Raw genomic sequence first — 57,671 nt, forward strand, 5'->3', positions numbered from 1 at the left:
CCCGAGGCGCCGATCTTCAGCGTTGCCGACTACGGGCTGGAGGCCGACCTGTTCGCCGCCGTGCCCGAGATGACCCAGGCGCTGTAAACAAACGCGCAGGCATCGACGATGCCATGGCCCCGCAGAGCCTGTGCCGGCGGGGCCGAGTGACAAAAAACCAAGGAGACATCCATGAAGCGCCGAATTCTTGCAATTGCCGTGGCAGCGGCTGCCGCCATGAGCAGCCTGGCCGCTCAGGCCCAGGCCGACTATCCCAACCAGGCCATCACCATCATCGTGCCCTATGCGCCTGGTGGAACAACGGACGTGGTGGGCCGGGCACTGGCCATGAGTCTGGGCAAGCAGCTCAAGCAGTCGGTGATCGTGGACAACAAGCCCGGTGCGGGCGGAACGCTGGGCGTGGTCGAGATGATGCGCACCAGGCCCGATGGCTACCGGCTCACTCTGGTGCCGGTCAGCGTGTTCCGCCAGCCCTATGTGCAAAAGACCCAGTACGACCCCATACGCGATCTGAGTTATATCGCTTCGTTCACAGCCTATGACTTCATCCTGGCCGTGCCTGCGGACTCGCCGTTCAAGACCGTGAAGGACGTGATCGATCACGCCAGGTCCGGCAAGGACGGCGTGGACTATGGCACCCCCGGCAAGTTCACGGGCAACCAGGTGGTCATGGCGCAACTGGGCAAGGCGGCAGGCGTGAGCTTTACCCATGTGCCCTACAAGGGCGACTCCGAGGCGACGACGGCCTTGCTGGGCGGCCATGTGAAGACCCTGGTGAGCACGAATGGCATTCTGAACTTCATGGAAACGGGCAAGGTGCGCGCCCTGGGCATTGCGGCCGATCAGCGCCCGCCGGCGTTTGCGAATGTGCCCACCTTCAAGGAGGCCGGCTACGATGTGGTCGTGCCCTCTCCGCTGGGCCTGGCAGGGCCCAAGGGCCTGCCCCAGGCCATCGTGCAAAAGCTCGATGCAGCGGTCAAGGCCGCGCTCGAGGACCCCGAGATGCAGCGCGTGATCAAGAACTACGGCATACGCACGGACTACCGTGACCACAAGGCCTATTCGGAGTTTGCAGTCAAGAACTTCGCGCAGGAAAAGGCCATCGTGCAGTCCCTGGGGCTGAATGACTGATTGAGCGACGCCGAGCCAGGCCTGGTTCGGCGCAGTCCCTGTTCCTTCTGGGCGCCCCTGTGCCACCGGAGGAGGGCAGCGGGTTTTTGAAGCCTTCTTTTGTTTGTCTTGCCATGAGCTTTTCCACGATCACCCCCGATACACCTTTCATCTCCATGAGCGCCCTGGTGCACGAGCATGCGCTGCAGCGGCCGGAGAATATCGCTCTCATCGACGAAGAGCAGACCTTGAGCTATGCGCAGCTGGACCGGCTCATGGACCGCGTGGCCGCGTCCCTGCAGCGTGACGGGCTGCAGCCGGGCCAGGCGATTGCCATCTGTGCCTTGAACTGCGTGCGCTATGCGGCGCTGTTTCTGGGAGCCTTGCGTGCGGGCGTGGTGGTTGCGCCGCTGGCGCCGTCTTCCACGGCCGAGAGCCTGGCTTCCATGCTGGGCGATGCCGACGCGAGCCATCTCTTCCTGGATCGTGCGGCGCAGGATCTGCGCCCCGCCGATGGCGGCCTCAAGTGCATTGCCCTGGACGATGCTGCTGGCGCCCAGTCCTTCGAGGACTGGCTTGCGCCCGAGGGTGCCAAACCCCAGCCTGTGGAAGTGCAGCCTGCGGCGCCTTTCAACATCATTTATTCCTCGGGCACCACGGGCACGCCCAAGGGCATCGTGCAGTCGCACGGCATGCGCTGGGCCCATGTGAACCGTGGCGGCATTCACGGCTACAGCCCCGAGGGCACAACCGTGCTCGCAACGCCGCTGTATTCCAACACCACCCTGGTGGTGTTCTTCCCCACGCTGGGCTTTGGCGGACGCGTGATTCTCATGAAGAAGTTCGATGCGGCCCGCTACCTGCAACTGGCGCAGCAGCACCGCGCCACCCACACCATGCTGGTGCCCGTGCAGTACCAGCGCATCATGGCGCTGGCCGAGTTCGGCGAGTACGACCTGTCGAGCTTCCAGGCCAAGTTCTGCACCAGTGCGCCGTTTCGCGCCGAGCTCAAGGCGGATGTGCTCGCGCGCTGGCCCGGCTCTCTCACCGAGTTCTATGGCATGACCGAAGGCGGCGGCACCTGCACCCTGGATGCCCGCGAGCATCCCGACAAGCTGCATACCGTGGGCAAGCCCGTGGAGGGCCACGATATGCGCCTGATCGACGAGGACGGGCGCGAGGTAGCGCCGGGCGAGGCCGGCGAGGTCGTGGGCCATTCGCCCAGCATGATGACGGGCTACCACAACCAGCCCGAGAAGACGCGCGAAGCCGAGTGGTTCGATGCCACGGGCAAGCGCTTCATCCGCACGGGCGATGTGGGACGGTTCGACGCCGACGGCTTTCTGACCCTGTTCGACCGGCGCAAGGACATGATCATCAGCGGCGGCTTCAACATCTACCCCAGCGACCTGGAGGCCCAGCTGCGTGCCCATCCGCAGGTGGAGGACGTGGCCGTGGTCGGCGTGCCCTCCGAACAATGGGGCGAGACGCCCGTGGCCTTTGTGGTGTCGCGCGCGCAGCAGGCTGGCCAGCCCGAGGAGATCATGGGCTGGTACAACCAGCGGGCCGGAAAGACCCAGCGTCTTGCGGATCTGCGCCTGGTGGACGAGCTGCCGCGCAGCGCCATCGGCAAGGTGCTCAAGCGCGAACTGCGCGAGCAATATGTGAAAAGCTGATCTTTTGGGGAGCCGACATGCAAGACCATAGCGCGACAAGCGAGGTGCGCCGTCAGGTGACGGATGAGGAATGGCAGACCCGTATCGAGCTGGCCGCAGCCTACAGGCTGGTGGCCCACTTCGGCTGGGACGACCTGATCTTCACCCATATCTCGGCACGCGTGCCGGGGCAGCAGGCGCAGTTTCTGATCAACCCCTACGGCATGCTGTTCGACGAGATCACGGCCTCGAACCTGGTCAAGGTCGACCATGAAGGCCGGCCGCTGATGGAGACCGAGTACGACGTCAACCCCGCAGGCTTTGTGATCCACAGCGCCATACACGAAGGCCGGCCCGAGGTGCAGTGCGTGCTGCACACGCATACGCCGCATGGCGTGGCCGTGTCCGCGCAGGAGCAGGGGCTGCTGCCGATCTCCCAGCAATCCATCTTTCCCCTGGCGCGCCTGGCCTATCACGGCTATGAGGGCGTGGCCCTGCGCGATGATGAAAAGCCGCGTCTGGTGGCCGACCTGGGCCAGAGCAACAGCCTGATTCTGCGCAACCATGGTCTGCTGACCTGCGGGCGCAGCGTGGCCGATGCCTTCCTGGCCATGTATACGCTGGAGCGTGCCTGCCAGATCCAGATCCTGGCCCAGTCCGGGGGGGGCGCGCTGACGCGCATCCCCGGCGAAATCCTCGCAAGCGCTGGCCAGCAGTCCCGTGAGGTGACCAAGGGCAAGGGCTCGGGTCTGGCCTGGCCAGGGCTGCTGCGCCGACTCGACAAGCTGGACCCCAGCTACAGAAACTGAAACCTCTCCCGGGACGCTGGACGCTTTTCCCTGCAGCTTTGCGGGCTGCGTGCTGCGCCCGGGGTCTTGGAGAAATGAATGGGAATTCTGGTCAACATCCACCCGAGCATGGGCGAGCCCATTGCTGCGGCCTTGCGCGCCCAGGCGCCCGAGGTCAAGGTCTGGACGCATCGCGAAGAGGCGCCTGCGGATGAGGTCGAGATCATGCTGGCCTGGAGCCTTAAGCCCGGCGTGCTCGAAGCCTTTCCCGGGCTCCAACTGCTGTGCGCTCCCAGCGCCGGTGTGGACAAGCTGCTGGCGGTGGATCTGCCAGCCGGCCTGCCGCTGGCGCGCACCGTGGACGGCCAGCAGCATGTGGAGATCGCCCAGTACGTGCTGGGCGTGACCCTGCGCCATACGCGTGAGCTGGCGCTGTTCGATGCCCAGCAGGCCCAGGGCCAGTGGCTGCGCCGTCCCGTGCGTCCGGCCGGGCAATGCCGGGTCGGCATTCTGGGCCTGGGCCAGGTCGGCGCACATGTGGCCAGCGTCATGCAGTCCATAGGCTATGAAGTCGCGGGCTGGAGCCGCAGTCCGCGGCAGCTCGCGGGCGTGGCCTGCTGCAGCGGCGAGCAGGGGCTGGCGCAGATGCTGGCGCGCACCGACATCCTGGTCTGCGCCCTGCCGCTCACGCCCCAGACCCATGGCCTGCTCGACCGCGAGCGTCTGGGCCTGCTCCCCCAGGGCGCCTATCTGATCAATGTGGGGCGCGGCGAACAGGTCGTGGAAGAGGATTTGCTGCAACTGCTGGACTCGGGCCATCTCGCAGGTGCGGCCCTCGACGTGCTGACCCAGGAGCCGCCTGCGCCCGAGCATGGCCTGTGGCGCCATGCCAAGGTCTTCGTGACGCCGCACATCGCGGCCCAGGCTTCGGCCCAGACCATTGCCAGTCAGTGTCTGGAGAATCTGGTGCGGCTGCGCGCGGGCCAGCCCCTGCTGAATCTGGTGGACCGTTCCAAGGGGTATTGAGCAGGCCTTGAGGGGCGTCAGGGGTTTCCCGTGAGTGTCGCGCGCAGGACTTTTGGGCCGGTGTTTGCTCTTAGCATGCAGCCATATTGTTTCTGCTGAGGCGATGACCATGCACTTTTTCTTGATTGCCAGGGCCGTGGGCCTGCTTGCAAGCGGCCTGGCCCTTTCCGTATCCGCCCAGGGCCTGGATGCCCAGGGCCTTGCGGCCCTGGATGCGGCCATACAGCCGCTGGCTTCGAAGATCGTCGAATGGCGGCGCGACATACACCAGCACCCCGAGCTGTCGGGCCAGGAAGAGCGCACGGCCAGGCTGGTGGCCGAGCATCTGCGCAGCCTGGGCATGGAGGTACAGACCGGCGTTGGTGGCACGGGCGTGGTCGGCCTGCTGCGCGGCGGTCAGCCGGGCAAGACCGTGGCCTTGCGTGCCGACATGGATGCACTGCCCGTGGAGGAAAAGACCGGCCTGCCCTTTGCCTCCAAGGTCAGGGCCGAATATCTGGGCAAGCAGGTTCCGGTCATGCATGCCTGCGGGCATGATGCCCATGTGGCCATGCTCATGGGCGCGGCCCAGGCTCTGGCCGGCATGCGCAAGAGCCTGCACGGCAATGTGAAGTTCATCTTCCAGCCGGCGGAGGAGGGCGCGCCCGTCGAGGCCGACGCCCAGGGCAATGTGCCCAGCTTCGGCGCCAAGGCCATGATCGAGGACGGAGCCCTCAAGGGCGTGGATGCGATCTACGGGCTGCACATCACGGCTTCGCTGCCCTCGGGGGCCCTGGGCTATCGCAGCGGTCCGCTGATGGCGGGATCGGACAGTTTTTCCATACAGATCGAAGGCCGGGGCGGCCATGGCTCGGCGCCATGGAACACGGTGGACCCCGTGGTTGCCGCCAGCCAGGTCGTGCTGGGCCTGCAAACCGTGGTCAGCCGCCAGCTCAACATCTCCCACGAGCCTGCGGTGCTCACCATAGGCTCGATACAGGGTGGCACGCGCTACAACATCATTTCGGACAACGTGGAGATGCTGGGCACCCTGCGTACCTTCGATGAAGACATGCGCGGGGATGCCCACAAGCGCATTGTCGCGACGGCCGAGCAGATCGCTGCCTCCAGCGGTGCCAAAGCCAAGGTGAAGTTCGGCCCCGTGGCCTATCCGGTCACGGTCAACCATGAGCAGCTGACTGCCGCCTCTTTGCCGGCCCTGCAGCTCGCGGCTCAGGGCAGGGCCTTTGTCATTCCCAAGGTCAGTGGCTCAGAGGACTTCTCGGAGTTCCAGAAAGAGGTTCCGGGCTTTTTCTACGTGCTTGGCGCGCCGCCCGAGGGCAAGAGCCATGTGGATGCTCCATCCAACCACTCGGCGCTTTTCGACATAGATGAAAAGCAGCTGCCCACAGGGGCCCGCTCCCTGGCAGCCCTGGCTGTGGACTTCTTGCAGCGCAACCGCTGAGCCAGGCTGCGTCCGCTCACGACACCAGGCCGCCATTGGCGACCGTGACGCGTACGGCCCGCAGATTGTCGGGCTGTACGTGGATCATGCCTTTGCCGGGCACGTCGATCTCCGCGATCATGAACAAGGTGATGGCCGTGATCGCAGGAATGGTCAGGATCAGCACATTGCTGCCGCGCCGGCCGCGGATGTTGAAGCCGATCAGAAAGTTCGAGCACACGGCAAACAGGATCAGAATCGCCCAGGCCGCATGCGGTATCTGGTGGCGCCAGCTGGACATGGTCTTTTGCTGGGCCGTATAGAGGTCGTTGACGGCATTCAGGGCCGTGGCGATCACGGGGTCGGGCCTGGCCTTGGCTATCTGGCTGATCAAATGCCACATGCGGGTCTGCATCTGTATGGACTCCATGCGCACCTTGAGGCGCTCCGGCTCGTCCATGGTCTCGAAGAACTGTATGCGCAGGCTCAGATAGTTCTGCAAAAGCCTGGCCGCCTGTTCCTGGTGGGCGGCATCGAGCAAGGTTGCGCGCTGGAAGGCATTGCCTATGGCAATGGCTTCGTTCTCCTCGGCAGCGGTGCGCGTGTTGTGCCCGCTGATCGCAAACGAAAGAATAAAGCCTACGAGCAGGCCGAACAGGGACAGCGTGGCCCCGAGCACGATCTTGAGCTCGTCGTCGGCAGCGGCTTCGTGCCTGTACCGCCTGCCCCAGGTGTACTTGCCGAGAAAGGCCGCCAGGCTCAGGCCTGTGAAGATGCAGGCCAGCAATATCCACGAGTTGTCGTCGATGGAGTCCAGGAGCGAATGCATAGGCTTGTCGATGAGAGGCTGAGGTGTGCGGCCGGATTCTAGGCTGCTGCACCCGATCCGCGCACGCCCGAGGACGGGATCTCCAGCCCCAGGATGTTGCAGACCACGGCTTCGCCGACCTTGATGCCGTCCACGCCGGCCGAGAGAATGCCGCCCGCATAGCTTGCGCCTTCGCCCGCAGGATAGAGGCCGAGCGTGTTCAGGCTCTGGAAGTCGGCGCCGCGGCCTATCTTCACCGGCGAGGAGGTGCGTGTTTCCACGCCCGTGAGCAAGGCGTCCGGCATGTCGTAGCCGCGAATCTTTCTGCCGAAGGCCGGCAAGGCCTCCTGCATGGCCTCGATGGCGTAGGCTGGCAGCAGCTGGCGCAGGTCGGTGAGCGTGATTCCGGGCTTGTACGAGGGCAGGACCTCGCCGAGCTCGGCCGAGGCCTTGCCGGCAAGAAAGTCACCCACGCGCTGGGCCGGGGCGTTGTAGTTGCCGCCGCCGAGCGCATAGGCGGCGCTTTCCAGCTGGCGCTGCAGCACGATGCCGGCCAGAGGATGGAGTTCGTTCTCTCCGAGCTTTTCCACGCCATGGGTGCGTCCTTCGAAGGCCCAGGCAAAGCTGGCCGCATCGCGCGGGTAGTCGGCCGGGTCGATGGCGCAGACCATGGCTGCATTGGCATTGCGCTCGGCACGCGAGTACTGGCTCATGCCGTTGGTGACCACGCGCTGGTGCTCGCTGGTGGCTGCGACCACGGTGCCGCCCGGGCACATGCAAAAGCTGTAGACGGGGCGGCCGTTTTGCGCATGGTGGACCAGCTTGTAGTCGGCTGCGCCCAGCAGGGGGTGGCCGGCATGCCGGCCCCAGCGCGCACGGTCGATCACGCTTTGCGGATGCTCGATGCGAAAGCCCACGGAAAAGGGCTTGGCCTCCATCTGCACGCCGCGCTCGTAGAGCATGGCAAAGCTGTCGCGCGCGCTGTGGCCCAGGGCCAGCACCGCGTGGCGTGTGGGCAGGGAGTAGGTGGTGCCGCTGTCCAGGTCCAGCACTTCGAGTCCTGTGAGCTGGCGCTGGCCATGGTGCTCTTGCAGCTGCAGGTCGCTCACGCGCTGGCCAAAGCGGACCTCACCGCCCAGGCGGATGATCTCCTCGCGCATGCCTTCGACCACCTTGACGAGCTTGAAGGTGCCGATATGGGGGTGGGCCGCATAGAGGACCTCCGGCGGCGCGCCATGGGCCACGAACTCCTGCATGAGCTTGCGCCCCAGGTGGCGCGGGTCCTTGATCTGGCTGTAGAGCTTGCCGTCGGAGAAGGTGCCGGCGCCACCTTCGCCGAACTGCACGTTGGACTCGGTCTGGAGCTCGCGCTTGCGCCACAGGCCCCAGGTGTGCTGGGTGCGCTCGCGCACTGCGCGGCCGCGCTCCAGAACAATCGGTTTGAAGCCCATTTGCGCAAGCACCAGGGCCGCAAAAATCCCGCAGGGCCCGAAGCCCACGACCACGGGACGCTGTTCGAGATCCGCAGGTGCCTGGCCCACGGGAATCCAGCGCATGTCGGGCGTGGGCTGGACATGGGGGTGCTGCTCGAAGCGCTGCAGCAGCCCGGCCTGCAATGCCTCGTCGGCGAGAACGATGTCCACGATGTAGACCGCCAGCAGCTCGGACTTGCGTGCATCGAAGCTGCGCTTGTGCACATGCAGGCTGGCAATGGCCGCAGGCTGGATGCCCAGCAGCGCTGCGGCCATCGCCGAGAGCTGCTCGCCGGGATGGTATTCGCTGTGATTTTCGGGATGGTATTGCAGGGCCGAGAGCGGCAGCTTGAGTTCAGAGATGCGAATCATGGCTTGTAGTGATCAAGCAAAAGAATGGGGCTGCGATGCTAGCGCAGGCAGGCGGCAGGGCAAGGGCTGTGATCCTAAGTCCGGGCTGCAGCCCAGGAAAAATGAAGGCAAATGCCACGGTTCGGATGAGGATGTCACATGTTCTTGCAATTGTCTTGGGTATGTACTGGATCAAGCCCGATGATGTGCGGTCCGCAGTCAAGCCCTTGACCCACAAGTCTCGGTGCCGGTTGCTGCTAGGGTTCGGTGTTTTGTGCAATTGCCTCCAACCAGTTTTCTCAAGGAAAGCCCCCATGGCATCTCCATTCTCCTGGCCACGTTGTTGGCTTGGCGCATCGCTGGCTGCGCCCTTGCTGCTCTCCTCTTGCGTGGTTGAAATCAGTTCGGACGACCGCGACGATGTGCAGGCCTGCGCCATCACCACCGATGACGGCAGCGTGGTCGTGGGCTCGGGCCTGCCCGGCGATCCGGCCGCGCCCGAGCCTTCCTCGGGCTACCGGGTCGGCAAGAAGGCCGTGCATGCGGCGAAGTACATGGTGGTCACGGCGAATCCGCTGGCGTCCAAGGCCGGCTGCGAGGTGCTCAAGTCGGGCGGCTCGGCCGTGGATGCGGCCGTGGCCGTGCAAATGGTGCTGGGCCTGGTCGAGCCCCAGTCCAGCGGCATAGGCGGCGGCGCCTTCATGCTGTACCGCGATGCCGCCAGCGGCAAGGTGCTGGCCTATGACGGGCGCGAGACCGCGCCGGCAGCGGCCACCGAGAACTATCTGCGCTATGTGGACGATGGCAGCAACCACAATCCGCCCCAGCCCTCGGCCCGGGCCAGCGGCCGCTCGATCGGCACGCCGGGCGTGCTGCGCATGCTGGAGATGGCGCACAAGGACTATGGCCGCACGCGCTGGGGCCAGCTGTTCCAGCCCGGCATCGATCTCGCGAGCCAGGGCTTTGTGGTCAGCGGCCGCATGGCAGCGGCGCTGGAAGGCGCCAAGGACGATTTGCGCCGCGATGCCGATGCGGTCCAGGTCTTCTTCAATCCCCAGGGCCAGCCCTGGCCCCTGGGCAGCCGTTTCGTGAACCAGTCCTATGCGGATACGCTGCGCAGCATTGCGAGCGGCGGCGCCGATGCCTTCTACCGCGGCGATCTGGCGCGCGCCATGGTGGACAAGATCGGCGTGAGCCAGAGCATGGCCGATGGCTCGGCGATCACGCCTGGCAAGACCACGGTGCAGGACCTGGCCAATTACCAGGCCAAGCGCAGAGAGGCGATCTGCACCAGCTATCGCGCGCGCTATGTGATCTGCTCCATGCCGCCGCCGTCCTCGGGCGGCATTGCCGTGTCCCAGGCCATGGGCATTCTGGAGAACTTCAATCTCGAGCCCTACCGGCCAACGGCCATCGATGGCGAGGGCGGCAAGCCCTCGGTCATGGGCGTGCACCTGGTCAGCGAGGCCTTGCGCCTGGCCTATGCAGACCGCGACAAATATGTGGCCGATACCGACTTCGTGCCTCTGCCCGGCGGCTCGCCCAGCCTGTTGCTGGACAAGAGCTATCTGCGCCAGCGCGCGGGACTGATCTCCTCGAGCCGCAGCATGGGCACGGCCCAGGCCGGCAGCTTCGGTCTGCCTGCGCTGGGCGTGGTGCCGGTGAAAGAGGCCGGCACCACGCACGTGAGCATTGTCGATGCCAAGGGCAATGCGCTGAGCATGACGACCACGGTGGAGTCCAGCATGGGCTCGTTCCATGTCACGCGCGGCTTTGTGCTCAACAACCAGCTCACGGACTTTTCGGCCGAGCCTCGCACGGCCGAAGGCCCGGTGGCCAACCGCCTGCAGCCGGGCAAGCGCCCGCGCAGCTCCATGGCGCCCACGCTGGTGTTCGACATGCAGGCCGATGGCAGCGCCGGCAGTTTCAAGATGGCCACGGGCTCGCCGGGCGGCGGCACCATCATCCAGTACGTGACCAAGACCCTGGTGGGCGCGCTGGACTGGGGGCTGGATGCGCAGCAGGCCACATCCCTCGTGGACTTTGGTGCGACCAACAGCCCGGTGACGAATGTGGGCGGCGAGCATCCGAACATCAACGCGACCGACAACGGCAGCCAGGATCCCCTGGTCAAGGGGCTGCGTGCCATGGGGCATGAGGTTTCGGTGAATGCCCAGTCCAGCGGCATCGGCACGATTCTGAACGTGCGGCGTAACAACCGTCAGCAGCTCGAAGGCGGGGCCGACCCGCGCCGCGAGGGCCTGGCGCTCGGGGACGCGGTGCGCTGACCGGCCGAGCCGCTCCCATGAAAAAAGCCGCAGGCATGGACCTGCGGCTTTTTCGTGCCTGGCAGCAACCGGGGCGGGGCGCTATCGGCTCTTGCGCTGGCTCCAGTAAGAGAACTCCTCTTCCTGAACCTCGTAGTCGAGCTCCTGCAGCCGGCTTTGCATGTGCTCCTGGGCATGGGCCACGCCCAGGTTGTAGATGCTGGGGCCGATTTCCTGCAGAAAGAATCCCAGCAGGGCGCCGGCCGTGACGTTGCCTATGGGCTCGTCCATGTTTTCGCGGAAGTAGCGTTCTATGGAGGCAATGGCCTGCTGGCGTGCGTCCTTGCTGAGTTCAATGCTCATGGTGCTGTGCTCCGCGCGGATCAGGCCGTGTCGGGCTCGGCAAGAAAGCCCCCGCTTTGGTGGGCCCACAGCTTGGCGTAGATCCCGCCCAGCTCCAGCAGTTGCTGGTGCGTGCCCTGTTCGACGATATGGCCCTGGTCCATGACGATGAGCCGGTCCATGGCCGCAATCGTCGAGAGGCGGTGGGCAATGGCGATCACGGTCTTGCCGTGCATGAGTCCGTCCAGGCTTTGCTGGATCGCGGCTTCGACCTCGCTGTCCAGCGCGCTCGTGGCTTCGTCCAGCAGCAGAATGGGCGCGTCCTTGAGCATGACCCGCGCAATCGCCACGCGCTGGCGCTGGCCGCCCGAGAGCTTGACGCCGCGCTCGCCCACCTGGGCGTCGTAGCCGCTGCGGCCCTTGAGGTCGGTCAGCGTGTCTATGAAGTCGGCGGCCTCGGCCTTTTCGGCGGCGGCGCGCATCTCCTCTTCGCTGGCGTCGGGCCGGCCGTAGAGGATGTTGTCGCGCATGGAGCGGTGCAACAGCGAGGTGTCCTGCGTGACCATGCCGATGGCGCTGCGCAGGCTGTCCTGGGTGACCTGGCTGATGTCCTGGCCGTCAATGGTGATGCGCCCGCCCTGGGGCTCGTGAAAGCGCAGCAGCAGGTTCACCAGCGTGGACTTGCCCGCGCCCGAGCGACCGATCAGGCCTATGCGCTCGCCGGGGTGGATCATGAGGTCGAGGTGGTCTATGACCTGCTTGCCGCCGTCCTTGTAGGCAAAGCTCAGGTTCTCGAAGGCAATGCCGCCCTGGGTCACCTGCAGGGGCTGGGCATCGGGGGCATCGACGATGGTGCGCGGCTTGGTCAGCGTGAGAATGCCGTCCTGGATGGTGCCCACGTTCTCGAACAGGCCCGTCATCTGCCACATCACCCAGTGGGAATAGCCCATGAGGCGCAGTGCCATGGCGATCACGGCCGCGACCACGCCGGCGCTGGCCTGGCCCGCCGTCCACAGATAGAGCGCCGTGCCCGTGGAGCCCAGCAGCAACAGGGTGATCATCAGGTGGTTGACGATCTCGAACTGGCTCACCAGGCGCATCTGCGCATAGCCCGTGACCTTGAAGGCGTCCATGGCATTGCGCGCGTATTCGGCCTCGCGCCGCGTATGGGCGAACAGCTTGACGGTGGCGATGTTGGTGTAGGCGTCGGTCACGCGGCCGGTCATCATGGAGCGCGCATCGGCCTGGCTCTTGCCGATTTTCCCCAGGCGTGGCACGAAGTAAAAGCAGGCCGCCACATAGGCGGCAAGCCACAGCGCGAACGGAATCATGAGCCGCCACTCAAAGCTGGCGGCCAGGATCAGGATGCCGATCATGTAGACGCTCACGCCCACCAGCACGTCCACCACCATGAACACCACTTCGCGCACCGACAGCGCGGTCTGCATGATCTTGGTGGTGATGCGGCCCGCGAACTCGTCGGCATAGAACGACATGCTCTGGCCCAGCATCAGCCGGTGGAACACCCAGCGCAGCCGCATGGGGAAGTTGATGGCCAGCACCTGGTGCATGACCGAGGTGTGAAACGCCAGCAGGGCGGCGCTGGACAGCAGCAAGGCCGCGATGCCGAGCACGGTCGGGCGCTGCTCGGCCCAGAAACTTGCGGGCGAGACGGCCGAGAGCCAGTCCACCACATGGCCCATGACGGCGAACAGCAGGGCCTCATACACGGCGAGCAGGGCCGAGGTGCAGGTCAGCAGCCCGATCCAGCCGCGCATGCCCTGGGTGCAGGCCCAGATGAAGGCAAAAAATCCCTTGGGCGGGACGGCTGGCTCGTGGCCGGGATAGGGGGGAACGCGTTTTTCAAAAAAGCTGAACAAGATGTTGTGTACTCCTGGTTACGCCAATGGTAGATGAGCCGGCCCCGGCCATTTCAGGGACCCGACATGACCCCCGTGGATTCGGGGGTTAGCGCCAGTGCAGCCAGTTTTCTGCCTCTGTTTCATTCATTGAAAAGATAGCTGGTAGCGCTTGATGGATATGGATTTCAGACATGAATATGCTTGAAATCAAGCCAGAGCAAGCGCTGGCAGCTATCAAGATCAATGGTCATGCCGGGGCATGAAAAAAGCCGCTGGGGCAGCGGCTTGGGTCATGGGTGCGAATGCCTGGGCTGGCATTCGTCTGCGCAGAGCAGATCAGGCCGTGGGCAGAAAGCCTTCGACCGACAGATAGCGCTCGCCGGTGTCGTAGTTGAAGCCCAGAACCCTGGCGCCTGCGGGCAGTTCGGGCAGCTTTTGCGCGATGGCGGCCAGGGTGGCGCCCGAGGAGATACCGACCAGCAGGCCTTCCTCGCGTGCCGCGCGGCGCGCGTATTCGCGTGCGGGCTCGGCCTCGACCTGGATCACGCCGTCGAGCAGGCTGGTGTCCAGATTCCTGGGAATAAAGCCCGCGCCAATGCCCTGGATCGGATGGGGCGAGGGCTGGCCGCCCGAGATCACCGGGGATTGTGTGGGCTCGACGGCAAACACCTTCAGATGCGGGAACTTGGCCTTGAGCACCTTGGCCACACCCGTGAGGTGGCCGCCCGTGCCCACGCCCGTGATCAGCGCGTCCAGCCCATCGGGGAAGTCGGCCAGGATTTCCTGGGCCGTGGTGCGCGCATGCACATCGATGTTGGCGGGGTTCTCGAACTGCTGGGGAATCCAGGCGCCGGGCGTCTGGGCTGCAAGCTCCTGGGCGCGGGCGATGGCACCCTTCATGCCCTTTTCCTTGGGCGTGAGATCGAAGCTGGCGCCATAGGCCAGCATCAGGCGGCGGCGCTCTATGCTCATGCTGTCGGGCATCACCAGGATCAGCTTGTAGCCCTTGACTGCAGCCACCAGGGCCAGGCCCACGCCGGTGTTGCCGCTGGTGGGCTCGATGATGGTGCCGCCGGGCTTGAGGGCGCCCGATTGCTCGGCATCCTCGACCATGGCCAGCGCAATGCGGTCCTTGATGGAGCCGCCGGGGTTGCCGCGCTCGGACTTGACCCAGACATTCGCACCCGCGCCGAACAGGCGGTTGATGCGTACATGGGGGGTGTTGCCAATCGTTTGCAGTATGTTGTCTGCTTTCATCGAGCCTCCGGAGAAATGGTTTGCTTGGGCGGTAGATGCGCTTGCGCGCTGCTGCACACATTGTGCATGCCCCCTGCTGCCTGCCTGGTTATATCGATATGGGCGCAAGAGTGGAAAGCGCAGCGATTCCGGGTCTTAGTGCGTGTTCACGATCTCCTCGCGGCGCGCCTGCGTAGAGAGATCGTGAACACGTTCTTACTCCATCTGCTCGACGCCCAGCGCCAGGGACAGCAGCCGCCGGTCCTGTCCGCCCGCGCAGGCCAGGCTCAGGCCCACGGGGGCCTGGCCGGCTTCATGGCAGGGCAGGGTGATGGCGCAGCCGTCCAGGAAGTTGATCAGCGTGGGGTTGCGCAAAATCAGTCCGTTGGCATCGAAGTAGGCCTCGTCGCTGTCGGTCAGGTCGGCGATCCTGGGCGCGATCACGGGCACGGTGGGCATGACCAGCGCATCGTGCGCGGCCAGTTGCTGCTCCACGCGCGCCACCCATTGCCGGCGCCTGGCCAGCAGGTCCACATAGTCGGCTGCGCTCATGGTCTTGCCGCGCAGAATGCGCTTGCCCACGCGTGGGTCGTACTCCTCCAGGCGCGTGGCCAGGTATTCGCGGTGCCAGGCCCAGGCCTCGGCCGCGGAGAAGCCGCCCTGGGCATTGATGGCGGCCAGCTCGTCAAAGGGCGCAACCACGGCTTCGGTGATGCGCGCGCCGGCCGCCGAGAGGCGCTTGAGCGCGCGCTCGTAGGCCGCGCCCACCTGGTCGTCCATGCGCTGCAGCACCAGATTCGTGGGCGCGAGCAGGCGCAGACCGGCCAGGGGCATGGCCTGCAAATCCTGTGCAGGCTCGCCCGAGAGCACGGCATCCAGCGTGGCGCAGCAGCGCACGCTGGCCGCCAGCGGGCCTATGGAGTCCAGGCTGGAGGACAAAGGCAGAACGCCTTGCATGGACACGCGCCGTGCCGTGGGCTTGAAGCCGGTGAGCCCGCACAGGGCCGAGGGAATGCGCACCGAGCCGCCGGTGTCCGAGCCGATGGCGGCCACAGCCATGCCATCGGTGACCGAAATCGCTGCGCCCGAGGAGGAGCCGCCAGGAATGCGTCCGCCGTCCACCTCGCGCTGCCAGGGGTTGCGCGGCGTGCCGTAGTGCGGATTGAGGCCCAGGCCCGAGTAGGCGAACTCGGTCATATTGGTGCTGCCCACGATGACGGCGCCGGCCTGGCGCAGGCGCTGCACCACCAGGGCCGACTCGGCCGCAGGCGGTGCATTGCGCAGCAGGGCCGAGCCGGCCAGCGTGGTGTGGCCAGCCACATCGAACAAGTCCTTGACCGAGATCGGCAGTCCCTCGAGCGCCGAGCGCGCCAGGCCGGCGGCGCGCAGCGCATCGCTGGCGCGGGCCTCGGCCATGGCCTGGGCGTGAAAAAGGCGCGTGAACGTGCGCGGCCCTTCGCCCTGGCCTGCGCGCTGCAAGGCCTGTTCGGTGAGCTGCTGCGAGCTGGTGGCGCCGCTGGCGAGCTGCTGCGAAACCTGGTCCAGGCGGGGAAGGGCGGGACGGCTCATGAGAACTCCTGTGAAAAAAGCGGGAGCCATGATCGTATCGCCCTGCGCGCGCCTAGGAGCCCGAGGCCAGGGACACGGCCGGTGCGCGCAATGGCGTCTTCCACAGCTCGGCCAGCAGCAGGCCGGCAATGGTCAGCACACCGCCCACGGCGTGGTAGGCGGCCAGGGGCTCGCTGAGGGCCACATAGGCAATCATGGCCGTGAAGATGGGCGTCAGGTTGAAGAACATGCTGGAGCGCCCCGGGCCGATGCGGGCCACGGACAGCATCCACAGCAGGGGCGCGGCGATGGAGGCCATGATGCCCGCAAAGCCCACCAGCGGCAGATTGGCCGCATTCAGCCCGATCTTGGGCGAGAGCAGGTACAGCGGCAGCTGGGCGGCCACGGCCACGAGGATTTGCAGATACAGCAGTTGCACCGTGGCCAGGCGCGGCATGGGCCAGCGCTTGAGCAGAATGTTGTAGATGGCATAGGACAGCATGGCGATGAACATCAGCACATCGCCGCCGTTGATGCCCTGGGTCAGCAGGCTGGCCGGATTGCCCGAGGACACCACCAGGGCCACGCCGAAAATCGCCAGCAGACAGCCCACCACCGCGCCCCAGCTCAGACGCTGGCCCAGCATGACGGTGGACAGGGCGAGCACCAGCATGGGCGTCAGCGAGCCGATCAGCCCCATGTGCGTGGCCGATGTCATATGGGCCGCGTAATAGGCCAGGCTTTGGTAGATCACCATGCCCAGCGTGCCCAGCACGATGAGTTTGGCCAGCATGGGCTTGATGTCGGCACGTTGGCGCCAGATGGATGGCAGCAGAAAAGGCGTGAACAGCACGGCCGCCACGACCCAGCGGAAAAAGCCGATCTCGGCCGCGCCTATGCTGTCGGCGGCCAGCTTGCTGACCACGGTGTTGACCGACCAGATCAGCACGGCGCAGAGCGGAAAAAGATAAGACCCCATGAAACAACTCCTGTAAGAACGTGTTCAAAGTCTCCTCGCGGCGCGCCAGTGTCTTTGCGGGATGGGATACAAGGCGCGATACCGCAGCAATAGCTGTGCTATTGCGAGGATTCGCAACACAGTAGACCGCCCGCAAAGCCACTGGCACTAAGGGTTGGAGCGAAATCGGGCGATTTCATCGCGCTGGCGCTTGCTTGCACACGAGTGCAAGCTGCGCCCCATCGACTCGAACTCATCCCGATTGCGCTCCAACGCGACTGCGTAGAGACCTTGCACACGTTCTAAGGCTGGCTATGATGGACTTGTCTTACTTGAAATTCATAGTTCGTTTCAGACAATCCGTAGCGCAAGTCGGACCTTTGTTGGGGAGGAGCCATCCATATGCCGCGTCGCAACCAGCTCATGCACATCCAGGATGTGGAGGATGTGCAGGGCGATTACTTCTTTCGCTATGACGAATTCGGCGCCCATACCGAAGCGCTGGCCCACAGCCACAGCTGGGGCCATCTGAACTACGCCCTGCATGGCAGCATGCGCATGGACACTGCGCAGCTGCGCTGGGTGTCGCCGCCGCAGTACGGCATCTGGATTCCGCCCGGCATGGTGCACAGCTGCTATGTGCGCCAGGCCGTGGTCTACCGCGCGGTCTATCTGACGCCGGCGCTGAGCCAGTCCATGCCCCAGCAGGCCTGCTCGCTGCGCATCAGCCCCATCGTCAAGGCCATCCTGGCCGACTTTGCCGAGCGCGATCTGCACATTCCCGACACCGAGGCCGACCTGCGCCTGGCACGCGTGCTGTATGACCAGTTGCAGGCCACGCCGGTGGAGCGCGGTTACCTGCCTGCAGCCCAGCACCCGGCCCTGGCCCAGGTGCTGGACGCCATGTATGCCGCGCCCGACGACCACCGCAGTCTGGCCGAGTGGGCGAGCAGCGTGCACATGACGGAGCGCACCCTGGCCCGCCACTGCCAGCGCGAGCTGGGCATGAGCCTGGGCGAATGGCGCCAGCGCATGCGCTATCTGCAGGCCATCGACGGCCTGCAGGCCGGGCACACGGTGCAGCAGATTGCGTTTGACCTGGGCTATGCCACGGCTTCGGCCTTTATTGCCATGTTCCAGCGCGAAGCCCAGATGCCTCCCGAACAATTTCGGCGCGAGTTCTGTGCAAGTGCTTTGTGAACACGACATAATGCGCGCCGTGAAGTTTGCTGGACCGCCGCTGGTGCAATCATGGAAACATGGCACTGGAGGAACGTCCGGACTGCACAGGGCGGCGTAGCAGCTAACGGCTGTCCACCGTGAGGTGAGGATCAGAGCAACAGAGACGAGTCCGAGCAGGTTTTGCCACCGGAGGTGTTCTGTGCGGCGCCAGCGAAAGCTGGCGGAAGGGCAGCGTAAGCTGTCCGAACCCGGCTTAGGCCGGGTCCGCACAGCCACCCCGAGCGGGCAAGCCCGCTCGGGGTGAAACGGGCAATCTCTACGCGCAGCAATACCAAGTAGGCACACGTTGACGGGGCCCCCGGAGTGTGCGGGTAGGTAGCATCGAGCCGTGGTGGCGACACCCGGCCCAGAGTAATGGCGGTCATGCCGCAGGCAACTGCGGTACACAGAATCCGGCTTATAGGCAGACTTCACACTTTGAATGCCACAAAAAACCGCGTTCCTCGTGATGGGGAGCGCGGTTTTTGTTTCCAGCACAGCGCCCAGGAGGGCGACGGACTTGCCAGGGCGTGGGAGAAAGTTGAAAAGAAATTTTCAACTTTCATAGCTGCCCGTGCGCATGCAGGCTTCAACTCCAAGCCCTTTTGTTCGAGAGGGATTGGAGTGCGGGCGATGGCTGCTATGCATTTTCAAGCACAGACTCGCGGCGTGCTTGAAAAGAATTTTGCAATCCGCGCTGCCGCCGACATGGCGGTGAACGGGCTCAGAACTGGTACTTGGCGCTCAGCAGCAGCCTGCGCGGCGTGCCGAAGTAGTTGGCGCCGTTGTTGGTGCCCAGGGTCTGGTAGTAGTGCTTGTCGAACAGATTGCTGATGTTGAGCTGCAGGTCCAGCTGCCGGCTCACGCGGTAGCCCACCACCAGGTCGGCCACGGCATAGGCGGACTGGCGCATGACATAGCCCTCGGCACGGGTGGTCGACTCCGAGGTGGTCCGGCTCTGGTAGCGCAGGCCACCGCCTACGCGCCAGGCATCCAGGTCTCCACCCAGGTGGTACATGGCCGACAGCTTGAGCTGGTGGCGCGGCGTATGGCTGGCATAGGGCGCGCCATGGTCGCCATCCGTGCTGTCGCCGGCGATCTTGGCCTGGGTATAGGTATAGCCCAGGCCGGCGTTCAGGCGCGGCAGGATCTCGCCGTTGATGTCCACATCCACGCCCCGGCTCTTGACCTTGCCCACGGAACGGTAGCAATTGGTCGCCACCGTGCACGACGCAATATCGGCAATCGCCTGAGGCAGGTTGTCCTGTGTGGTGTTGAAAACGGCCATGGCCAGGTTGACGCGCTCATGCAGATAGCTGCCCTTGAGGCCCAGCTCGAAGTTGCGGCCCTCCACCGGGGGCAGCATGCTGCCCGAGACATCCAGGTAGTCCTGCGGCCGGAAGATGCTGGTGTAGCTGGCATAGACCGAGTGGCTGTCGTTCAGGTCATAGGTCAGCGCCGCATAGGGCGTGACATGGGCGCTCTCCTTGAACGCGCGGTCCTTGCTCCAGCTGCCCTGGCGCTGGGCGTTGCTGAAGTCATACCAGTCCAGCCGGGCGCCGGCAATCAGGCTCAGGGGCGCGGCCAGCAGAAAGCGGCCGGTGGCGTAGGCCGAGGTCAGCGTGGTCTTTTGGCGGCGGGTCCACAGGTCTTCGGCCAGCAGGCTGGAGCGGTCCAGGGAATCGGGGTTCCAGGTCAGCGGGTCCACGCCCTCGGCGATCAGCCAGTCGCCATGGGGAGACAGGTAGCTATAGCCCAGGTCGTTCCAGCGTATGGTGCGGCGGCTGATGCCAAAGGCCAGATCATGCTCGCGCCCGAACAGGCGCACAGGGCCCTGGGCCGAGGCGTCGAGGCTGAGCTGTTTTTTGTCATAGTCATACGGGCCGCCTGCCACGTCGTAGAGCGTGCGGCCCTGGTGGTCGATGCCGCCGTAGACCAGGTAGGCGCCGTCCAGTGCCGACGTGGCCTGCAGGGCCCGCGCGGCCAGCCTGGCCTTCCAGCCGCTGTCGAAGCGGTGCTCCAGGTCGGCGAAGAGGCTGACTTCTTTTTTGTCCCACTTGCTCCACGAGGGCGAGAAGCGCTGCGATCGGGAGATGGGCAGGGGGGAGCCGTCGAAGGCCCTGGGCACGCCCATCCACTGAGAGCCGGGGTTGTCTTCGTTGACATAGGAGCCGCCCACGCTCAGCGTGGTGTCGCGGCCCAGGTCCAGCTCGGCAGTGCCGTAGAGCAGCTGGCGCTTGCTGCTGTAGCCGTCGGTGAAGTGGTCACGCGACTGCAGCGAGGCCACCACGCGCCCGCGTGCCGAGCCGTCTGCGTTGAGGGCGCCGCCCAGGTCGAGCTCGCCCACGGCCTGGTTCCAGCTGCCGCCGCGCAGGGTGAGGGAGCGCTGGGTTTCGCGCGGTGCCCGCTTGCGCACAAAGTTGATGGTGCCGGATGGGTCGCCCACGCCCGTCATCAACCCCGTGGGGCCGCGCACCACCTCCACGTGGTCGTACATGGCCATGGTGTCGTAGGTGGAGGTGTCGGCTTCATAGGAGATGGGCACGCCATCCTGCAAGAAGGAGCCGATGGCAAAGCCGCGCGCGTAATAGCTGGAGCGGTCGTCGCTGATGCGGTTGAGGGTGACGCCGGTGGTGCTGTTGGCCACGTCGTCTATGGACAGCATGCCCTGGTCGTCCATCTTCTGGCGCGTGACCACGGTGAGCGACTGGGGCGTTTCACGTATCGACAGCGGCAGCTTGGTGGAGGTGCTCATCAGCCCCGTGGTGTAGGAGCCCGAGCCTTCGGTGGTCGTGGTTTCACCCACGGCGGAGACCGTGACCTCAGGCAGGGCGCTGGTGCCGGCCGGCTTGTCGACCACCAGCGTGCTCTGGCTCACATGGCCTTCCAGCCCGCTGCCGCGCAGCAGCCGGTCCACGGCCACGGCTGTGGTGAAGCGGCCTTCCACGGCCGGTGCCCGGCGCTCCTGTACCAGCTCGGGGGCCACCAGCAGTTGCAGGCCGGCCTGGCGCGCCAGCTGGGTCAGCGCCTGTCCCAGGGGCTGGGCTGCAATGTGGAAATCGACAGCGGCGGCCATGTCCGTGGCGGCAGCGCTTTGTGCCAGCGCCGGCAAGGGTGCATGCCAGGCCAGCAGGGCCAGGGCGACGCTGCTTACGGCTGCGGCCATAGGGTGGCGTGCAGGCAGGCAGGGTTGGGGAAAGGGTGAAGACATGGAGACTCCTGTGCGGTGGCTTCGGCCTGGGCCGGGACAATCCCGGGTTGGCCGGGTTCTCATGTCTTTACGAACGAGTAGCGAAGTTCCCTCACGGTTTTGCCGCGTAATGTGCGAATCGGTGTGCGAATCGATGTGCCGATCCACTTTCGCGATCAACCGCGCCGGCGTATCACCAGCGTGTGCACTGCACCCTCTGGCTGCACGCGGACGGGCAGGGTGCGCGGCAGCAGCTGCAGCCAGCCAGGCACGGCCGCCGTGTGCACGCGGCCCAGCACGGGCAGGGCTGCGGCATCGGCCTCCACGCGCAGCGGGTGCGGGCTGTAGCGCGCAAGCCGTTCCACCACCTTGGCCAGCGGCGTGTTTTGAAAGTCCAGCCAGCCATCGCGCCAGGGCGCGACGGCGGTGATGGCCTGGGGCTGGGCGCTGTGCCCCGCAGGCAGGCGCAGCATCTGGCCGGGGGTGAGTTCTTGCGTGGCCCCGCTGCCGTCGCGTACGCGCACCCGGCCCGTATCCACGGCCACCAGCACGGCGTCCCCCTCCAGCGCCACCTCGAAGCGTGTGCCCAGCACGGTGACTTGCACATCGCCGGCCTCCACCGTGAAGGGGCGCCCGGTGTCGCGGGCGACCGCAAAGAATGCGCTGCCTGTCAGCAGCCGCACCTGGCGCCGGGCCGCGTAATAGGCCAGTTCGGCACGGCTGGATGCATCCAGGGTGAGGGTGCTGCCGTCGGGCAAGGGCTGGCGCAGCAACTGGCGCTTGGCGGTGGCCAGCTGCAGCTGGTACTGGGGCACCCATTGGCGCCAGCCCAGCCAGAGGGCCGAGCTGCCGACCCCCAGGCCCGCCAGTCCCAGCAGGCTGGACAGCGCACGCCGGCGGCCGGTGCGTGGTGCGGCGGTGTCCCCGCGCCAGCGGTGCAGCGCGGCTTCAATCTCGTCCATGGCACGCATGACCTCGCGTTCCACGGTCTTGACCGAGACCCCGTGGCGCGCTGCCAGCTCGGCGTGCGAGGCCCCGTCGATGCGGTCGGCCAGAAAAATGTCGCGGCAGCGCGTGGGCAACTGCTGCAGGGCGTGCTCGACTTCGGCCAGTGCCTGGCGGTAGCTGTGGGTGTCGGCCACATCCGGGCTGGCGGCCAAGGCGGGAGCATCTTCTTTGCCGCTGCTGTCAAAGCGCTGGGCCGTGCGCTGACCGCGCCGCAAATGGTCGATGGCGATGTGCTCCGCCACCGTATAGAGATAGGCGTGCGGCGCAATGTTCTGGGGGCTTGGTGTGCTGTGCTCGCCAGAGGGCGGTTCAGGGCGCCGGCCCTCGCTGCGTTGGCGCTCGGCCAGGCGGACCCAGGCGTCATGCACCAGGTCACGCGCAGACTGCGGCCCGGTGCGGCGCGCCACAAAGCGCACCAACTCATGGTAGCTGTCGTGGAAGGCGGTCAGCAGAGACGAAGAAGAAGCGGGCGAAGGCATGCGGACAGGGAGAGAACAGCACAGTCAACCTGCATTCTATGAAATGATTCTCATTTGTGTGTTTGCATTCCACATGCAAGCGCATTTCAAGGGCCGTTCTTCGCTGGCGGAATCCCCTCCGAATGGGGTGCCCCTACGGGGCTTGGTACTGTTCTTGCGCGTAAAACCGGCACAGCCCATACCAGGGACACCGCGCAAGGGCCGCCCCGCCGCGCTGGTGTCGTCCCCCTGGGGGGAAGGCGCCGCAGGCGACTCAGGGGGGTTAAAACCTCTCCCAGGGCATCATGTAGCGCCACTGACCTTCGGGCACCTTGGCCAGGGAGACGCGGCCAATGCGCAGACGCTTGAGGCTGAGCACGTCAAGGCCTACGGCTGCGCACATGGCCTCGATCTCCTCGGGCGCAATGCCTTTGAGCGCAAAGCGCAAATGGCTTTCGTTCTGCCAGCTGACCTTGCAGGGCGGCATGCGGCGGTTGCCTCTGATCGGCAGGCCGGACTGCAGCAGCTCCAGGCCATCGGCCTCGATTTTTCCCTTCACGCCGACGATGCACTCCTGCTCCAGCCATTGGCCTTCTTCGGCGAGCTTGCGCGCCACGCGCTTGTCCTGGGTGAAGACCACCAGACCACTGGCGGGCAGGGGAATCGGCAGAAAGGCCTGGAGATGGCGGAAGTGCTGTTCCAGCACCTTGATTGGAAAAGGCGTGTCCATCTGGGCCAGGGTCTCGGCCGTGAGCAGGTCCAGGGCGCTGGGCGGGGATTTGCGGCCGGGTTTCTCGTCGGGCCATTGGGTATGGCCTGCAGGCTTGTGCAGCAGCAGGGTCACGGGCGGCACGGCTTCGGGCTTGGCGCTTTGATCGAGGCTGATGGTCTGCCCGGGCTGTACCCTGGCCTCGGGCAGTTGCACGAGCTCACCGTCCACGCGTACGTGGCCGGCGACGATGAGCATCTCGGCTTCGCGGCGCGAGCACTGTTGTTGTTCGGCCAGCCGCTTGGCCAGGCGAACGCTGTCTTTGTCTTGCATGTGGCGAGCTTAATGCCAGCGCCATGCCCTTCATCGAAAAAAGGCTCAGCGCCCGGATCGGACGGCCTGTATGCGCTCCACATGGGCGAGCAGCGAGCGCTCGGCCAGTGGCCACAGCGCCCTGGGCGTATCGGCGTAGGCCAGGGCCACCCAGTCGTGGACGCTGCCGTCCGGCAATTGTTCCATGGCGGCCAGCACCCTGGCCTCGCGTGCGAGGCGATGGCCCTTGAGCTGGGCAATGGTCTGGCGCGCACAGCCCAGCACATGGCCGTGGGCCGGCAGGATGTGCTGTATGCCGTGCTGCTGACACAGGGCATCGAGCCGGTCCAGCGACTCCAGGTAGGCATGCATGTTCCCGTCGGGCGGGTTGATGATGGTGGTGCTGCCGTTGAGTATGTGGTCGCCGCTGAACAGCAGGCCGTCCTCCAGCAGCACGAAGCACACATGGTTGGCCGCATGGCCGGGCGTGAAGACCGCCTGCAGCGTATGTGTCACGATTTCGCCATCCAGCCCTTTGCCAGAGAGCGCTATGTGCTCCATATCTGATAGCGCCCTATCGGGCACGAAGTGGTCGCTGGGCCGTGCCGTGGGCGCCGAGGCCAGGCCGCGTATGAGTGGGCGTGGCCGGCCCGAGCTCTCCACCAGGGCCTGCAGCAGGGGCGCGCCGGGCGAGTGATCGGGGTGGGAGTGCGTGCACAGGATATGGCGTATGTCGCCGCCGGCCGCATCGAACAGGCGCTGGATGTGGGCCGCGTCGGCGGGGCCGGGGTCTATGGCCGCATAGCCGGTGTCTGCACCGCCGATCAGATAGCTGTTCGTGCCCGGGCCTGTCATCACGCCGCCATTCGGGGCTGTGAGCCGTGCAATGTTCCTGCGCAGCGGCACGGCCGTCTCGCTCTGCCAGTCCAGGTGGTGTTTTTGCTGGCCGTCGGGGCAGACCATTTCGAGCTCGCCATAGGGTGGCTCGTCCTCCATGTAGCGCGTATCGCTGCCCGCCAGCCAGCCCGAGCGCGGACAGCTGCGCCATAAGGGCTCCTCTGCGGGCAGGGCTGCGAAAAGCGCCTGTGTATCGGCGTAGCGGCTCAGCCTGTCCAGGGTGCGTATGGTGGGGAAGATGATGGGAAAGTCGCCTGCACGATGGCGCTCCAGTGCCTGCAGGGGGCGAACCCAGACCGGGGTGAACTGCTCGGTGCCGTCGGCCTCGGGCTCCTGGCCTTCGGGCATGCGGGCGATGAAGAACGGCACGTCGAAGCGGCGCGGCAGATCGCGGTCGGCCGTCCAGTGGGCCAGGTATCGGAGCTGATCCACAGCCAGCAGCCAGCCGCGCGCCTGGCATTGGGGAATGAGCGGCGCCTTGCGATCCAGGCCGGCCAGGGCCTGGGGCGTGACCTGGTGGCCGGCCGTGTCATAGGCCAGCAAAATGCCCAGCTCCTCGAAGGTCTCGCGCAGCCCGGCCAGGGCCTGGGTGATGCGCAGCGGCTCTTGCGTCGCGCGGACGCGCGCGCAGGCATGGGCCTGGGACTCGGCATCCTGCGCTTCTATGCCCCCTCCGGGAAACACATAGGCCGTGGGCGCAAAGCTGGCCTTGGGCGAGCGCTGGGTCATGAGGACCTCGAACCCCTGGCCGTCGGCGCAGTCGCGCACGAGCAGGACGGTGGCGGCCTTCAAGGGCTCTACGGGCTGGCGTTGGGGGTGCAGGAGCTGGCTGGGGCGATTCATGGATGGCCATTATGGGGACTAGACAGGCTGCTCCTGTTGCCAAAGAGACCTCGGCACGTCGAATCTGACCTCGGGAAAACACCGGGTGCCATCTTGCAGATCCGGTGGTTTTGATGGCTTTCTATGGCGATCAAGGCCTGGCTGGGCGACTGTTGGAAGTCAGGGCCCAGACTGGGCGGGCGCGATGCATGCACAATCAAGTCCCATAAGAGTGGACGGCCGGGACTGTGAGTCAGGCAGCGGGCTGGCGGTGGTGGACATGCCATGGATGCGGATTCCTCCAAAGGAAGAGCGCCCTGCCGGTATCTGTCATGGCCTTGGTGGCGGGTCTGGGACAGGACCCGGGCCTCCACTCGCATTCGAGGTTCGCATGACTGTTCGCAAGACCCCCGGTTCTTTTTCTCGCACCAAGGCTTTGGCCGGCAAGGCACGTGCTGCGGCCACCCAGGCCGTGGAGGCGGTGGATGCTGGCTTTCTCGAGTCCCTGATCGGCTACAGCCTGCGCCGTGCCTCGCTGGCCATGACGGGTGTATCCGCAGACCGCATGCAGGGCTTCGATCTCAAGATCGCCGAGTTCTCCCTGTTGTCGCTCGTGGGGCGCAATCCCGGTGTCACTTCACGCCAGCTGTGCGCGGCCCTGGACTTGCTGCCTCCGAACATGGTGGGCATGATCGACGCGCTTGTGGGGCGCGGCCTTCTGGAGCGCCGCCCCCATCCCAGCGACGGTCGGGCCATGGGGCTTTATCTCACAGCCCAGGCCGAGGGACTGGTGCACGAGGCCGAGCAGCAGATTCAGGCCAGTGAGAAAGCCGCTGTCCAGCACTGGAGCGCGGCCGAGCAAAAGCAGCTGCTGCAGCTTCTGCAAAAGCTTTATCGCTGACCTGGTGCTTGGCTTGCCGCGTCTGATGGGGCGATGTGCGGGGGATAATCGGAACATGCAAATCCGCTTTACCAAGATGCAGGGTGCGGGCAACGATTTCGTGGTGCTCGACGAGACGGCTGGCCGCCTGGGCTTGAGCGCGGCCCAGTACCGCTTTCTGGCGGACCGCCATTTCGGCGTGGGAGCCGACCAGATCCTCTCCGTCAGGCCTTCGCCGGGCCAGGGCATAGACTTTGAATATGTGATCCACAACGCCGACGGTGGCGAAGTGGAGCAGTGCGGCAACGGTGCGCGCTGCTTTGCGCGTTATGTGCATGACAAGGGGCTGACCGGCAAGAACGTGATCCGTGTGCAGACCCTGGGCGGGGTGATTGCGCCCGAGCTGCATGCGGATGGCCGCGTGACCGTGGACATGGGCCGGCCCGAGCTGCAGGCTGCCAAGGTGCCGTTCGATACCCGGGGCTTGCAGCCCGAGACTCAGGGATTTATGGAAAAATGGCCGCTAGTGCTTGATGAGATTGAGCAGGGTGCTATTGTTAATATAGCGGTCATCTCCATGGGCAATCCGCATGCCGTGCAGCTGGTGGACGATGTGCAGGCTGCCCCGGTGGAACGCTTGGGTGCAGTCATCGAGCGCCACCCGCGCTTTGCGCAGCGCGTCAACGCAGGCTTCATGCAAATCGTTGACAGGGCCCAGATCCGGCTGCGGGTGTATGAGCGCGGCGTGGGCGAGACCCTGGCCTGCGGTACGGGCGCATGTGCGGCCGTGGTCGCGGGCATAGGCTGGGGCTTGCTGGATACGCGCGTGGATGTGCATACCCCGGGAGGCCGGCTCACGATTGAATGGGGCGGGAGAGACCAGGATGCGGTGCGCATGACCGGCCCCGCAGAGTTTGTTTTTGAAGCACAGATCGAGGTTCCAGACGAGCTATGAATAACAACACCGATACCGCACTCACGGAAGAAACGATTGTCGAATATCTGCTGCTCCATCCGGAGTTCTTCGAGCACCATGCCGAGCTGCTGACGCGTGTGCAACTGGTCAGCAGCCATGGGCCGCGCGCCGTCAGCCTGCAGGAGCGCCAGGCCGAGATGCTGCGCGAAAAGATCAAGGGGCTGGAGCAGCGCATCATGGAGATGATGCGCTACAGCAGCGAGAACACCGGCATTGCCGACAGGCTTCATACCTGGAGCTGCTCTCTGGCCAGGGTGCAGGATTTGCGCGAGCTGCCCCATGCGCTTACGGCCAGCCTGCAGCACCAATTCGATGTGCCCCAGGTGGCTCTGCGCCTGTGGAATGTGGCGGGTTTTCATGACGGCAGCATCTACACCATGGGCGTGAGCGAGGATGCGAAATCCTTTGCGGCCTCGCTGACCATGCCGTTTTGCGGACCCAATATGGGCTTCGAGCCTGCGGGCTGGCTGCTCGATCCCGAGGCTGCCCAGTCCCTGGCCTTGCTGACCTTGCATGACGGCGACAGTGCCAATCCCGCGAATGCCTTTGGCATGCTGGTGCTGGGCTCTCATGATCCCGGCCGCTTTGATGCCGCCATGGGCACGGATTTTCTGGAACGCATCGCTTCGCTTGCGAGCGCTGCTTTGTCGCGCTTGCGTCTTGCACCTTTGACGCTGGCCAGAGCCTGAGGCTTTCAAAATGGATGGGGCGCGCGAAGAACAGGACGCTGCCAGGCCGCAACTGCCGCGCGTAGTTCACTCCTATCTTGAGCATGTGCGTGTGGAAAAGCGTCTGGCCCAGCGCACCTGCGAGCTGTATGCGCTGGATCTGACCAAGCTGTGCAGCTTTGCGGCTGCGGCCGGCCAGGAACTGCTGAGCCTGCAACCTGCCCACCTGCGCCGCTTCATTGCCCAGATGCACAGCCAGGGGCGCAGTCCGCGCGGAATTGCGCTCATCGTCTCGGGCTGGCGCAGCTTCTTCCGCTGGGCGGCCCAGCAGTCCTTGGTCGCCTTCAATCCTGTGGAGGGCGTGCGTGGACCCAAGGCTCCCAAGCCCCTGCCCAAGGCCCTGGGCGTGGATGATGCGGTGCAACTGGCAGACTTTGCCAACCCGGATGCTTCGCCCTGGATAGAGGCACGTGATGCGGCCATGACCGAGTTGCTCTACAGCTGTGGCCTGCGTGTGGGCGAGCTCGTGGGGCTGGATGTGCGGCCCGGCAAGGATTTCGAGCGCCTGCGCCGAGGATGGGTGGACATGGAAGCTGGCGATGCCCATGTGCTGGGCAAGGGCGGAAAACGTCGTCTCGTGCCTGTGGGGGCGGCAGCCATCGTGGCCTTGCAGCGCTGGCTGGCGCTGCGCGAGATCGGGCTGCCAGAGCCCACTCAGTGCATCGCACAGCAGGAGCCTGCGCTGTTCATCGGGCGGCGAGGTGAGCGCCTCACGGCGCAGTCGGTCTGGTCCCGGCTGCGCCAGAGAGCCCGCCAGGCCGGCCTTTCTGCAAATGTCCACCCTCATGTACTGCGCCATTCGTTTGCCAGCCATATGCTGCAGTCCAGCGGTGACCTGCGCGCCGTGCAGGAGCTGCTGGGCCACGCGAGCATTGCCACGACCCAGGTGTATACGCGTCTGGATTTTCAGCATCTGGCCCAGGTCTACGAGAGTGCTCATCCACGGGCGAAAAGAAAAGACGCCTCTTGAGCCGATGTGTCCCTGAGGATGCCCGGCTCTTGAATCATGGGAGAGAGCCCCCATCTAAGGTGACGCCTGCGTATTCGCCGTGTCGTGCAGCACCCCGTTGCTCGCGATCTCGCTACATTTTCTGGCCCATGGCAAGCCTCTTGTCCTGGTCATTGCCGTTCTCGGGCTGCCAGCCGGCCCTTTGTCCATAGGTTCATCATGTCTCTTATTCCTGTCAGCATACTCACGGGCTTTCTGGGCTCGGGTAAAACCACCTTGCTCAAGCGCGTGCTCAGCGAAGCCCATGGCCAGAAGATCGCCGTCATCGAAAACGAGTTCGGCGAAGAGAACATAGACACCGACATCCTCAAGACCGAGTCCAAGGAGCAGATCCTGCAGATGAGCAATGGCTGCATCTGCTGCACGATCCGCGAGGACTTGCGCGAGACCCTGCAACTGCTGGCTGCCAAGCGCCGCAAGGGACTGATCGAATTCGAGCGCGTGGTGATAGAGACCACGGGCCTGGCTGACCCCGGCCCCGTGGCCCAGACCTTCTTCATGGATGACGAGATCGCGGAAAGCTATCTCATCGACTCCATCATCACCCTGGTGGATGCCAAGCATGGCAACCAGCAGCTCGATGACCGCCAGGAGGCGCGCCGCCAGGTGGGCTTTGCCGACCAGATCTTCATGTCCAAGACCGATCTGGTCAGCGAAGAGGAAAAGAATGCGCTGATTCACCGCATCAAGCACATGAATCCGCGCGCTCCGATTCGGTCCGTGCACTTTGGTGATGTGCCTTTGAGCGAAGTGTTTGACCTGCGCGGCTTCAACCTCAATGCCAAGCTCGATATCGATCCCGACTTTCTCAAGGAGGACGAGCCGGACCACAGCCATTGCGATCATGAGCATGGCCATTGCGACCATGGGCACGATCACAAGCATGGGCATGACGAGCACTGCACCCATGATGACCATGAGCATGGCGAGCACTGCAAGCACCCGCATCACCACCACCATGACGATGATGTGAAGAGCTTCGTCTATCGTGCCGAGCGGGCTTTCGACCCCGCCAAGCTCGAGGATTTTCTGGGTGCAATCGTGAACATTTATGGCCCGCGCATGCTGCGCTATAAAGGCGTTTTGCACATGAAGGGCACGGAGCGCAAAGTCATTTTCCAGGGCGTGCACCAGCTCATGGGAAGCGATTTGGGGCCGCAGTGGGCCGAAGATGAAAAGCGCCAGAGCAAGATGGTGTTTATCGGCATAGATCTGCCCCGGGACATCCTGGAACAAGGCCTGGAGCAGTGCCTGGTCTGACAGGCGCGCTGCCCGTGGCTGGCAGCGGTGGCTGCGAGCCCTTGGCTTGTTCCAGATCACGAAAGTGCTACGGCCTGCTGAAGTCCGCAATGTATCTAAAGGTGTTTTGATGCCTTGGATTTCTTAGCCCGATCTACCAGGGCTGATGCCAAGATAAAAGGCGAATCTATGCCTGACGGCCTGGATCGCTAAGAGCGTGTTTACGATCTCCTCGGTGCCGCGCCTGCGTAGAGATCGTGAACACGCTCTAAGGGGATTGATGGCGTCTGATGGCTTGGTATTCAGTGCAGAGGGATTGCATATGTTTCAGGTGATGGTGAATTTGTCGTTGGATATCCGCAACGATTTGCCGGGTCTCCTGGTGCCTATATACAATCGCGCCCCTGAAGAGAGAACCCGCAAGGCTAGCCCACTGGGCTGATTCCCTGCCTGGGACCGGTGCTACTGTGAGGAGACAGGAAGTGAAAGCCGAATCCAGCAAGAAATCCATGCAGCCTACCAAGGCTGGGATTGCAGGCCGCGAGGCTGCGGCTCAGTCCCCCGGTGGGATGGGCAATGCCGTGGTGGCCGGCACTTGCGAAGCAACTTCTTCGATGCCCGGCGGCAGGCCCGCCATGGGCTCCCTGGACTCAGCCAGGAAAACGGCAGGCTCAGCACCTGCAGCGCCCGGGCGCCAAACAAGGCCTTCGGGCCAGGCGTCTCGATTGACAGTACCATCCATGGCCCCGACCGAAGCTGTCGGCGGGGGTCAAGTTAGCGAAATCAACACTATGCCTACCACTAAGCAAACGCCTTCGTCGGGTATGACGAAACAGGATCCCAAGCTGGCCAATGCCTGGAAGACCAAGTCGGCTGAGGAGTTGACGGATGCCGAAGTGCTGGCCATGTCCGAAGACGAGTACATGAACGACAAGCAGATGGCGTTCTTTCGTCTCAAGCTCGAGATCCTCAAGCGCGACATGCACATCAATGCCGGTGAGACTGCAGAGAATCTGCGTGAAGATACGGTCGTCGTGCCCGATCCCGCAGATCGCGCCACCATCGAGGAAGAGCATGCGCTGGAGCTGCGTACACGCGACCGTGAACGCAAGCTGCTCAAGAAGATAGAGCAGTCGATTACGCGTATAGATAGCGGCGACTACGGATACTGCGATGAGACCGGCGAGCCCATTGGTGTCGGTCGACTGCTGGCCCGGCCAACGGCGACGCTGTCCCTCGAGGCTCAACAGCGCCGCGAGCTCAAGCAGAAGATGTACGGCGACTGAGCGCGTGTTGAAGAAGTTGGCATAGTTACAAGGCTGGACTGACGGACGAAGCATGGCTAAAGAAGAGGACCGTAAAGCGGGAGGACTGTTATCCAAGGTGGTGAGCTTTGTGCGCCACCCCACGGTCAACTGGTCCGAGCTCGACGGCCTGGGCCAGGAGGAAGAAGGTCAGTACAGCAAGCAGGCGCTCAAGGAAATGATGGAGCGCAAGCGCCGCAACGACTTTGTGCGCAAGCGCGAGTTCGAGCAGTTGCGCCGGATCCGGCAGGCCCAGCAGCAGCAGGCTGCGGCAGGGCCTGCTTCCGGCTCGCAAAAGCCCTTGTCCCAGCAGATGATCAACAGCCTGTTGAGCACCTCTTCGGGCGAGCGCGCGGTCACGCTCAAGAAGATCGACGAGATCGAAGCGCAGATGTCGCAGCAATGGTGGCGCGGCAGACCCGCCGGGGAAGTGGTGACTGCGCCCATGAGCTTGCCTCAGGGGGGCAACCCCATGCCGGAATCCTTTCGTCAGCAAGAGGCGCCGCCTGTTCTCACCGAGGTGGTCCAGGCAGGCAAGGCCTTGCAGACCATGGCGCATGCAGGCGATGCCTCAGGCTTTGCGCCGACCCAGCCGTTTGTTCCATCAACTGCCTTTGCACCGACCCAGCAGCTTTTTGCTCCCACCCAGCCCATGGGGCTGGGGTCGAAAAAGCCGACTTCGCCTGCGCCTGCCCCGTTGCTGGAGAGTCTGGACTTCGGCCAGCCTTTGGCTGCGGCGTCGGCCGAAAGCGCCGAGTCAAGTCAGGCGCCGTTTGTGCATGATGCGGATCTTGAGGAGCCGGCCATCCTGTTTGCCAACGGCGATGTGGACAGCGTCGAACAGATTCTGTTGAAGCTGATTGCCGAGCGCGACATACCATCCCAACTGCCGATCTGGCTGGCCTTGCTGGATCTGTACCGGGCCGCTGATCGTCTGGAGGCTTTCGACAAGGCCGGTGTCGAGTTTGCGGCCCGCTTTGGTCGATCCGCGCCACAGTGGTTCGCCATGCCGCGCCTGGCCCCGGCTCCGGTTGCAAGGGCGGGCATTCCAAAGCAGATGCGCTGGAGTGCGCCCATCCAGATCACGGTCCAGACCGTGGTTGCGCTCTTGGCAGCGAAGAGCCGCATGCCCGGGCCATGGACTCTGAACTGGGAGCATGTGCAGCGCATAGACACTGCCGCAGTCAAGCCTTTGAAGGACTTGTTCAACCAGTGGGCGGATGAGCAGGGGATCTTCATTCAGCTCGGTGCGGCGAATCTTTTGGCCGTGCTCTGCGAGCACAGCCCTTCGGGCGAGCCTGAAGTCGATCCCCTTTGGTGGCGCCTGCGCCTGGCCTGGTTGCGGATGCTCAACCAGCACGATGACTTCGAGCTGGCTGCCCTGGATTACTGTGTCACCTATGAAGTCTCTCCCCCTGCCTGGGTCGATCCCCTGTGCCGCAGCTTCAGCGAGGCACAGGCGGCCGAGGCCGGTCTGCATGAATCCGAGCAGGCGCAGCCCGGTGCTGCGAGCAAGGGCCTGTCGGGCGTGATCGAGGGAGATGCGAGTGCCTGGCTGGAGCCGCTTCAGGAAAAGGCTAGGCTTGGCGAAGTCGTCGGCATTGATTGCTCCCAGTTGGTGCGCCTGGATTTCGCGGCTGCAGGCTCGGTGCTCAACTGGGCGGTCAATATGCAGTCACAGGGCCACAGACTGGAATTCATCCAGCTGCATCAGCTGGTGGCGGTGTTCTTCAACGTCATAGGCATACAGGAGTATGCGCGTGTGGCGCCGCGCAAAGACTGAGGAACAAGGCCGCCTGAGGATGAGGCGCTTGGGCTCCTTGCTCTCTGTGCGTGGATGATGGATGAAAGTTGCCTGCAGCCTCTTGTGAACGGCTTTCATGCCCTCATATGGCAGGCTTATGGAACAGTATCACGGCACCACCATCATCAGCGTGCGCCGACAGACTCCCGAAGGCGTGCAAGTCGCCATTGGCGGGGACGGCCAGGTCACATTGGGCAACATCGTCGTCAAGGGCACGGCGCGCAAGGTGCGCAAGCTCTATCACGGCAAAGTGCTGGCCGGGTTTGCAGGGGCCACGGCCGATGCATTCACGCTGTTCGAGCGCTTCGAGGCCAAGCTGGAAAAGCACCAGGGTCATCTGACGCGTGCGGCCATCGAGCTCACCAAGGACTGGCGCACCGATCGTGTGTTGCGCCGGCTTGAGGCCATGCTGGCCGTGGCCGACCATTCGGCATCGCTGATCATCACCGGCAATGGCGATGTGCTTGAACCCGAGCAGGGCATCGTGGCCATTGGCTCGGGCGGTGCCTATGCGCATTCCGCAGCCAAGGCCTTGCTCACGAATACCGAGCTGTCTCCCGAGGAGATCGTGCGCAAGTCGCTGACGATTGCGGGCGAGCTGTGCATCTACACGAACCTGCATCACACCGTAGAGACCTTGTGATCCAGCGTTCAGCCACCTGAATTGATAGCTGTCAGCGCTTGATGGTCAAGCGCTGGCGGCATGTTTGACTGATTTTTTTGCCATGTCCTCAGCCATGACTCCCCAGGAGATCGTCTCCGAGCTCGACCGCCATATCGTGGGCCAGGCCGGCGCCAAGCGCGCCGTGGCCATTGCGCTGCGCAACCGCTGGCGCCGCCAGCAGGTGGCCGATGGTTTGCGTCAGGAAATCACGCCCAAGAACATTCTGATGATCGGCCCTACGGGCGTGGGCAAGACCGAGATTGCGCGGCGCCTGGCCAAGCTGGCCGATGCGCCCTTCATCAAGGTCGAGGCCACCAAGTTCACCGAAGTCGGATATGTGGGCAAGGACGTGGATGCCATCATCCGCGACCTGGTCGAGGTTGCGGTCAAGCAGACGCGCGAAGCCGACATGAAGAAGATGCGTCTGCGTGCCGAGGAGGCTGCCGAGGAGCGCATTCTGGATGTGCTCGTGCCGCAGGCCCGCAGCGGCGAGGCGGTGGCCGACAACACCGCGCGGCAGGTGTTCCGCAAGAAGCTGCGCGAAGGTCAGCTCGACGACAAGGAGATCGAGATCGACCTTGCCGAAGCGGCCCCCCAGGTACAGATCATGGGGCCCCAGGGGATGGAGGAGATGGCCGAGCAACTGCGCGGCATGTTCAGCCACATGGGGCAGGAAAAGCGCAAGACGCGCAAGCTCAAGATTGCGGAGGCCATGCGCCTGCTGACCGAGGAAGAGGCCGCCAAGCTCATCAACGAGGAAGAGGTCAGGGCGCACGCCATCACCAATGCCGAGCAAAACGGCATCGTCTTCATCGACGAGATCGACAAGGTTGCGGCACGCCAGGAGTCCGGTGGAGCCGAAGTCTCGCGCCAGGGCGTGCAACGCGACCTGCTGCCCCTGGTGGAGGGCACGAGCGTCTCCACCAAATATGGGGTGGTCAAGACGGACCACATCCTGTTCATCGCCTCGGGCGCCTTCCACCTGGCCAAGCCCAGCGACCTGATTCCCGAGCTGCAAGGCCGCTTTCCGATACGCGTGGAGCTGGAGTCGCTGTCGGTCAACGATTTCGAGGCGATTCTCACGCAGACCCATGCATCCCTGGTCAAGCAATACCAGGCCCTGCTGGCCACCGAGGGGGTGAGCCTGGAGTTCTCGCCCGAGGGCATTACGCGCCTGGCCTCGATTGCCTTCGAGGTCAATGAGCGCACCGAGAACATCGGTGCGCGCCGCCTGTCCACCGTCATGGAAAGGCTGCTGGATGAGGTGAGCTTTGATGCAGCCAGGCTCTCGGGGCAGACCGTCAGCGTGGATGCGGCCTATGTGGACCAGCGTCTGCAGTCGCTGAGCCAGAATGAGGATCTTTCGCGCTACATCCTCTGATTCAGACGCCTGCCGAACTCCTGCGAAGTGACTGCCCGCCTAGTCGGGCAGTCACTTTTTTTGTAGGAGAGTCGCTCGATTTGATTGGTTTGCGTGTGAATTAAACAGTTGCAATTGAGGTGCTGCATTAAGAGATCACTTGCAATGATTTCTCTAAGTGCTTGTATTGCCTTGAATTTTTGTCGAGACAATTTTTGAATATTCGTCTAAGTCCTTGATTTCATTGCAAATGTTTGTTCGTTGTTAGTTTGAGTAATACGAATTTGCTGCTACAGTGCAAAAAAGTGCAATTAAGTGGTGAAAATTGCCTTTGCACCCCAGAAAGCCGGATGCAAAGGCCTCAACTGACCTGGGTGGCAAAGCGTGTTTCAAGGGGCGTCATCGCTGAATCTCGATGGAAAGGGGCGGTTATCGGTACCGACCCGGCATCGTGACGCCCTGCTCGCCATGGCCCAGGGCCAGGTCACGCTGACCAAGCACCCTCATGGCTGCCTGATGCTGTTTCCTCGCACGGAATGGCTGCAGTTTCGCGAGCGGATTGCCCAACTGCCCATGTCGGCGCAGTGGTGGAAGCGCATCTTTCTCGGCAACGCCATGGATGTGGACATGGATGCCACCGGCCGTGTACTGGTGTCTCCCGAGCTGCGCGGGGCCGTGGGCCTGACGAAGGAGGTTGTGCTTTTAGGCATGGGCAACCACTTCGAGCTCTGGGACAAGGCCACCTATGAGGCGCAGGAGGCTCAGGCCATGCAGGAGGAAATGCCCGAGGCTTTCCAGGATTTTGCTTTCTAAGAATGGGGTTTGCTCTTGAATCAGCCGCTGCAACATATCACCGTTTTGCTGGACGAGGCCGTGGACGCGCTGCTCGATGGCGCGCCAGCGCCCATCGCCGGGCGCTGGGTGGATGCGACCTTTGGTCGTGGCGGGCATTCGCGGCGCATCCTTGAGCGACTCGGTCCACAGGCTGAGTTGTTGGCCTTTGACAAGGACCCGGACGCCATCCAAGAAGCCACGCGCATCACCGATGCGCGTTTTTCGATACGACACCAGGGCTTTCGCCATCTGGACGAGCTGGCGGACGGCAGCGTGCAGGGCGTGCTCATGGACCTGGGCGTGAGTTCGCCCCAGATAGACAACCCCGAGAGGGGCTTTAGTTTTCGCTTCGAAGGCCCTTTGGACATGCGCATGGACACCACGCGCGGGCAAAGCGTGGCGGATTGGCTGGAACAGGCAGAAGTCCAGCAGATTGCGGAGGTGATACGTGACTACGGCGAAGAACGGTTTGCTGGCCCCATTGCAAAGGCGATTGTTGCGAGGCGCGAGAGCCAGGGGCCGCTTCGCAACACCGCCGAGCTGGCCCAGCTCGTGGCTGGTGCTGTCAAAACCCGAGAAGCTGGGCAGAATCCGGCGACCCGGACATTCCAGGCTCTTCGGATTTTCATCAATGCCGAGCTGGAAGAGCTCGAACAGGCTCTAGAAGCCAGCCTGCGCGTGCTCGCCCCGGGCGGCCGCCTGGTGGTCATCAGCTTTCATTCGCTGGAAGACCGCATCGTCAAGCAATTCATTGCCAGGCACTCCAAGGAGGTCTACGACCGTCGTGCTCCGTTTGCGGCACCCACGCCCATGCGGCTCAAGGCCCTGGCGCGCGTCAAGCCCGGCGAGGCCGAGGTGCAGGCCAATCCGCGCGCGCGCTCGGCCGTGATGCGCGTGGCCCAGCGTACCGAGGTGGCCGTATGACCCAGGGCTGCGGTCCGGCATCGAACGAGGAGCAGGGCCCATGCTGCGCCTGAACCTCGTCTTGCTGCTGGCCGTCATGGCGAGTGCGCTGTTTCTCGTGCATAACCAGTACGAGTCGCGCCGCCTGTTCACCGAGCTCGACAGAGCCGTGGCCGAGTCGCGCCGGCTAGCGACCGAGCAGCAGCGTCTGCAGGTGGAAAAGCGCGCCCAGGCCACGCCCCAGCGCATCGAGGTGCTCGCGCGCGAGCGTCTGCAGATGAAGACCGCGACACCGGCCATCACCCAGTACGTGAGCGACAACGCAAGCACGGGGGGGGCGCCATGACGCGCAGCGTGCTCTACACCTCCAGTCCCTTGCTGGCATCCAAGACGCCCTTGTGGCGCAGCAAGATGATCGTGGCCATGCTGGCTCTGGGCTTTGTGGGCCTGGGCGCGCGCGCGGCCTATGTGCAGGTGTTCGGCAATGACTTCTTTCAGCGCCAGGGCCAGGTGCGCTTTGCGCGTACGCTGGAGCTGCCGGCCAACCGCGGGCGTCTGCTGGACCGCAATGGCCTGATCCTGGCCTCCAGCGTGCCTGCCGCGAGCATCTGGGCCATTCCCGAGGACGTGGATCAGGAGGATCCCGAGGTCAAGCCCAAGCTCAAGCAGCTCGCGGCCCTTGCGGAAATGCCCCTGCCTGCGCTCATGGCCAAGCTGGCCGACGAGGACAAGACCTTCGTCTGGATCAAGCGCCAGCTCGACTGGGATGTGGGCCAGCAGATCCAGGCCTTGAACATCAAGGGCATTTATCAGCGCAAGGAATACAAGCGCCAGTACCCCGAGGGCGAGTCGGCGGCCCACATCGTGGGCTTCACGAATGTCGAGGACCATGGCCAGGAAGGCATGGAGCTGGCTTTCGACCAGGAGCTGGCGGGCAGGCCCGGCTCGCGCCGCGTGATCAAGGACCGCCTGGGCCGTGTGGTCGAGGGCGTGGGCGACGAAGTGCCGCCCCAGGACGGGCGCGACATCCAGCTCTCCGTGGACAGCAAGGTCCAGTACTTCGCCTACCAAAAGCTCAAGGATCAGGTGCTGGCCCACAAGGCCAAGGCCGGCAGCGTGGTCATCATGGATGCGCATACCGGAGAGCTGCTGGCCCTGGCCAACTACCCGAGCTACGTGCCCGACAAGCGCAAGCACCTCACGGGCGAGCAGCTGCGCAACCGCGCGATTACCGACACCTTCGAGCCGGGCTCGACCATCAAGCCGATCACCGTGGGGCTGGCCCTGGAGTCGGGCAAGTTCAAGCCGGAGACGCCCATAGACACCACGCCGGGCCGCTTCACCGTCACGGGCTCGACGATTTCCGACACCCACAACTGGGGCCTGCTGACCGTGGCCGGCGTGATCCAGAAATCCAGCAACGTGGGCACGACCAAGATTGCGCTGCAGATGCCGGCCCAGAGCATGTGGGAGACGTTCTCCGCCGTGGGCTTTGGCCAGAAGCCGCAGATCGCCTTTCCCGGGGCGGCCAGCGGGCGCCTGCGGCCCTACAAGACCTGGAAGCCCATTGAGCAGGCCACCATGTCCTATGGCTACGGCCTGTCGGCCAGTCTGCTGCAGATGACGCGCAGCTATACAGTCTTTGCCAACGAAGGCCGGGTCATCCCCGCGACCATGCTCAAGATCAACGAGCCTCCCGTGGGCGTGCCTGTGTTCTCGCCGCGCACGGCCAACGAGGTGCGCAAGATGCTGGCCATGGCCACTGCCCCTGGCGGCACCGGGCAGCGAGCCCAGACCATGGGCTATTCCGTGGGCGGCAAGTCGGGCACGGCCCGCAAACAGCAGGGCAAGGGCTATGCAGCCGGCAAATACCGCGCCTGGTTCACGGGCATGGCGCCCATAGAGAACCCGCGCATCATCGTTGCCGTCATGGTGGACGAGCCCAGCGCCGGCACGATCTACGGCGGCACCGTGGCCGCCCCCGTGTTCAGCGAGGTCGTGCAGCAAACCCTGCGCCTCATGGGCGTGCAGCCCGACAAGGAGGTCAAGCCCCTGATCGTGGCCAATCCCGTGGAGGAGTCTGCGTTATGAGTCCGTCTTCCATGAACACCGCACATGCCCCGCGCCTGCTGGCTTCGGCTGCCGAGGCCCAGCAATGGCTGAGAGTGCAGCTGGCCTCAGGGGCCACGCTGCAGACCGACAGCCGCAAGATCCGCCCCGGCGATGCCTTCATCGCCTGGCCCGGCGCAGCCACGGACGGCCGCGCCCATGTGGCCTCGGCGCTTGAGCGCGGCGCGGCCGCCTGCCTGGTCGAGGCCGAAGGTGTCGAGGCCTTTGGTTTTGGGGGCGAGCAGATCGCAGCCCTGGCCGACCTCAAGGCGGCCACGGGCCAGATTGCCGATCTGTGGTTTGACCATCCCAGCGCCGTGATCGACGTACTGGCCGTGACCGGCACCAACGGCAAGACCAGCACAGCCTGGTGGCTCGCCCATGCGCTATCGAATGTGAAGCTGCAGGCGCGCACCGGCTGTGCGCTGGTGGGCACTTTAGGTGTTGGTGTGCCGCCGGACCTGGTGTCCACAGGCATGACCACGCCCGACCCTGTGCTGCTGCAGCGCGTTTTCCGCGAATACGCGGATGCCGGTCTGGCAGCCTGTGCGATCGAAGCTTCGTCCATAGGCCTGGCCGAGCACAGGCTGGACGGCACGCGCATGCGCGTGGCCTTGTTCACCAACTTCACCCAGGACCACCTGGACTATCACGGCAGCATGGATGCCTACTGGCAGGCCAAGGTCGCGCTGTTCGACTGGCCCGGCCTGCAGGCGGCGGTGATCAATGTGGACGATGCCCATGGCGCACGCCTGTGGGCACGCCTGCGCTCCAGGGACATCGATGTCTGGAGCGTGTCCCTGCAAGGCCCGGCCAGGCTGCAGGCCAAGGACATCCGTCTGGGTGCGCAAGGCCTGGACTTTACCGTGGTCGAAGCCGGGCACAGCCTGCGCATGAGCACCCGGCTCGTGGGCCAGTACAACGTCTCCAACCTGCTGGGCGTGCTCGCGGCCTTGCGCAGCCTGGGTCTGAGCCTGGACCAGGCCGTGGCGGCCTGCGCCGAGCTCGAACCCGTGCCCGGACGCATGCAGCAGATCGTGCAGCCGGGCCAGCCTCTGGTGGCCGTGGACTATGCGCACACGCCGGATGCGCTGATCCAGGCCTTGCGCGCATTGCGCCCGGCTGCGCAGCAGCGCCAAGGGCGGCTGTGGTGCGTGTTCGGCTGCGGTGGTGACCGGGACAGCAGCAAGCGGCCGCTCATGGGGCAGGCCGCACAAGACAATGCCGACTGCGTGCTCGTCACCAGCGACAACCCGCGCAGCGAAGTGCCCGAGAGCATCATCGACCAGATCCTGGTCGGCATGCACAAAGGCGTTGACTTGCATGTCCAGGCCGATCGCGCGGCGGCCATTGCCCAGTCTATTGCACGTGCCGATGCGCGCGATGTGGTGCTGATCGCCGGCAAGGGGCATGAGGACTATCAGGAGACTGCGGGCCAGCGCCATGCGTTCTCCGACATGGCCGAAGCGCACAAGGCGCTGGCGGCCCGCGAAGGAAAGAAGCGGTCATGATGACCTTGGAAAAAGCGCTGGAGCTGATCCAGGCGCATATCCCCGAAGCCCGGCTCGTGGGAGACCCGGGCCTGGTGCTGGCACGCGTGCACACCGATACGCGCACGCTGCAGGTCGGGGACTTGTTTGTAGCCCTGAAGGGCGAACGCTTCGATGCGAACGACTTCCTGTCCCAGGCCAAGGCCGCAGGGGCGGTGGCTGCCGTGGCCCATGGCGGCCTGCAGGTCGCAGGCCTGTCGGGCATAGAAGTGCCCGATAGTCTCAAGGCGTTGGGCGCTCTAGCCCAATCCTGGCGAGCGCAGTTTGCTCTTCCTTTGATAGCTGTCACGGGCAGCAACGGCAAGACCACGGTCACGCAGATGATTGCAGCCATACTGCGCGCCCATGTGGGCGAGGCGCAGGTCCTGGCCACGCGCGGCAATTTCAACAATTCCATAGGCATGCCGCTGAATCTGCTGCGCATGACGGGCGCCCACCGCCTGGCCGTGCTGGAGATGGGCATGAACCACCCGGGCGAGATCGCCGAACTGGCGGCCATAGGCCGGCCCACGGTGGCCCTGGTCAACAATGCCCAGCGCGAGCACCAGGAGTTCATGCACACGGTAGAGGCCGTGGCGCGCGAGAACGGCTCGGTGCTCTCCTTCCTGCCCGCCGATGGCGTGGCCGTGTTTCCTGCCGGCGACACCTATACCGCGCTGTGGGCCGGGCTGGCCGGCAGCCGGGCCTGTCTGCTGTTCGGTGCGGCCGAGGCCGGTGCCCAGGTGCACGCGGGCGAAGCCGTCTGGAGCGCTGGAGCCTGGAGCTTCGATCTGCACACGCCCCGGGGCAGCGCCACCGTGCGCCTGCATGTGGCCGGTCGGCACAACGTGCTCAACGCGCTGGCCGCTGCCGCCTGTGCCGAGGCGGCAGGCGTTCCTCTGGCCGCGATTGCCCGGGGCCTGACGGACTTCGAGCCGGTTGCGGGCCGCTCGCGTGCCTTGAGCGTGGCTGTCCGGGGCCGCAGCCTGAGCGTGGTCGATGACTGCTACAACGCCAACCCCGACTCCGTGGCTGCAGCCATTGCAGTGCTCGCCGAGATGCCGGCGCCGCGTCTGCTGGTGCTCGGCGACATGGGCGAGGTCGGCGACCAGGGCCCGCGCTTTCATGCCGAGGCCGGAGCCTTGGCGCGCGCTCAGGGCATAGAGCATGTGCTGGCCCTGGGCGAGCAAAGCATGCATGCGGTCTCGGCCTTTGGCGCCGGGGCAGCGCATTTCGAGGATATGCCCGGCCTGCTCAAGGCCGTTGGCGAATTGGTGCCCGCTGTGGGTTCGGTCTTGGTCAAGGGTTCGCGGTTCATGAAGATGGAGCAGGTGGTGCAGGCGCTAGATGCGTGCGGTGACGGTGAGGCAAGAGCGAAGGAGAGCACATGCTGCTGATGCTCAGCCAGTGGCTGCAAGGTCTGTCGCCCGAATTCGGCTTTTTGCGCGTCTTTCAGTATTTGACGCTGCGCGCCGTGCTGGCCGCACTCACGGCCCTGGTCATAGGCCTGGTGGCCGGCCCGCGCGTGATCCGCATGCTGACTGCGCTCAAGATCGGCCAGCCCGTGCGCGGCTATGGCATGGAGACCCACCTCGTCAAAAGCGGAACGCCCACCATGGGTGGGGTGCTGATCCTGCTGTCGATTGCCATCTCCACGCTGCTGTGGTTCGACCTCTCGAACCGCTTTGTCTGGATCGTGCTGCTGGTCACCCTGGGCTTTGGCGCCATAGGCTGGGTGGACGACTGGCGCAAGGTGGTCAACAAGGACCCCGAGGGCATGCGCTCCAGCGAGAAATACTTCTGGCAGTCGGTCATCGGCCTGCTGGCCGCGCTGTATCTGGTGTTCTGCATCTCCGAGAACACCAACGCCCAGGTCTTCGAGCTGTTCGTGACCTGGGTGCAGTCGGGCTTTTCGCTGGACCTGCCGCCCAAGGCCGGCCTGCTCGTGCCCTTCTTCAAGGAAGTCAGCTACCCGCTGGGCGTGCTGGGCTTTGTGATCCTCACCTATCTGGTCATCGTGGGGGCGAGCAATGCGGTCAACCTCACCGACGGTCTGGACGGCCTGGCCATCATGCCCGTGATCATGGTGGGCTCGGCCCTGGGCATTTTTGCCTATGTGACCGGCAATGCGGGGTTTGCCAAATACCTGCTGTTCCCGCACATCCCGGGGACGGGCGAGCTGTTGATCTTCTGCGCGGCCATGACCGGCGCGGGCCTGGCCTTTCTGTGGTTCAACGCCCATCCGGCCCAGGTCTTCATGGGCGACGTGGGGGCACTGGCCCTGGGCGCAGCCCTGGGCACGATTGCCGTCATCGTGCGCCAGGAGATCGTGCTGGCCATCATGGGCGGCATCTTCGTGGTCGAGGCCTTGTCCGTGATGCTGCAGGTCACCTACTTCAAGTACACCAAGAAACGCTATGGCGAAGGCCGGCGTCTGCTGAAGATGGCGCCCCTGCACCACCACTTCGAGAAGATCGGCTGGAAGGAAACGCAGGTCGTGATCCGCTTCTGGATCATCACCATGCTGCTGTGCCTGCTGGGCCTGTCCACGCTGAAGCTGAGGTGAGACCATGAACACCGAAGACTTCAAGATCCACCCGCCGGCCGCTGAGCAGCAGCCTGCAGAGCCCGGGGCCCAGGCCTTGGAGGGGCTGGTGTCTTCGTTGCCGCAATATCAGGGAAACATGCCTGTAGCCCTTGATGGAAAAGCGCTGCAAGCTATTGAAAAAGAAGCATCCAGGCCTGCGCCCGGGGAGGACGAGCCTGCCCCCGAAGCCATGCCTGAGCCCCTGCCTGAAGAGGCCCAGGAGCCAGAGCCGGCGCCGGCAGCCATGCCTGCCGAGCCCATTCCCGATGTGTCCACGCTGACTGCGGCCAAGGATGCGGCCGAGTTCGTGGCGCGCATCTTCACCGACCCCAGCCTGTCCGACGGTGCAGATGCCGAAGTCGCGCCCGTGGCCGAGATACAGGCGCAGCAGACCCAGCAAGCCCTGCCGCCCGTGGGCGCAGGCTGGCCCGGTGAACAACCCCAGCATCTGAGGGGCCAGAGCGTACTGGTTCTGGGCCTGGGCGCTTCGGGTCTGGCGATGGCGCGCTGGTGTCGGCGCTGCGGCGCTGAAGTCGTGGTGGCCGATACGCGCGAGGCCCCGCCCCAGTTGCAGCAGCTCATGCAGGAACTGCCCGGGGTGCGCTTTGTGGCGGGCGAGTTCACGCCCGCCCTGGTTGACGGCCAGGGGCTGAATCTGGTCTACCGCTCGCCGGGGCTGAGCCCGGCCAGCATCGCGCCCGTGGCCGATGCGGCGCGCGCCCTGGGCCTGCCCGTGGGCGGCGAGCTCGATCTGTTCGCCATGGCGCTCAAGACCCTGGCCTCGGCCCATGGCTACCAGCCCTCGGTGCTGGCCATCACGGGCACCAACGGCAAGACCACGGTGACCTCGCTCACGGGCCAGTTGCTGGCCCATGCAGGCATGGACGTGGCCGTTGCGGGCAATATCGGCCCGACCCTGATGGACACGCTGACCCGGCATATAGACGCCCAGACCCTGCCCCGGGCCTGGGTGCTGGAGCTGTCGAGCTTTCAGCTCGATGGCGCCAGCCTGTTCGAGCCGACGGCGGCTGCGGTGCTCAACATCAGCCAGGACCATCTGGACTGGCATGGAAATCCCAAGGCTTACGCCCAGGCCAAAGCCTGCATCTTCGGGGCCAGCGGCATCATGGTGCTCAACCGCGAAGATCCCGAGGTCATGCACATGCTGCCTGCGCCCGTGGTGCCGCCGGGCAAGCGCCAGAAACCCCAGCAGCGAGCCCACATCACCTTTGGCGCGGACATGCCACGGCGGCCCGGCGACTTCGGCCTGGAAACCGTGAACGGCATGACCTGGCTGGTGCGCGCCCATGAGGCGGACGAGACCAGCAAGGGCAAGCATGCCGACGATCTGCACATCCAGCGCCTCATGCCCGCCGATGCGCTGCGCATACGCGGCAGGCACAACGCCATGAATGCCTTGGCTGCCCTGGCCCTGGCCAGCGCTGCAGGGGCCGCACTCGCGCCCCTGCTCTATGGCCTGCGCGAATACCGGGGCGAGCCGCACCGCGTGCAGGCCCTGGGCCGCGTGGCCGGGGTTGAGTACTTTGACGACAGCAAGGGCACGAACGTGGGCGCCACGGCGGCTGCGCTGGTGGGCCTGGGCGCCGAGCACCGCATCGTGGTGATTCTGGGCGGTGACGGCAAGGGGCAGGACTTCTCGCCCCTGGCCGCGCCCGTGGCCCGCCATGCGCGCGCCGTGATCCTCATAGGCCGTGATGCGGGAGAAATCCGCGCGGCCCTGAACGGCTGCGGCGTTGTGCTGATCGATGCCGGCGACATGGAGGATGCGGTGCAAAAGGCCGCGGCGCGTGCACACGAGGGCGATGCCGTGCTGCTGTCGCCAGCCTGTGCGAGCCTGGACATGTTCCGCAATTACGAACATCGTGCCCAGGTCTTTGTCGAGGCTGTGCGCATGCTTGCGCATGACGCAGGCCATGAGCTGGAGGGCGGCGCATGACAGCCACCACCAGCCGGCTCAGTCGCCTGCGCTCCTGGTTCGGCGGCTCCCAGGACAAGCCCATCGACGTGCTGCCCGTGCGTGTGGGCGGACCCCAGTACCACCGGCCCACGCCCACGCCTGCAAGCGTGCTGGGCCTGGACATGGCCCTGGTCTGGGTGGTCATAGGCCTGCTGGCCTTCAGCCTGGTCATGGTGTATTCGGCCTCGATTGCCATGCCCGACAATCCGCGCTTCGGCAAGATCGCGCCCACGCACTTTCTGGGCCGCCATACCCTGTCCATAGGCCTGGCCTTTGTTGCGGCCGTGCTGGCATTCCAGATACCCATGGTGGTCTGGGAAAAGCTGGCGCGCAAACTGTTTCTGCTCTCCCTGCTGTTGCTGGTGCTGGTGCTCGTACCCCACGTGGGCACCGTGGTCAACGGTGCGCGGCGCTGGCTGCCGCTGGGGGTGATGAATTTCCAGCCTTCGGAGCTCGCCAAGTTCGCGGTGCTCATCTACGCGGCGGACTACATGGTGCGCAAGATGGAGGTCAAGGAGCGCTTTTTCCGCGCCGTGCTGCCCATGGGCGCTGCCGTGGTGCTGGTCGGCGTGCTGCTGCTGGCCGAGCCCGACATGGGCGCCTTCATGGTCATCGTCGTGATCTCCATGGGGATTTTGTTCCTGGGCGGCGTCAATGCGCGCATGTTCTTTCTGATCGCGGCCCTCGTGGTGCTGGCCTTTGTGATCATGATCGGGTTTTCCGAATGGCGGCGCGAGCGCATCTTTGCCTATCTCAATCCCTGGGACGAGAAGCACGCGCTGGGCAAGGGCTACCAGTTGTCGCATGCGCTGATCGCCATAGGCCGGGGCGAGATCTTCGGCGTGGGGCTGGGGCGCAGCGTGGAGAAGCTGCACTGGCTGCCCGAGGCCCATACCGACTTTCTGCTGGCCGTGATCGGCGAGGAGTTCGGCCTCCTGGGCGTGCTGGCCATTGCCTTCACTTTCCTGTGGCTCACGCGCCGGATCATGCTGATCGGCCGCCAGGCGATTGCACTGGACCGCGTGTTCTCGGGCCTGGTCGCCGAGGGCGTGGCCATCTGGATGGGCTTTCAGGCCTTCATCAACATGGGCGTGAATCTGGGGGCCTTGCCAACCAAAGGGCTGACTTTGCCGTTGATGAGTTTTGGCGGATCGGCGATCTTGATGAACCTGGTCGCGATCGCCGTGGTGCTGAGAGTGGATTACGAGAACAAATTACTGATGAAGGGAGGTCATGCATGACGCTGCCCATCCCGCAAAAAAATGCGCGCCAGCGCCGGGCCCTGATCATGGCCGGCGGAACCGGCGGCCATATCTTCCCCGGCCTGGCCGTGGCCCAGGAGCTGCGTGCGCGCGGCTGGATTGTGCACTGGCTGGGCGCGCCGGCGAGCATGGAGGCGCGCCTGGTGCCGCCCCAGGGCTTTGTGCTGGAGACCATCGACTTTTCCGGCGTGCGCGGCAAGGGCATCAAGACCCTGGCCCTGCTGCCGCTGCGCCTGCTCAAGGCCTTCTGGCAGGCCATGGCCGTGGTGCGCCGCGTGCGCCCCGATGTGGTCGTGGGCCTGGGAGGCTACATCAGCTTTCCGGGCGGCATGATGGCGTCGCTGGCCGGCAAGCCCCTGGTGCTGCACGAGCAGAACTCCGTGGCCGGCATGGCCAACAAGCTGCTCGCCAAGCTCGCGGACCAGGTGTTCACGGCCTTTCCGGATGTCTTGGCCAAGGGCCGCTGGGTCGGCAATCCGTTGCGCAAGCCCTTTGTGGAGCAGGCCGAACCGGCTGTGCGCTTTGCGGGCCGCAGCGGGCCGTTGAGGCTGCTCGTCGTGGGGGGCAGCCTCGGGGCCAGGGCGCTCAACGAGACCGTGCCCCAGGCCCTGGCCTTGATCCCCGAGGAGCAGCGGCCTCAGGTACTGCACCAAAGCGGGGAGGCGCAGATCGAGGCCTTGCGTGCCAACTATGCGGCCGCGGGCGTGGCCGCCGAGCTCACGCCCTTCATCGATGACACGGCGCGCGCCTTTGCCGAGGCGGATCTCATCGTCTGCCGTGCAGGCGCGAGCACCGTGACCGAGATCGCGGCCGTGGGTGCTGCGGCCATTTATGTGCCGTTTCCCGCAGCCGTGGACGATCACCAGACGGCGAATGCCCGCTTCCTGGTCGACGCAGGGGCCGGATGGCTGCTGCCACAAAGCCAGATGACAGCACAAGGTCTGGCTGAAATGCTACAAAATATAGAGCGCTCCACGCTTTTGGAGCGCGCCGAGAACGCCAAGAAAATGCAGAAAATCCATGCCACCCAAGAGGTGGTTGCCGCCTGTGAGGAGCTGGCCGCATGAAGCACGCCATCCATCACATTCATTTCGTCGGAATCGGCGGCTCCGGCATGAGCGGCATCGCCGAGGTGCTGCACAACCTGGGCTACCAGATTTCGGGCTCGGATCTGGCCGACAGCGCCACCTTGCGCCGGCTCGCAGGCCTGGGCATTGCAACCCACATAGGGCATGAGGCTGCGCACATCGCGGGAGCCGATGCCGTCGTGACCTCGACGGCAGTCCAGGCCGATAACCCCGAGGTCGTGGCCGCGCGCGCGCGCAAGATTCCCGTGGTGCCGCGCGCGCTGATGCTGGCCGAGCTCATGCGCTTCAAGCAGGGCATTGCGATCGCGGGCGCCCATGGCAAGACCACCACCACCAGCCTGGTGACCAGCGTGCTGGCCGAGGCAGGGCTGGATCCGACCTTCGTGATCGGCGGGCGCCTCAACAGCGCGGGCGCGAATGCCAAGCTGGGTCTGGGCGACTACATCGTGGTCGAGGCCGACGAGTCCGACGCCTCGTTTTTGAACCTGCTGCCCATCATGGCCGTGGTCACGAATATCGATGCCGACCATATGGAGACCTACGGTCACGACTTCGGCCGGCTGAAGACGGCCTTTGTCGACTTCCTGCACCGCATGCCCTTCTACGGCCGAGCCATTCTTTGCGTGGACAGCCCGGGTGTGCGCGAAATCCTGCCCCAGGTCGCGCGCCCGGTCACGACCTACGGCTTCTCGGAAGATGCCCAGATACGCGCTCTCGATGTGCGCGCCGAGGCCGGCAATATGCGCTTCACGCTGCGCCGCCAGAACGGCCAGCCCTATCCGGATGTGGAGGTGGTGCTGGGCCTGCCCGGCGAGCACAACGTGCTCAATGCCTTGTCTGCCGTGGCGGTGGCCATGGAGCTGGAAATCTCTGATGCAGCCTTGCTGCGGGCCCTGGAAAGTTTCAAGGGCGTAGGCCGGCGCTTCCAGCGCTATGGCGAGTTGCCGTCTGCGGACGGCGGACGCTTTACCGTGATCGACGACTACGGACACCACCCCGTGGAGATGGCGGCCACGCTGGCGGCCGCGCGCGGTGCGTTTCCCGGTCGCCGCCTGGTGCTGGCCTTTCAGCCCCACCGCTACAGCCGCACGCGCGACTGCTTCGAGGATTTCGTCAAGGTCATCGGTTCGGCCGATGCCGTGCTGCTCACCGAGGTCTATGCGGCCGGCGAGGCGCCCGTGGTCGCGGCCGACGGCCGCTCGCTGGCACGCGCCTTGCGTGTGGCTGGCCGTGTGGAGCCGGTGTTCGTGGAAAACGTGGCTGAACTGCCCGAGGCGCTGGCCGCCCATGCGCGCGATGGCGATGTGCTGCTGTGCATGGGCGCGGGATCGATTGGCGCAGTTCCCTCCAGGCTGGTGGAACTGCTGCAAAAACAGGAGCTCAATGTCCAGGAAGGAATGACGCTGTGAACGGTTTTGCAAGCAATATCGATGCAAAGGCTCTGGGCAAGGTGGCCGTGCTCATGGGCGGGCGCTCGGCCGAGCGCGAAGTCTCGCTGATGTCGGGCCAGGGCGTGCTCGAGGCCTTGCTGTCGCGCGGTGTCGATGCCCATGCCTTTGATCCGGCCGAGCGCCATCTGGATGAGCTGCTCAAAGAAGGCTTTGCGCGCTGCTTCATCGCCCTGCATGGCCGCTATGGCGAGGACGGGACGGTGCAGGGCGCGCTGGAGTTGCTGGGCATTCCCTATACGGGCCCGGGCGTGATGGCGTCCAGCATTGCCGTGGACAAGATCATGACCAAACGCATCTGGCGCTTCGAAGGCCTGCCCACGCCCGATTGGCGTCTGGTCTCGAATGCTGAGCAAACGCGCACTGCCTTCGAGGCCCTGGGGGCGCCGATGATCGTCAAGCCCGCGCGCGAAGGATCGAGCATCGGCATGGCCAAGGTCATGAGCGCCGAGGAGTGCGAGGCCGCCTATGCGCTGGCCTCCAAATACGACCCCGAGGTGCTGTGCGAGCAGTTCATCGCCGGTGACGAGACCACCTGCGCGGTACTCGGCGAGGGTGTGTCGGCCAGGGCCTTGCCCGTGATCCGCATCGTCGCGCCCGAAGGCAATTACGACTACCAGAACAAGTACTTCACCGATACGACCCAATACCACTGCCCCTGCGGCCTGCCCGAGGGCGAGGAAGCCGAGATCCAGCGGCTGGTGGAGCGCGCCTTCCGCACCCTGGGCTGCCGGGGCTGGTCGCGCGCCGACATCATGATTCGCGCCAGCGACCGCAAGCCTTTCCTGCTGGAAATCAATACCTCTCCGGGCATGACCAGCCATTCTCTGGTGCCCATGTCGGCGCGCGCTGCAGGCATCAGCTATGAAGCGCTGTGCCTGGGCCTGGTGGCCGGCGCGAGCCTGGACGGGGTGAGGAAAAGCCAATGAGCTATTCGCTGCCCGCGCCCTTCGACGTCAAGCTCATGAACGTGACCGCCTCGGTGCTGTTCATGGGCGTTGCCGCGTTGGCGCTGGCTGCCGTGAGCTGGTGGGCGCTGCGCCATCCGGCATTCAACATCGGGCGCATCGTGGTCGAGGGGGAGCTGGTGCACAACAACGCGGTCACGCTGCGTGCGAATGTGGCGCCGGTGCTCATGGGCAACTTCTTCACCGTGAATCTCAAGGCCGCAAAACAGGCTTTCGAGCAGGTGCCCTGGGTGCGCGAGGCGCAGGTGCGCCGCGACTACCCGAACAGCCTGCGCGTCATCCTGCGCGAGCACGTGGCCGAGGCCTTCTGGGGGCCGGATACCGGGGGCGGGTTGATCAACAGCTTTGGCGAGGTCTTCGAGGCCAATCTGGGCGAGCTCGACCGCGAAGGCCTGCCGCGCCTGCAGGGACCGGACGGCACGGCTGCGCAGATGCTGCAGATGTACCGGCTGCTGGATGCGGCGCTGGAGCCTCTGGGCGTGGATATCGACGAGCTCAAGCTCAATGCGCGCGGCAGCTGGCAGCTGCAGCTGGACAACGAGGCCAGCCTGGAGTTGGGCGGCGGCAGCATGGAGGACGTGCTGCAGCGCGTGCAGCGCTTTGTGCGCACCCTGCCGCAGATCACGGCCCAGTACCAGCGCAAGGCCGATGCGCTGGAGTCGGCCGATCTGCGCTACGAGGATGGCTATGCGCTCAAGCTGCGCGGCGTGACCACGGGGGTGGCAGCCCCGGCCAGGGCCGTGGTGCGGCCTGCGGCTGCGGCCCGCAGCCGGCGCTGAAGGCAGGAGCACAGAACATGAACAACGGGCGGCAATGCAGGCAGACAGAAATTACCGAGGGCGGATGCTGATATGGCAAGAGAGTACAAAGATGTGATCGTCGGGCTGGACGTTGGAACGGCCAAGGTGATGGCCGTGGTGGCCGAGGTCATGAGCAATGGCGAACTCAAGCTCGCAGGCCTGGGCGTGGCGCCCAGCAACGGGCTCAAGCGCGGCGTGGTCGTGAACATCGATGCCACGGTGCAAAGCATCCAGCAGGCCTTGAAGGAGGCCGAGCTCATGGCCGACTGCAAGATCCAGCGTGTCTGTACGGGGATTACGGGCAGCCATATCCGCGGACTCAACTCCAGCGGCATGGTGGCCATCAAGGACAAGGAAGTCTCGGCCACCGATGTGGCGCGCGTGATGGAGACGGCCAAGGCCATCAACATCTCCTCGGATCAGCGCCTGCTGCTGGTCGAGCCCCAGGAGTTCGTGATCGATGGCCAGGAGGTGCGCGAGCCCATCGGCATGAGCGGCATCCGCCTGGAGGCCAAGATCCACATCGTCACGGGCGCCCAGAGCGCGGCCGAGAACATCATCAAGTGCGTGCGTCGCTGCGGCCTCGAGGTCGAGCAATTGCTGCTCAACCCGCTGGCATCGAGCCAGGCCGTGCTCACCGATGACGAGCGCGAGCTCGGCGTGGCCGTGGTCGACATCGGCGCCGGTGCCACCGATGTGGCCATCTTCACGGGGGGCGCGATTCGGCACACGGCCGTGATTCCGATCGCGGGCGATCTGATCACCAGCGACATCGCCATGGCGCTGCGCACGCCGACCAAGGATGCCGAGGACATCAAGGTCGAGAGCGGCTATGCCAAGCAGTTGCTGGCCGATCCCGATGCCCAGGTCGAAGTGCCGGGCCTGGGCGACCGCAGCCCGCGCATGATCAGCAAGCAGGCCCTGGCGGGCGTGATCGAGCCGCGAGTGGAAGAGATCTTTTCGCTGGTGCAGCAGGTGGTGCGCGAGTCCGGCTACGAGGAAGTGCTGTCCTCGGGCATCGTGCTCACCGGCGGCAGCGCCGTCATGCCGGGCATGGTCGAGCTGGGCGAGGACATCTTCCTCAAGCCCGTGCGCCGCGGCATACCCAAGTATTCGAGCGCCTTGGCCGACATGGTGGCCCAGCCCCGGGCTGCAACCGTCATGGGTCTGCTCGAGGAAGCCCGCCTGGCGCGCCTGCGCGGCTTCAAGGTGGCACAAAAGAGCGGCTCCATGAAGACCGCCTTTGGCCGTTTCAAAGACTTCATCGTGGGGAACTTCTGATATGTGGCTTGTACGACTGCGCATCACTGGCCCACCCTGCGAGCGACGAAGACCGGGCCAGAAATCAATCCTCCCCACCATTCAAGGTGAGCACGTTAAGAGTAGAGCAATAGGAGAGTCAAAATGACCATCGACATGATTGAAGTTGAAGAGTTCAACCAGGGCACGCAGATCAAGGTGATCGGTGTGGGCGGTGGTGGTGGCAATGCCGTCGAGCACATGATTGCGCGCAATGTCCAGGGCGTGGAGTTCGTCTGCGCCAATACCGATGCCCAGGCGTTGCTGCGTTCCAGCGCGCATCGCACGATCCAGCTCGGTGGCAGCGGTCTGGGCGCGGGCAGCAAGCCCGACAAGGGCCGCGAGGCCGCCGAGATCGCCGAGGAGGATATCCGCGCAGCCATCCAGGGCTCGCACATGCTGTTCATCACGGCCGGCATGGGCGGCGGCACGGGCACGGGCGCAGCGCCCGTGATCGCGCGCGTGGCCAAGGAGATGGGCATTCTCACCGTGGGCGTGGTCACCAAGCCCTTCGAATGGGAAGGCGGACGCCGCATGCAGAACGCCGATTCGGGCCTGGCCGAGCTTGAGGCGAATGTCGACTCGCTGATCGTCGTGCTCAACGAGAAGCTGCTCGATGTGCTGGGTGACGACATCTCCCAGGACGAGGCCTTTGCCCATGCCAACGACGTGCTCAAGAACGCCGTGGGCGGCATTGCCGAGATCATCAACGAGTACGGCCATGTGAACGTCGACTTCGAGGACGTGCGCACCGTCATGGGCGAGCCCGGCAAGGCCATGATGGGCACGGCCAAGGCCGCAGGCCCCGACCGCGCGCGCATCGCCGCCGAGCAGGCCGTGGCCTGCCCGCTGCTCGAAGGCATCGATCTGTCGGGCGCCAAGGGCGTGCTGGTGCTGGTCACAGCGGCCAAGGGCAGCCTCAAGCTGTCCGAGTCGCGCCTGGCCATGAGCACCATCAACGCCTATGCCTCGCCCGATGCCCATGTGATCTACGGTGCCGCCTACGACGACACCCTGGGCGACGAAATCCGTGTGACCGTGGTTGCCACGGGCCTGTCGCGTCCCAACGTGCGCCGTCAGAACATGCAGGTGGTGCAGGGCGGTCTGCGCACGGGTACCGACAACATGAGCTACCAGATGCCCGCAGCCTCCATGGGCGCCGCAGGCAACCTGGCCGCTGGTGCAGCCGGTGGCACCGACTATGGCAACAACATGGCCGTGCCCAGCGTCTGGCGCACCAACCGCAGCCAGGCAGCAGCCCGTGTGGATGCGCTGGCCTCGGGCGGGATGGACGATCTGGAAATCCCGGCCTTTCTGCGCAAGCAGGCCGACTAAGAAGCGACCTGGGTCAAGCCTGACCAGGTCCTGTTCATCGTCGTGATAGCGAAATCCGTGCCAGGGCCATGTCTCTTGCACGGCGCTCGCGTTTAAAATTGACAAATGCTTGCGCAAAGAACCCTCAAGACCATCACCCGTGCCGTAGGCGTGGGCTTGCACAGCGGCCAGCGTGTGGAGCTGACCCTGAGGCCTGCCCAGCCCGATACCGGCATCGTGTTTCGCCGTGTGGACCTGCCCGAGCCTGTGGACATACCGGTCTGCGCCGAGGCCGTGACCGATACGCGCATGGCCTCCACCATCGGTACGGGTGGCGCCAAGGTGCATACCGTGGAGCATCTGATGTCGGCGATTGCGGGTCTGGGCCTGGACAATCTCTATATCGACATCACGGCCGAGGAAGTGCCGATTCTTGACGGCTCCTCGGCCTCGTTCGTGTTCCTGCTGCAAAGCGCAGGCATAGAGCTGCAGAAGGTGCCCAAGCGCTTCATCCGTGTGCTCAAGCCCGTGGAGGTGCGCGAGGGCGAAGGGCACAACCTCAAGTGGGCGCGCTTCGATCCCTATCACGGCTTCAAGCTGCGCTTTGAGATCGACTTTGCCCATCCGGCCGTGGACTCCACGGGCCAGTGCGTGGAGTTCGACATGGGCGAGGGCAATTACACACGCGACATTGCGCGTGCGCGCACCTTCGGCTTCACCAAGGATGTGGAGATGCTGCGCAACAACGGCCTGGCGCTGGGCGGAGGTCTGGACAACGCCATCGTCATGGACGACTACAAGGTGCTCAACAGCGATGGACTGCGCTATGACGACGAGTTCGCCAAGCACAAGATCCTGGATGCGATCGGCGACCTGTACCTGATCGGCAAGCCGCTGCTTGCGGCCTACAGCGCCTTTCGCTCGGGCCATGCCATGAACAACCAGCTGTTGCGTGCGCTTGAAGCCCGGCCCGATGCCTGGGAGCTCGTGAGCTTTGACAGCGAGCGTCAGGCCCCCAAGGGCTTTGCCCAGCCCGTGCGGGCCTGGTAGGCGGGGAGGCCGCAGATGCTGCTGTTTCGCTGGCTGGCCAGTCTGCTGCTGCTGGCTTCGGCCGTCTCCATGGTGCTCTACCTGGCCACGGGCAAGGTCCAGTACAGGCGCTGGGCCTTCATCATCTTCAAGTGGACGGTGGTCGCGGGCCTGGCATTTTTTGCCGTGCTGTTCTTCAGCCACCTGGTCTGAGCGCCTGAACGCCCCCAGCCGCTGAGCAGTGCTGCAGCAACTGCGGCTCGCAGCGGCTTCAGGCGTGTGTTTCCAGGCGGGGACATGCTGCCGGCAGGCTGCAAATTGCTGCACTCTCTTGCGTTTGTAAAGCTCGCCCAAGGCACAGGAAAAAGGCGTGCAAAGCTGTGTTTTTTCGCGCCATACGCTGCTTGCTGCGTCGATCATGGGCGCATGTCGGGCCGCAATGGAGCGGCCTGCACAAACGCAAGGAGCTTTGTATGACACGTTGGAACACAGGTATGGTGAGCGCCCTGATGGCCTTGAGCATGGGCCTGGGGTCGGTGGCCCAGGCACAGCCGGGCCATGACATGGAGCCTGCGGGCCAGGCCAGAAAGCACGGCCGCCAGCATGACGAACGCCGCGATCACGGGCGCGCCGAGCGCCATGAACATCGCGGCGCCGGCCCTGAGCACCGCTGGGTGCGCGGCTCGCGCGTTCCGCCCCAGTACCGCACCCCGCACTATGTGATCAATGACTGGCGCGGACACCATCTGTCGGCCCCGCCGCGCGGCTATCACTGGATTCAAAGCGGCGGCGACTATCTGCTGGTGGCGATTGCCACGGGCGTCATCGCCTCCATGGTGCTGAGCGCTTATTGACGCCCGCAGGCTATCCGTCGGCTCATTGTTCAGAGACGCCAATACAGAGCTTCATGCGTTGTTGTCGGCCCTTGCCGTACGAAAGTACTGTCTGCGGGCCGGCGCCTAGCCTGCAGAGCCGTCTTGGCGCAGTGGGGTAGGTCCAAGCGCTTTACTTGCTTCAGAGGCTCGCTCCAGCAGAAATTCACCCCTCGGCTTCTGTCGCTTCGTCAGATGCCTGAAAAACTGGCGCAGGCGCAACTGCTCAGGGGGGATTAATAAACCCTGCCAGCCTTGTAAATCGCATGCTGGCGGCGTTGCAGCTGCGTGGCCTGGCTCATTTTTTCCAGGGCCGCGCCGGCATGGGCGTGGGTGATGGCCAGGCCCAGGGCGTCGGCCGCATCCGTGCCCGGCAGGCCCGGCAGTTGCAGCAGGCGCCTGACCATTTCCTGGATCTGGCTCTTGGCCGCGCGGCCATGGCCGACCACGGCTTTCTTCATCTGCAGGGCCGTGTATTCGGCAACCGGCAGGCCTGCGTTGACCAGGGCCGTGAGCGCGGCCCCGCGCGCCTGGCCCAGCAGCAGCGTGGACTGGGGGTTGACGTTGACGAAGACGATTTCCACGGCCGATTGCTCGGGCTGGTAGCGGTCGGCGACTTCGGAGATGCCGTCGAACAGCAGCTTGAGGCGGCCGGGCAGATCGCCCAGGGCCAGGCTGGTCGTGCGTATGGTGCCGCTGGCCACATAGGACATGCGGTGGCCGTCCACGTCCAGCACGCCAAAGCCCGTGGTCTGCAGGCCGGGATCGATTCCAAGAATGCGCATGCCGTGACTGTAGCCGCTCCCCGGGCATGAAATCCGCCTGCAGGCACGAAAATCTGCGGCAGCGCTTTGCTCGAGGAGGCGAGAGCGGCGGCTCAGGGGAGCGAGGCCTCTTTCATTCTGCCCATGACCACGCGCGTGCGCTGCAGCAGATAGGCGGAGTTGGGCAGCTTCTCGAAGCGCTTGGGCTGGGGCAGCATCACGGCCAGGCGCGCGGCCTCGGCGGCCGTGAGCTGGGCGGCGCTTTTGCGAAAGTAATGCCGGGCTGCAGCTTCGGCGCCGAACACGCCTTCGCCCCATTCCACGCTGTTGAGGTAGATCTCCAGAATGCGCTGCTTGGAGAGAAACAGCTCCAGCGCCTGGGTCAGTACCAGCTCCTGGCCTTTGCGCAGCAGGCTGCGCTCGCCCGACAGCAGCAGGTTCTTGGCCAGTTGCTGGGTGATGGTGGAGCCGCCATAGATCTTGGGCGGGCGGCTGCTGGAGGATTTTTCGGCCCTGGCCTGGGCACGCTGGTTGCGCTCCCAGGCGCTTTCCACGGCCTGCCACTGCACGCCGCCGTGCTCGCTGAAGCCATCGTCCTCGGAGGCCACGACGGCGCGCTTGAGCGTTTCTGCGATATGGCCGTAGTCCACCCATTGCTGGCGCCAGCGCAGGCCTTGTGCACTGTTTGCCAGGCGCCAGGCTTCGGAGCGCTGAAAGGCCGTGGACTCGGGATCGACCCCGGCCATGAGCGCAATGCGCAGCACGAAGAACAGCTGCAGCAGCACAAACGCGCAGACCACGAGCAGACCAAGGCGGAGCAGGGCTTTCATCTGAGGGTATCTTTAAAAAGTGAGCTGCTAGCGCCTGTCTCTAAACGATTTCAAGGTGATTCAATGCTGAAAGTGCCTATAGGCAAGCGCTAGCAGCTCTTCTTTTTGCTGGGCGCTAGGCCGCATCCCCATGCATTTGGGCGCGCAGCTCCTCAAGCACCTGGGCCGAGGGCGGGCGCTGGCCGCGCCACAGGGCAAAGGCTTCGGCCGCCTGCTCGACAAGCATGCCCAGGCCGTCACGCGCCTGGGCTCCATGGTCGGCAGCCCATTGCAGAAAGCCCTGGGCTGCCGGCCCGTACATCATGTCGTAGGCCAGGCTGGTCGCATGCAGCACGCTGGCGGGCACGGGAGGCGGGTCGCCGGCGAGGCTGCTGGCCGAGGCGTTGATCACGATATCAAAGGGCGATGGCAGCGCCTGCAGCTCCAGGGCCTGCAGGCTCACCTGGTGCTGCGCGGCCCAGTGCGCATGGCGCTCCACCAGCGCGCGCGCACGCTCGAAGCTGCGGTTGACCACGATGATGTGCGCAGGCCGCCGCGCGATCAGCGCACCCAGCGCGCCGGCTGCGGCGCCGCCGGCGCCTATGAGCAGCAGCTTGCGGCCGGCCAGCTCCAGGCCTGCATTGCGCTCTA

At 64.9% G+C, this 57,671-nt stretch carries 48 protein-coding genes and 1 other RNA gene (1 of these 49 running past the window's edge); 35 read left to right on the forward strand and 14 right to left on the reverse strand.

What is annotated here, in order from left to right:
* The first annotated feature begins 171 nt into the window (after nt 1-171).
* From G486_RS0119745 to G486_RS0119765, 5 genes are all read left to right on the forward strand, one after another.
* Nucleotides 172-1,131 (forward strand): tripartite tricarboxylate transporter substrate binding protein, encoded by a 960-nt coding sequence (locus tag G486_RS0119745; protein ID WP_027017084.1) that lies wholly within the window; start codon nt 172-174, stop codon nt 1,129-1,131.
* A gap of 113 nt (nt 1,132-1,244) precedes the next feature.
* Complete coding sequence (locus G486_RS0119750) at nt 1,245-2,786, forward strand: class I adenylate-forming enzyme family protein (RefSeq protein ID WP_027017085.1); 1,542 nt, start codon at nt 1,245-1,247, stop codon at nt 2,784-2,786.
* Nucleotides 2,787-2,803: 17 nt separating this feature from the next.
* Nucleotides 2,804-3,574, forward strand: a complete 771-nt coding sequence (locus G486_RS0119755; protein WP_027017086.1) for a class II aldolase/adducin family protein — start codon at nt 2,804-2,806, stop codon at nt 3,572-3,574.
* Nucleotides 3,575-3,652: 78 nt separating this feature from the next.
* Nucleotides 3,653-4,579 carry a 2-hydroxyacid dehydrogenase gene (locus tag G486_RS0119760; RefSeq protein WP_027017087.1) on the forward strand — a complete coding sequence of 309 codons (927 nt, stop codon included), beginning with the start codon at nt 3,653-3,655 and terminating at the stop codon, nt 4,577-4,579.
* A 109-nt stretch (nt 4,580-4,688) separates the two neighbouring features.
* On the forward strand, nt 4,689-6,023 hold the full coding sequence (locus G486_RS0119765) for an amidohydrolase (protein WP_027017088.1): 1,335 nt from the start codon (nt 4,689-4,691) through the stop codon (nt 6,021-6,023).
* Between the two features lie 16 nt (nt 6,024-6,039).
* On the opposite strand, the gene G486_RS0119770 is transcribed toward G486_RS0119765, so the two are convergent.
* The gene (locus G486_RS0119770; protein ID WP_027017089.1) at nt 6,040-6,831 is read right to left on the reverse strand and encodes a bestrophin-like domain; all 792 of its coding nucleotides are present in this window, start codon (nt 6,829-6,831) and stop codon (nt 6,040-6,042) included.
* A gap of 38 nt (nt 6,832-6,869) precedes the next feature.
* Complete coding sequence (locus tag G486_RS0119775; protein WP_027017090.1) at nt 6,870-8,654, reverse strand: NAD(P)/FAD-dependent oxidoreductase; 1,785 nt, start codon at nt 8,652-8,654, stop codon at nt 6,870-6,872.
* Between the two features lie 293 nt (nt 8,655-8,947).
* Here G486_RS0119775 and ggt point away from each other — a divergent pair, with 293 nt between their 5' ends.
* On the forward strand, nt 8,948-10,921 hold the full coding sequence (ggt, locus tag G486_RS0119780; RefSeq protein WP_027017091.1) for a gamma-glutamyltransferase: 1,974 nt from the start codon (nt 8,948-8,950) through the stop codon (nt 10,919-10,921).
* A gap of 81 nt (nt 10,922-11,002) precedes the next feature.
* Here the strand turns inward: ggt and G486_RS0119785 are convergent, their stop codons facing one another.
* The 5 genes from G486_RS0119785 to G486_RS0119805 all read right to left on the reverse strand — a co-directional run bounded on the left by G486_RS0119785 (nt 11,003) and on the right by G486_RS0119805 (nt 16,867).
* Nucleotides 11,003-11,263, reverse strand: a complete 261-nt coding sequence (locus G486_RS0119785) for a DUF2164 domain-containing protein (RefSeq protein ID WP_027017092.1) — start codon at nt 11,261-11,263, stop codon at nt 11,003-11,005.
* Between the two features lie 20 nt (nt 11,264-11,283).
* Complete coding sequence (locus G486_RS0119790; RefSeq protein WP_027017093.1) at nt 11,284-13,122, reverse strand: ABC transporter ATP-binding protein; 1,839 nt, start codon at nt 13,120-13,122, stop codon at nt 11,284-11,286.
* A 318-nt stretch (nt 13,123-13,440) separates the two neighbouring features.
* The gene (gene cysK / locus G486_RS0119795; RefSeq protein WP_027017094.1) at nt 13,441-14,361 is read right to left on the reverse strand and encodes a cysteine synthase A; all 921 of its coding nucleotides are present in this window, start codon (nt 14,359-14,361) and stop codon (nt 13,441-13,443) included.
* A 195-nt stretch (nt 14,362-14,556) separates the two neighbouring features.
* A complete protein-coding gene (locus G486_RS0119800; RefSeq protein ID WP_027017095.1) occupies nt 14,557-15,909 on the reverse strand; it encodes an amidase in 1,353 nt (450 codons plus the stop codon).
* A 52-nt stretch (nt 15,910-15,961) separates the two neighbouring features.
* Nucleotides 15,962-16,867 carry a DMT family transporter gene (locus tag G486_RS0119805; RefSeq protein WP_027017096.1) on the reverse strand — a complete coding sequence of 302 codons (906 nt, stop codon included), beginning with the start codon at nt 16,865-16,867 and terminating at the stop codon, nt 15,962-15,964.
* Nucleotides 16,868-17,248: 381 nt separating this feature from the next.
* Between G486_RS0119805 and G486_RS0119810 the strand changes: the two genes are divergently transcribed.
* Nucleotides 17,249-18,046 carry an AraC family transcriptional regulator gene (locus G486_RS0119810; RefSeq protein WP_027017097.1) on the forward strand — a complete coding sequence of 266 codons (798 nt, stop codon included), beginning with the start codon at nt 17,249-17,251 and terminating at the stop codon, nt 18,044-18,046.
* Between the two features lie 21 nt (nt 18,047-18,067).
* Nucleotides 18,068-18,504: RNase P RNA component class A (gene rnpB, locus G486_RS23205), an RNA gene on the forward strand.
* A gap of 287 nt (nt 18,505-18,791) precedes the next feature.
* Here the strand turns inward: rnpB and G486_RS0119815 are convergent.
* From G486_RS0119815 to G486_RS0119830, 4 genes are all read right to left on the reverse strand, one after another.
* Nucleotides 18,792-21,278, reverse strand: coding sequence for a TonB-dependent siderophore receptor (locus tag G486_RS0119815; RefSeq protein WP_027017098.1), 2,487 nt, complete (start codon nt 21,276-21,278; stop codon nt 18,792-18,794).
* Nucleotides 21,279-21,433: 155 nt separating this feature from the next.
* Nucleotides 21,434-22,744: a sigma-70 family RNA polymerase sigma factor gene (locus tag G486_RS0119820; RefSeq protein WP_027017099.1), complete on the reverse strand. Its 1,311-nt coding sequence runs from the start codon at nt 22,742-22,744 to the stop codon at nt 21,434-21,436.
* A gap of 262 nt (nt 22,745-23,006) precedes the next feature.
* On the reverse strand, nt 23,007-23,765 hold the full coding sequence (locus G486_RS0119825) for an RNA pseudouridine synthase (RefSeq protein ID WP_027017100.1): 759 nt from the start codon (nt 23,763-23,765) through the stop codon (nt 23,007-23,009).
* Between the two features lie 45 nt (nt 23,766-23,810).
* The gene (locus G486_RS0119830) at nt 23,811-25,484 is read right to left on the reverse strand and encodes an MBL fold metallo-hydrolase (protein WP_027017101.1); all 1,674 of its coding nucleotides are present in this window, start codon (nt 25,482-25,484) and stop codon (nt 23,811-23,813) included.
* A gap of 370 nt (nt 25,485-25,854) precedes the next feature.
* Between G486_RS0119830 and G486_RS0119835 the strand changes: the two genes are divergently transcribed.
* The 27 genes from G486_RS0119835 (at nt 25,855) to G486_RS0119965 (ending at nt 55,429) form a co-directional block, all read left to right on the forward strand.
* Nucleotides 25,855-26,364: a MarR family winged helix-turn-helix transcriptional regulator gene (locus G486_RS0119835; RefSeq protein WP_084455471.1), complete on the forward strand. Its 510-nt coding sequence runs from the start codon at nt 25,855-25,857 to the stop codon at nt 26,362-26,364.
* A gap of 55 nt (nt 26,365-26,419) precedes the next feature.
* A complete protein-coding gene (gene dapF, locus G486_RS0119840; protein WP_027017103.1) occupies nt 26,420-27,298 on the forward strand; it encodes a diaminopimelate epimerase in 879 nt (292 codons plus the stop codon).
* Entirely contained in the window at nt 27,295-28,008 is a 714-nt protein-coding gene (locus G486_RS0119845) for a DUF484 family protein (RefSeq protein WP_027017104.1), read from the forward strand. The genes dapF and G486_RS0119845 overlap by 4 nt, the downstream gene beginning before the upstream one ends.
* 10 nt (nt 28,009-28,018) lie before the next feature.
* On the forward strand, nt 28,019-29,017 hold the full coding sequence (locus G486_RS22940; RefSeq protein WP_051303702.1) for a tyrosine recombinase XerC: 999 nt from the start codon (nt 28,019-28,021) through the stop codon (nt 29,015-29,017).
* Nucleotides 29,018-29,215: 198 nt separating this feature from the next.
* Entirely contained in the window at nt 29,216-30,316 is a 1,101-nt protein-coding gene (locus tag G486_RS0119855) for a CobW family GTP-binding protein (RefSeq protein WP_027017105.1), read from the forward strand.
* A 614-nt stretch (nt 30,317-30,930) separates the two neighbouring features.
* A complete protein-coding gene (gene dksA, locus G486_RS24680; RefSeq protein WP_407059811.1) occupies nt 30,931-31,581 on the forward strand; it encodes an RNA polymerase-binding protein DksA in 651 nt (216 codons plus the stop codon).
* Between the two features lie 52 nt (nt 31,582-31,633).
* A complete protein-coding gene (locus G486_RS0119865) occupies nt 31,634-33,382 on the forward strand; it encodes an STAS domain-containing protein (RefSeq protein WP_027017107.1) in 1,749 nt (582 codons plus the stop codon).
* 118 nt (nt 33,383-33,500) lie between these two features.
* On the forward strand, nt 33,501-34,046 hold the full coding sequence (gene hslV, locus G486_RS0119870) for an ATP-dependent protease subunit HslV (protein ID WP_027017108.1): 546 nt from the start codon (nt 33,501-33,503) through the stop codon (nt 34,044-34,046).
* A gap of 82 nt (nt 34,047-34,128) precedes the next feature.
* Nucleotides 34,129-35,448, forward strand: a complete 1,320-nt coding sequence (hslU, locus tag G486_RS0119875; protein WP_211233818.1) for an ATP-dependent protease ATPase subunit HslU — start codon at nt 34,129-34,131, stop codon at nt 35,446-35,448.
* Between the two features lie 363 nt (nt 35,449-35,811).
* Nucleotides 35,812-36,240, forward strand: coding sequence for a division/cell wall cluster transcriptional repressor MraZ (gene mraZ / locus G486_RS0119880; protein ID WP_027017110.1), 429 nt, complete (start codon nt 35,812-35,814; stop codon nt 36,238-36,240).
* Between the two features lie 15 nt (nt 36,241-36,255).
* A complete protein-coding gene (gene rsmH, locus G486_RS0119885) occupies nt 36,256-37,185 on the forward strand; it encodes a 16S rRNA (cytosine(1402)-N(4))-methyltransferase RsmH (RefSeq protein ID WP_027017111.1) in 930 nt (309 codons plus the stop codon).
* A gap of 40 nt (nt 37,186-37,225) precedes the next feature.
* Entirely contained in the window at nt 37,226-37,510 is a 285-nt protein-coding gene (ftsL, locus tag G486_RS0119890; protein ID WP_027017112.1) for a cell division protein FtsL, read from the forward strand.
* Nucleotides 37,507-39,255, forward strand: a complete 1,749-nt coding sequence (locus G486_RS0119895) for a peptidoglycan D,D-transpeptidase FtsI family protein (RefSeq protein ID WP_027017113.1) — start codon at nt 37,507-37,509, stop codon at nt 39,253-39,255. The genes ftsL and G486_RS0119895 overlap by 4 nt, the downstream gene beginning before the upstream one ends.
* 11 nt (nt 39,256-39,266) lie before the next feature.
* Nucleotides 39,267-40,784, forward strand: a complete 1,518-nt coding sequence (locus G486_RS0119900; RefSeq protein WP_027017114.1) for a UDP-N-acetylmuramoyl-L-alanyl-D-glutamate--2,6-diaminopimelate ligase — start codon at nt 39,267-39,269, stop codon at nt 40,782-40,784.
* Nucleotides 40,781-42,199 (forward strand): UDP-N-acetylmuramoyl-tripeptide--D-alanyl-D-alanine ligase, encoded by a 1,419-nt coding sequence (locus tag G486_RS0119905; RefSeq protein WP_027017115.1) that lies wholly within the window; start codon nt 40,781-40,783, stop codon nt 42,197-42,199. Before G486_RS0119900 ends, G486_RS0119905 begins: the two co-directional genes overlap by 4 nt.
* Complete coding sequence (gene mraY, locus G486_RS0119910) at nt 42,190-43,368, forward strand: phospho-N-acetylmuramoyl-pentapeptide-transferase (RefSeq protein ID WP_027017116.1); 1,179 nt, start codon at nt 42,190-42,192, stop codon at nt 43,366-43,368. The genes G486_RS0119905 and mraY overlap by 10 nt, the downstream gene beginning before the upstream one ends.
* Nucleotides 43,369-43,579: 211 nt before the next feature.
* The gene (murD, locus tag G486_RS0119915) at nt 43,580-45,346 is read left to right on the forward strand and encodes a UDP-N-acetylmuramoyl-L-alanine--D-glutamate ligase (protein ID WP_407059812.1); all 1,767 of its coding nucleotides are present in this window, start codon (nt 43,580-43,582) and stop codon (nt 45,344-45,346) included.
* On the forward strand, nt 45,343-46,608 hold the full coding sequence (gene ftsW, locus G486_RS0119920; RefSeq protein ID WP_027017118.1) for a putative lipid II flippase FtsW: 1,266 nt from the start codon (nt 45,343-45,345) through the stop codon (nt 46,606-46,608). The genes murD and ftsW overlap by 4 nt, the downstream gene beginning before the upstream one ends.
* Nucleotides 46,605-47,696 (forward strand): undecaprenyldiphospho-muramoylpentapeptide beta-N-acetylglucosaminyltransferase, encoded by a 1,092-nt coding sequence (gene murG, locus G486_RS0119925; RefSeq protein ID WP_027017119.1) that lies wholly within the window; start codon nt 46,605-46,607, stop codon nt 47,694-47,696. Before ftsW ends, murG begins: the two co-directional genes overlap by 4 nt.
* Nucleotides 47,693-49,126 (forward strand): UDP-N-acetylmuramate--L-alanine ligase, encoded by a 1,434-nt coding sequence (gene murC, locus G486_RS0119930; RefSeq protein WP_027017120.1) that lies wholly within the window; start codon nt 47,693-47,695, stop codon nt 49,124-49,126. The genes murG and murC overlap by 4 nt, the downstream gene beginning before the upstream one ends.
* Entirely contained in the window at nt 49,123-50,094 is a 972-nt protein-coding gene (locus G486_RS0119935) for a D-alanine--D-alanine ligase (RefSeq protein ID WP_027017121.1), read from the forward strand. The genes murC and G486_RS0119935 overlap by 4 nt, the downstream gene beginning before the upstream one ends.
* Nucleotides 50,091-50,912, forward strand: a complete 822-nt coding sequence (locus G486_RS0119940) for a cell division protein FtsQ/DivIB (protein WP_027017122.1) — start codon at nt 50,091-50,093, stop codon at nt 50,910-50,912. Before G486_RS0119935 ends, G486_RS0119940 begins: the two co-directional genes overlap by 4 nt.
* A gap of 72 nt (nt 50,913-50,984) precedes the next feature.
* Entirely contained in the window at nt 50,985-52,214 is a 1,230-nt protein-coding gene (gene ftsA, locus G486_RS0119945) for a cell division protein FtsA (RefSeq protein ID WP_027017123.1), read from the forward strand.
* A gap of 123 nt (nt 52,215-52,337) precedes the next feature.
* Complete coding sequence (gene ftsZ, locus G486_RS0119950) at nt 52,338-53,567, forward strand: cell division protein FtsZ (RefSeq protein ID WP_027017124.1); 1,230 nt, start codon at nt 52,338-52,340, stop codon at nt 53,565-53,567.
* 105 nt (nt 53,568-53,672) lie between these two features.
* The gene (lpxC, locus tag G486_RS0119955; protein ID WP_027017125.1) at nt 53,673-54,596 is read left to right on the forward strand and encodes a UDP-3-O-acyl-N-acetylglucosamine deacetylase; all 924 of its coding nucleotides are present in this window, start codon (nt 53,673-53,675) and stop codon (nt 54,594-54,596) included.
* Nucleotides 54,597-54,611: 15 nt separating this feature from the next.
* Entirely contained in the window at nt 54,612-54,788 is a 177-nt protein-coding gene (locus tag G486_RS24375) for a hypothetical protein (RefSeq protein ID WP_169728630.1), read from the forward strand.
* A gap of 260 nt (nt 54,789-55,048) precedes the next feature.
* On the forward strand, nt 55,049-55,429 hold the full coding sequence (locus tag G486_RS0119965) for an RcnB family protein (protein WP_027017126.1): 381 nt from the start codon (nt 55,049-55,051) through the stop codon (nt 55,427-55,429).
* A 254-nt stretch (nt 55,430-55,683) separates the two neighbouring features.
* Here the strand turns inward: G486_RS0119965 and ruvC are convergent, their stop codons facing one another.
* The 3 genes from ruvC to aroE form a co-directional block, all read right to left on the reverse strand.
* Nucleotides 55,684-56,232, reverse strand: coding sequence for a crossover junction endodeoxyribonuclease RuvC (gene ruvC / locus G486_RS0119970; protein WP_027017127.1), 549 nt, complete (start codon nt 56,230-56,232; stop codon nt 55,684-55,686).
* Between the two features lie 92 nt (nt 56,233-56,324).
* A complete protein-coding gene (mtgA, locus tag G486_RS0119975) occupies nt 56,325-57,041 on the reverse strand; it encodes a monofunctional biosynthetic peptidoglycan transglycosylase (protein ID WP_027017128.1) in 717 nt (238 codons plus the stop codon).
* A gap of 115 nt (nt 57,042-57,156) precedes the next feature.
* Nucleotides 57,157-57,671, reverse strand: the 3' portion of a protein-coding gene (gene aroE / locus G486_RS0119980; protein ID WP_027017129.1) for a shikimate dehydrogenase. It continues 346 nt past the right edge of the window; the window shows 515 of its 861 coding nt (coding positions 347-861); its start codon lies off the right edge, out of view; it ends in the stop codon at nt 57,157-57,159.

Source organism: Comamonas composti DSM 21721 (assembly GCF_000429845.1).
GTDB classification, from domain to species: Bacteria; Pseudomonadota; Gammaproteobacteria; order Burkholderiales; family Burkholderiaceae_C; genus Comamonas; species Comamonas composti.

Coding starts and splice junctions, on each gene's coding strand:
- murD (WP_407059812.1), top strand. CDS start 43,580: ATGCCTGAGCCCCTGCCTGAAGAGGCCCAGGAGCCAGAGCCGGCGCCG.
- G486_RS0119900 (WP_027017114.1), top strand. CDS start 39,267: ATGAACACCGCACATGCCCCGCGCCTGCTGGCTTCGGCTGCCGAGGCC.
- G486_RS0119750 (WP_027017085.1), top strand. CDS start 1,245: ATGAGCTTTTCCACGATCACCCCCGATACACCTTTCATCTCCATGAGC.
- G486_RS0119820 (WP_027017099.1), bottom strand. CDS start 22,744: ATGCCTTCGCCCGCTTCTTCTTCGTCTCTGCTGACCGCCTTCCACGAC.
- ggt (WP_027017091.1), top strand. CDS start 8,948: ATGGCATCTCCATTCTCCTGGCCACGTTGTTGGCTTGGCGCATCGCTG.
- G486_RS0119765 (WP_027017088.1), top strand. CDS start 4,689: ATGCACTTTTTCTTGATTGCCAGGGCCGTGGGCCTGCTTGCAAGCGGC.
- G486_RS0119845 (WP_027017104.1), top strand. CDS start 27,295: ATGAATAACAACACCGATACCGCACTCACGGAAGAAACGATTGTCGAA.
- ruvC (WP_027017127.1), bottom strand. CDS start 56,232: ATGCGCATTCTTGGAATCGATCCCGGCCTGCAGACCACGGGCTTTGGC.
- G486_RS0119905 (WP_027017115.1), top strand. CDS start 40,781: ATGATGACCTTGGAAAAAGCGCTGGAGCTGATCCAGGCGCATATCCCC.
- G486_RS0119785 (WP_027017092.1), bottom strand. CDS start 11,263: ATGAGCATTGAACTCAGCAAGGACGCACGCCAGCAGGCCATTGCCTCC.
- mraY (WP_027017116.1), top strand. CDS start 42,190: ATGCTGCTGATGCTCAGCCAGTGGCTGCAAGGTCTGTCGCCCGAATTC.
- ftsA (WP_027017123.1), top strand. CDS start 50,985: ATGGCAAGAGAGTACAAAGATGTGATCGTCGGGCTGGACGTTGGAACG.
- dapF (WP_027017103.1), top strand. CDS start 26,420: ATGCAAATCCGCTTTACCAAGATGCAGGGTGCGGGCAACGATTTCGTG.
- G486_RS0119965 (WP_027017126.1), top strand. CDS start 55,049: ATGACACGTTGGAACACAGGTATGGTGAGCGCCCTGATGGCCTTGAGC.
- hslV (WP_027017108.1), top strand. CDS start 33,501: ATGGAACAGTATCACGGCACCACCATCATCAGCGTGCGCCGACAGACT.
- G486_RS22940 (WP_051303702.1), top strand. CDS start 28,019: ATGGATGGGGCGCGCGAAGAACAGGACGCTGCCAGGCCGCAACTGCCG.
- G486_RS0119855 (WP_027017105.1), top strand. CDS start 29,216: ATGTCTCTTATTCCTGTCAGCATACTCACGGGCTTTCTGGGCTCGGGT.
- G486_RS0119810 (WP_027017097.1), top strand. CDS start 17,249: ATGCCGCGTCGCAACCAGCTCATGCACATCCAGGATGTGGAGGATGTG.
- G486_RS0119800 (WP_027017095.1), bottom strand. CDS start 15,909: ATGAGCCGTCCCGCCCTTCCCCGCCTGGACCAGGTTTCGCAGCAGCTC.
- G486_RS0119770 (WP_027017089.1), bottom strand. CDS start 6,831: ATGCATTCGCTCCTGGACTCCATCGACGACAACTCGTGGATATTGCTG.
- cysK (WP_027017094.1), bottom strand. CDS start 14,361: ATGAAAGCAGACAACATACTGCAAACGATTGGCAACACCCCCCATGTA.
- murC (WP_027017120.1), top strand. CDS start 47,693: ATGAAGCACGCCATCCATCACATTCATTTCGTCGGAATCGGCGGCTCC.
- G486_RS0119815 (WP_027017098.1), bottom strand. CDS start 21,278: ATGTCTTCACCCTTTCCCCAACCCTGCCTGCCTGCACGCCACCCTATG.
- lpxC (WP_027017125.1), top strand. CDS start 53,673: ATGCTTGCGCAAAGAACCCTCAAGACCATCACCCGTGCCGTAGGCGTG.
- G486_RS0119755 (WP_027017086.1), top strand. CDS start 2,804: ATGCAAGACCATAGCGCGACAAGCGAGGTGCGCCGTCAGGTGACGGAT.
- G486_RS24375 (WP_169728630.1), top strand. CDS start 54,612: ATGCTGCTGTTTCGCTGGCTGGCCAGTCTGCTGCTGCTGGCTTCGGCC.
- G486_RS0119895 (WP_027017113.1), top strand. CDS start 37,507: ATGACGCGCAGCGTGCTCTACACCTCCAGTCCCTTGCTGGCATCCAAG.
- G486_RS0119865 (WP_027017107.1), top strand. CDS start 31,634: ATGGCTAAAGAAGAGGACCGTAAAGCGGGAGGACTGTTATCCAAGGTG.
- G486_RS0119805 (WP_027017096.1), bottom strand. CDS start 16,867: ATGGGGTCTTATCTTTTTCCGCTCTGCGCCGTGCTGATCTGGTCGGTC.
- murG (WP_027017119.1), top strand. CDS start 46,605: ATGACGCTGCCCATCCCGCAAAAAAATGCGCGCCAGCGCCGGGCCCTG.
- hslU (WP_211233818.1), top strand. CDS start 34,129: ATGTCCTCAGCCATGACTCCCCAGGAGATCGTCTCCGAGCTCGACCGC.
- G486_RS0119775 (WP_027017090.1), bottom strand. CDS start 8,654: ATGATTCGCATCTCTGAACTCAAGCTGCCGCTCTCGGCCCTGCAATAC.
- G486_RS0119745 (WP_027017084.1), top strand. CDS start 172: ATGAAGCGCCGAATTCTTGCAATTGCCGTGGCAGCGGCTGCCGCCATG.
- mtgA (WP_027017128.1), bottom strand. CDS start 57,041: ATGAAAGCCCTGCTCCGCCTTGGTCTGCTCGTGGTCTGCGCGTTTGTG.
- G486_RS0119940 (WP_027017122.1), top strand. CDS start 50,091: ATGAGCTATTCGCTGCCCGCGCCCTTCGACGTCAAGCTCATGAACGTG.
- G486_RS0119760 (WP_027017087.1), top strand. CDS start 3,653: ATGGGAATTCTGGTCAACATCCACCCGAGCATGGGCGAGCCCATTGCT.
- G486_RS0119825 (WP_027017100.1), bottom strand. CDS start 23,765: ATGCAAGACAAAGACAGCGTTCGCCTGGCCAAGCGGCTGGCCGAACAA.
- ftsZ (WP_027017124.1), top strand. CDS start 52,338: ATGACCATCGACATGATTGAAGTTGAAGAGTTCAACCAGGGCACGCAG.
- G486_RS0119835 (WP_084455471.1), top strand. CDS start 25,855: ATGACTGTTCGCAAGACCCCCGGTTCTTTTTCTCGCACCAAGGCTTTG.
- ftsW (WP_027017118.1), top strand. CDS start 45,343: ATGACAGCCACCACCAGCCGGCTCAGTCGCCTGCGCTCCTGGTTCGGC.
- dksA (WP_407059811.1), top strand. CDS start 30,931: ATGGGCTCCCTGGACTCAGCCAGGAAAACGGCAGGCTCAGCACCTGCA.
- G486_RS0119830 (WP_027017101.1), bottom strand. CDS start 25,484: ATGAATCGCCCCAGCCAGCTCCTGCACCCCCAACGCCAGCCCGTAGAG.
- ftsL (WP_027017112.1), top strand. CDS start 37,226: ATGCTGCGCCTGAACCTCGTCTTGCTGCTGGCCGTCATGGCGAGTGCG.